A 55,953-nucleotide genomic window follows, 5' to 3' on the forward strand; every position below is an offset into this window, starting at 1 on the left:
AACCTTGACACGCTAAATAACACCGGCGGCATCCTCGAAGCGGGTCATGATTTAATGCTCAGGATGAAAGATTCCCTCATCCTGGATGACATGACCCGCAATATCCGCGCGGGTCATGATATGACGCTGAGCACCGAAAGCTCCCTGTTCAATAACACCATGATGGAAGTGATTGGCAACCTGACGCTGCAGGCAGAAGGTAATTTTGTCAACAGCAAGTCTGTCGTGACGGGCGGGGATATGCACATCCATGCCGGTGGGATGACGAACAACAGTAACAGCCTGCTTTGGTCGCTGGGGCAGATGGATATTGATGTCCGCAATGGCACCTTTGTGAATGACTTTACGGGCAACATTCTGAGCATGGGCGACATGTCGCTCATCGCGAAAAGCCTGATTAACTACGCCGGGATCATTCGCTCCGAGCAAAATATTAATATTGATGCAGCCTATCTGGAAAACCAAAGTACCTATACGGGCGGCACGATTTCGCAAACCCAAACGCAGGATGCGGTGGGCAAATGGTCCGGTGTAGATAACGTTATGACGCAGGTCAGCATCACTACGGTGCTACATATTCCGGTTCTGAGCTCTGATATCGCCATGGACAAACTTGGCGAAATCAGCGCGGGTAAAGATATCAATATCAACCAGCGCGATATCTTCGCGGACAAAGAGATCAAAAATACCGGCGGTCTGATCCAGGCGGGACGTGATATCACCATTACCGGTAATCTCCTGAACTCGCCAAAATATACGTCGGAATCGATGTATGATTATCTGCACCTCACGCTCAATGAACCGATCGTGCTGACCGACTTCTGGAAGGTGGCATCGGGGCACTACACGACGCTGACCTTCAGCTCGCTGTATCAATACCTCGATTTCGTCTTTGGCGACGGCAAGCCCGAGACCAAAAGCGGCAGCGAGGATCCGAACAGAGATCGTAGCTATAAATCCCTGATCGACGCCGCAAATACCTCAACCCAGCTCAGCTATGTCATGAGCAAAGTGTTTGGCGAAACGTGGAACGCGCAGGAGTACGGTACCCTGAGCGCAGCATGGCACAGTCTCAACGACGGTGATGCCAGCACTAACTCACTGAAGAGAAATATGATCTACTTTGTGCCGTCTGAAAAAGGCGAAATCACGGCGGGTCGTAACTTCACGCACAATGGCGGCACCCTGGATAACGGCCTGGCGAACGCGGGTACGATCAGAGAGAACGCTACTGTTCAGAATATCGACGTGGGTGATTACAGCGTAGATACGGTCATTGCGGGCTATGATGTTGCCGTCAATACCAAAACGCTGGAAGAGCTGGCCATGGGGATTAGCCCGCTGCCGACCATAAAGGATTTGGTCTCCCTGCCGGGGATGTTTGAAGTCACTGACGAATTCAAAAAAGCCTCCGCGGCGGCGAAAAACGGTACCGAATACAGCGGCCCGGCCAACCACATCATTCCGATTTTCGAAACGCGCCCGGAAATGATCGACCAGAGCAATTACAGCGGCTCTGACTACTATTTCGACAAGGTAGATTACACGACCACCGAAACCGTTAACGTCATTGGGGATAACTACTTCATCTCCGAATTGATTCGTCGAGAGATCACCCGTTCCGTGGGCAGCATGTTTGCGATACGTGACGGTCTCGAAGGCGATGCGCTGGTGCAGAATCTGATGGATAACGCCGGAATTGCGGCGGAAAACAGCGATCTGAATCTGGTGGTGGGCCAGCCCCTGAGCGAAGAGCAGCGTAATGGGCTGACCCAGGATATCGTCTGGTTCGTGAGCCAGAACATCAAAGGGACGGAAGTTCTGGTGCCGGTAGTCTACCTTTGCCCTGAAACCCTTCGCCAGCTGGTTTCCGGTGATATCAGCAATGGCACAGCGTCCATCGCTGCCGGGAATAGCCTGTCTGTTGATGCCACCGCCATCAACAACGTGAACGGTACCCTCTCCTCCCAGGGTGACGTTACGCTGGTGGCCGAGGGTGATATCAAAAATATCAGCAACGCGACGAATGCCGGCATCTCTGCGGGTAATAATGTCTCAATGACGTCGGAAAATGGCAGCATTGCCTCTAACGGTGCGGCAGTGAACGCCGGTGGCGACATTGACATAACGGCTGAACAAGGCGACATCACTCTGACCGCGTCTGTCGGCCACGGCGAAGACGGCAAGCAGATGATTCATGCGCACGATGACGGCGTCACCGCTGGCGGCAGTATCACTATGCAGGCGAAAACTATCACCTCCAACGCGGCGGATATTACGGCAGGCCAGGATGTGACCATGAAGGCAAGCGAAGGTGACGTCACCTTCAACGACCTGCATCAGATTGACTCTACCCGTACCATCAATACCGAGATCACCGGTCTGTCCAGCTATACCACCACCGACACCAAAACGGTTAGCGGGGAAGCTATCGGCTCAACCGTCAAGGCTGGCGGTAACGTTCAGATTGATGCCAGCAAGAATGTGGTCATGGAAGGCGGCAGCATTAAAGCCAACGGTGGCACCATCAATGCGGCAGAAAACGTTGAGATAAAGACGTCTGAAAACGTGTCCGTTGAGGAACACACCACACAGTCTCGCCAGTTTATTGCTGAGGCCGGCATCAGCGGCGCCGGTAAATCCGCCTCGGCTTCCTACGGCAAAAACGAGGGCACCACAAAAAATACCACCTCTGGCGACTACACCAGCGCAGGCGGTAATTCTGAAACCTCCGCGATTGGTGCCAAACCGGGCCGCGCACCGATCTCCGATACTGCAGGTTTCAGGGTGGGTATGGAAGACACTACCGATACCGTGTCGACCCAGAGCAAGCAGAACACCAACGCGTCCATTAATTTCACCGATTCCGGCTCCGTGAATGCAGGAAAAACGGCAGATATTGGCGGCGCTGACCTTTCCGCTGGCGATAAGCTCAGCATTAACGCGCAGGATGTCGCAAGCACCAAATACGAGGATGAAACCAAAACCACCGTCACACATAAAGACCGCTTTGTCGGTGTTTCAGGTGAGGCCCACAGTGCGGTAGTTGATGCGATCGACAAAACCGGGAATCTCATTGATAAATCGCAGCAAGGCCAGTTGATTAACAGCGGAACCACGACGGCGGAAGTGCTGGGCGATGTGTCCAACATCATGCTAAACGATCTTGCTGGCGGCTCCGTCACTTTCGGCGGTAATACGACGAAAACGAAAGAAACGCGCACCGCAACGGCGGAGAATACCACCAATATTAATGCTAAAAACGTCAGCATTAATTCGACCAACGATACCACGCTCAACGGCGTGAACGTGAGCTCGCAGAATACGGAGATCAATGCGGGTGGCAATGTGGACATTAACGCAGCGAAATCAACGACCTCTTACACCAATGAAACCGAAAAACACAAAGGCGGTATTACCGCAGGCGTGGGAGTGGATATAACCGGCACAAGCGGCGGCATTTCAGTCGATTACAACGGCAGTACGGAACACGGCTCGGGTAACTCTACGTCGTATAAGAACAGTACTATCAACGGCGACACGGTCACAGTGAACGCTGGCGGTGATATGAACATGAAGGGCGCTAACATCGATGTAGAAAAAGCGGATGTTAACGTTGCAGGCGATATGAATATCACCTCTGTGCAGAATACCGAGCACACCGAAAGCAGCCGCGGTAACTGGGGCGCTTCTGTGGGCATCTCCGCCTCGGCAGCGGGCATCATCCCGAACGCGTCCGTCAACGGGGGCGGCGGCTCCGAGAGTTACGATTCGGCTAAAACAGGGAAGCAGTCCGGTATCAATACCACGGGCGAACTGAATGTCAAAACCGGCGGCGACCTGAACATGACCGGGGCCAACCTGGTGTCTCAGGACGGCACGGGCTCGGTGAACGTTGCAGGCGATATCAATGCGAAAACGCTGGAAGACCACGTTGAGCAGGATGGTCTGTACGGCGGTGGCGGCATTGGCCTGAGCAATGGCGTTGTGCCTTCCGGTAACATCTACGTCGACACCGTGGATGAAATTCACTACAACGAAACGCAGAAATCCACTATCGCCGTGGGTGACACCACCAGTGCGGCAGTGAATGGCGATCTCAATACCAATAAAGATGAAATGTCGGTTGTCACGCGTGATGAGAAAGAAGCAGGAAATAACATTTCCTACACGCTTGCCGATCCGGGGATTCGTAAGAAGAAGAAAAACGGCGCTGACGCAGACAGCGATACTCCAGCGAAGCCGGATGACGGCCATACGGACGATGGCGGCTGCCCTCACAAGTGTACGCCGACTAAGCCAGGCTCTACGCAGCAGGAAACGACTACCACGACGCGTACAACGTCGGATTCTCAGCATATGACGATTGAGAAAACGACGGCGACAACGACCTCCACGTCCGCCTCTTCTGCTGTCCATAAGGAGGCCGTCGCGTCTGAAACCGCACGCAGTGAAGCCGTGCCAAACGTTGCGCCGTCAACGTCCCAGCCGCTGACGCCAAAAGCGAAACCAGAGGCCGCAACAGTTACGCCAAAAGCGAAACCAGAAGCCACAACGGTCACGCCAGTGAAGAAATGGGCCGTACCGGAAACTCACTATCCGGTGCTTTCTCCGGGCTCCGCGACGGCTAAAACCGGTAAAGACATGCCGAAAACACCGGACCACAGGAAGTGGAATGGCGACATGACCAACGGCGTTGCGCCGTCCAGCAACACCAAAGGCGATGACGTTAAGCTCTCTCCGGGGTCGTCCACCGGTCAAACCGGGATGGATATGCCGAAAACGCCGGAGCACAAGCAGTGGAATGGCGACATGACCAACGGCGTTGCACCTTCCAGCAACACCAAAGGCGATGACGTTAAGCTCTCTCCGGGATCGTCCACCGGTCAAACCGGGATGGATATGCCGAAAACACCGGAACACAAGCAGTGGAACGGCGACATGAGCAAAGGTGCGATGAACGCGCGTCCCCAGTGGAAGGCGTTGCAAATCGATCGACCGATTAATATCTATGCCCCGGTGACCATCACCTTCACCGACCAGCAGTACAGCTAAAACAAAAGGGTCTGACTTTCGTCAGACCCTTTTTTTAACGCCCCATTCGTGCGTTATTCGTCTTCCAGGTACGTATAACCGTACAGACCCGCTTCAAACTCTTCCAGGAACTGCTGCTGGAGCGCGTCGTCCAGACCGGTGTTTTTCACCTGGTCGCGGAACTGCGTCAGCAGGGTTTTCGGATCCAGCTGAACGTATTCCAGCATGTCCGCCACGGTGTCCCCTTCGTCGGACAGCTCAACTTCCACGCTGCCGTCAGGGAAGACGAACACGTCAACCGCTTCGGTATCACCGAACAGGTTATGCATGTTGCCGAGGATCTCCTGATACGCACCGACCATAAAGAAGCCCAGCATCGGCGGGTTCTCAGGGTCGTACTCCGGCATTGGCATCGTCGTGGCAATACCGTCGCCGTCAACGTAGTGGTCGATTGCGCCGTCGGAGTCACAGGTGATGTCCAGCAGCACCGCGCGACGTTCCGGGGCGTGGTTCAGCCCTTCCAGCGGCAGAACCGGGAACAGCTGGTCGATACCCCAGGCGTCCGGCATCGACTGGAACAGCGAGAAGTTGACGTAAATCTTATCCGCCATTCGCTCCTGCAGCTCGTCAATAATCGGACGGTGCGCGCGGTTGCTCGGGTCGAGCTGCTTTTGCACCTCATGGCACATGTTCAGATAGAGCTGCTCCGCCCACGCGCGCTCCTGCAGGCTGAAGGTGCCTGAGGAATAACCGACGTGAATATCATGCAGATCCATCTGGCTGTCGTGCAGCCATTCGCGCAGGGAACGACGCGTGCCCGGCTCGTGCATCTCCTGCCAGGTTTCCCACATGCTTTGCAGAGAGCGAGGCGCATCATCCTGTGGCGGCGTCGCTTCGGAAATTTCGCTGCGCTCAACGCCGATGATGTTAGAGACCAGCACCGTATGGTGCGCGGTCACCGCGCGGCCGGATTCGGTGATCACCGTCGGGTGCGGCAGGCCGTTCTCTTCACAGGCATCGCCAATCGCCCAGATGATGTTGTTGGCGTATTCGTTCAGGCCGTAGTTCACCGAGCAGTCAGACTGCGAGCGGGTCCCTTCGTAGTCCACGCCCAGGCCGCCGCCCACGTCGAAGCACTGAATATTCACGCCGAGCTTGTGCAGCTCAACGTAAAAACGGGCGGATTCACGCACGCCGGTGGCGATGTCGCGAATGTTGGCCATCTGCGAACCGAGGTGGAAGTGCAGCAGCTGAATGCTGTCCAGACGACCGCGCTCGCGCAGGATTTCCACCAGCTGCAGTACCTGGTTTGCCGCGAGGCCGAACTTGGATTTTTCGCCGCCGGAGGACTGCCATTTACCGGAACCCTGGGACGCCAGACGCGCACGCACGCCGAGGCGCGGCACCACGTTCAGTCGTTCAGCCTCTTCCAGCACGATCGCGATTTCAGTCATCTTCTCGATAACCAGATAGACCTTGTGGCCCATCTTCTCGCCAATCAGCGCCAGACGAATGTATTCACGGTCTTTATAACCGTTACAGACGATCACCGAGCGGGTCATGCCCGCATGCGCCAGAACCGCCATCAGCTCCGCTTTAGAGCCTGCTTCCAGCCCCAGCGGCTCGCCGGAGTGGATCAGGGATTCAATCACGCGGCGGTGCTGGTTCACCTTGATCGGGTAAACCAGGAAGTAGTCGCCTTTATAGCCGTAGGACTCACGCGCGCGCTTGAACGCCGCGTTAATAGAACGCAGACGATGTTGCAGGATCTGCGGGAAGCAGAACAGTGCAGGCAAACGCTGGCCCTGAGCTTCACGGGCTTTCACCAGCTTAGCGAGATCCACGCGCGCTTCAGGGACGTCCGGATCCGGGCAGACGCTGATGTGGCCCAGTTCGTTGACGTCGTAGTAGTTATTGCCCCACCAGGCAATATTGTAAGTGCGCAGCATCTTGCTGGCTTCCTCGGAGCTCATCGCAACCTCCTGCATAGAACGTAGTACACCCTGTTCGCCCGCTGACGAAGGCGAAAAAGAAGACATGTCGTCAGACATAGCGAACCTCAACTCTTTGTATTAAGTGTAAAACAGTTGACTACTATCGCAGCGTTAAACGGCGATAACAACCCATAAACGGCTCCGTTTCCCAGCAGAGTATGCTGAAATCCAGACCGTGCGACCGGTTTCTTATTCATATCATTGTAAAACACGTATCCGAACTCTGTATGACAAGGTTCGGCGAAACCACGAGAAAACTCTTGTATTAACAAGAGCGCCCTTGTTCAGTTTTCACAGAGCGTGACCGGCCCTGGAATCCTGAGAAGCGCCGAGATGGGTATAACATCGGCAGGTTAGCAGACTAGAAATGCGGGTTGCGGGAATCAAATGCGCGCCAGAACGGCTGCGCTGAATTAGCGGAAAACGATGGTTCATTATCTCGTATCACCTCCACGGCCGCCTCTGCTGAAACGGACCCCAAGCCAAAGCTAAAAGTTCACTGCTTAACCCGGCTGGAAGTGGCGACACGATGAGTTCATCGAGCGCTTTTTTTGTATGAGCCGCGCGCCGCGTTTTATACCGAGAACAGGGGTAAAAAGCAAAACATAAATGTGCGCGTTGCCGGTGCCGTCAGGAATTGTTGCCAGCAGCAATTTCAACTGAGTGAGAGGTGAGTCAAAAAAAACTGGAAATCGGGCGAAGAAGTGACCTAAAATAGCCATCCAGATGTTAATCCATCTATACTGATTAACACTCATACTGCCAGTGTCAAAAACCTGCAGGCCTTGGTAGAATTATCTCCTTTGGCTAATCCACACAGCAGCTTGAGCTAACCAAATTCCTCTTAGGTGAAATAAAACATGGCAAAACACCTGTTTACGTCCGAGTCCGTATCAGAAGGACATCCTGATAAAATTGCTGACCAAATCTCCGATGCGGTGCTGGATGCGATCCTGGCGCAGGATCCAAAAGCGCGCGTCGCGTGTGAAACCTATGTCAAAACCGGCATGGTTCTGGTTGGCGGTGAGATCACCACCAGCGCATGGGTTGATATCGAAGAGATCACCCGTAACACGGTGCGTGAGATCGGCTATGTGCATTCTGATATGGGCTTTGATGCCAACTCCTGCGCGGTGCTGAGCGCGATTGGCAAACAGTCTCCAGACATCAACCAGGGCGTTGACCGTGCCGATCCGCTGGAACAGGGCGCGGGCGACCAGGGCCTGATGTTCGGCTATGCAACCAACGAAACCGACGTGCTGATGCCAGCGCCGGTCACCTACGCACACCGTCTGGTGCAGCGTCAGGCTGAAGTGCGTAAAAACGGCACCCTGCCGTGGCTGCGTCCGGATGCGAAAAGCCAGGTCACCTTCCAGTACGACGACGGCAAAATCGTTGGCATCGATGCGGTGGTGCTGTCTACCCAGCATTCCGAAGATATCGATCAGAAATCCCTGCAGGAAGCGGTGATGGAAGAGATCATCAAGCCGGTTCTGCCCACCGAATGGCTGAGCTCTGCGACCAAATTCTTCATCAACCCAACCGGACGCTTCGTTATCGGCGGCCCAATGGGTGACTGCGGCCTGACCGGTCGTAAAATCATCGTTGATACCTACGGCGGCATGGCGCGTCACGGCGGCGGTGCGTTCTCTGGTAAAGACCCGTCTAAAGTTGACCGCTCTGCGGCGTACGCGGCACGTTATGTGGCGAAAAACATCGTTGCTGCTGGCCTGGCTGACCGCTGTGAGATTCAGGTTTCCTACGCCATCGGCGTGGCTGAGCCAACCTCCATCATGGTGGAAACCTTCGGTACCGAGAAAGTGCCTTCAGAACAGCTGACCCTGCTGGTGCGCGAGTTCTTCGACCTGCGTCCGTACGGCCTGATTCAGATGCTGGATCTGCTGCACCCAATCTACAAAGAAACCGCGGCGTACGGTCACTTTGGTCGTGAACATTTCCCATGGGAAAAAACCGACAAAGCGGCGCTGCTGCGTGAAGCTGCCGGTCTGAAGTAATCGACTGACACGAGCGTTAAAAAAGCCAGCCTTTGTGCTGGCTTTTTTTATGTTTGAAACCGCTTACACCATGCCGAATATATCTCGCTTTCAGAATTTTCTCTTTGCATGATCGCCTTTCTTCTGCTGTTACATTCCCTTTCAGTTAAGTCTGAAATGTGTTCTTTCGCGATGCGCATCACCTCATTTACCTCTATATTTTCAAAGCCTTAATTTTATTTACGGTTGCACATCAGTGTAACCGATTACACCCATGTGATTAATCTCACATATTTTTACGGGTCACTCACCTACCCTTAACATCAATAAAACTGATAACCCAACTGGAGGGCATAATGCCTGACAATAAAAAACAGGGGCGTACGTCCAACAAGGCGATGACATTCTTCGTCTGTTTCCTCGCCGCCCTAGCAGGATTACTTTTTGGCCTGGATATCGGCGTGATTGCCGGTGCATTACCTTTCATCACTGACGAATTCCAGATCAGCGCGCACACCCAGGAGTGGGTGGTCAGCTCGATGATGTTTGGCGCTGCCGTCGGGGCCGTCGGCAGCGGCTGGCTCTCCTTCAAGCTCGGGCGCAAAAAGAGCCTGATGATCGGCGCGATCCTGTTCGTTGCCGGTTCACTCTTCTCTGCCGCAGCGCCTAACGTTGAGGTCCTGCTGGTTTCTCGCGTGCTGCTCGGCCTCGCCGTGGGCGTGGCGTCCTATACCGCCCCGCTTTACCTGTCCGAAATCGCGCCGGAGAAAATTCGCGGCAGTATGATTTCGATGTACCAGCTGATGATCACCATCGGTATTTTGGGCGCGTACCTTTCCGACACCGCGTTCAGCTACAGCGGCGCATGGCGCTGGATGCTTGGCGTCATCATCATCCCGGCTATTCTGCTGCTGATTGGCGTCTTCTTCCTGCCGGACAGCCCGCGCTGGTTTGCCGCGAAACGTCGTTTCCACGATGCCGAACGCGTCCTGATGCGCCTGCGCGACACCAGCGCCGAAGCGAAAAACGAGCTGGAAGAGATCCGCGAAAGCCTGAAGGTGAAGCAGTCCGGCTGGGCGCTGTTTAAAGAGAACAGCAACTTCCGCCGCGCGGTGTTCCTCGGCGTGCTGCTTCAGGTGATGCAGCAGTTCACCGGGATGAACGTCATCATGTACTACGCGCCAAAAATCTTTGAGCTGGCGGGCTATACCAACACCACCGAGCAGATGTGGGGTACCGTTATCGTCGGCCTGACCAACGTGCTGGCGACCTTTATCGCCATCGGTCTGGTGGACCGCTGGGGACGCAAGCCTACCCTGACGCTGGGCTTCCTGGTCATGGCGGCCGGTATGGGCGTGCTCGGAACCATGATGCATGTGGGTATTCACTCACCAACCGCCCAATACTTTGCCGTTGGCATGCTGCTGATGTTTATCGTCGGGTTTGCAATGAGCGCCGGTCCGCTGATTTGGGTACTGTGCTCTGAGATCCAGCCGCTGAAGGGGCGTGATTTTGGTATCACCTGCTCTACCGCAACCAACTGGATTGCCAACATGATCGTCGGCGCAACGTTCCTGACCATGCTCAACACCCTGGGTAACGCGAACACCTTCTGGGTTTACGCCGGTCTGAACATCTTCTTTATTGTGCTGACCATCTGGCTGGTTCCAGAAACCAAACACGTTTCGCTGGAACATATTGAACGTAACCTGATGAAAGGTCGCCCGCTGCGCGAAATCGGCGCTCACGACTAATTATCTTGCGGGAGGCGCCTCTTGCGCCTCCCCGCTTCGCGCTTTATGCTCTGCCCCTATGAAAGCACCCCGTCTCCCCATCGCCCTTCAGCAAGCCGTTATGCGCAGCCTGCGGGAAAAACTCGCCCAGGCAAACCTGAAGCTCGGCCGCAGTTACCCTGAACCTAAGGTTGTTTATCAACAGCGCGGCACCGCGGCGGGCACCGCATGGCTGGAATCGTATGAGATCCGCCTGAACCCGGTGCTGATGATGGAAAACCAGCAGGCGTTTATTGAGGAAGTGGTGCCGCACGAGCTGGCCCATCTGCTGGTGTGGAAACACTTTGGACGCGTCGCCCCCCACGGAAAAGAGTGGAAGTGGATGATGGAAGCGGTGCTCGGCGTGCCGGCGCGCCGAACCCATCAGTTCGAGCTGGAATCGGTGCGCCGCAATACCTTCCCCTATCGCTGCCACTGTCAGCAGCACCAGCTTACCGTCCGCCGCCATAACCGCGTGATGCGCGGCGAGGCTACCTACCGCTGCGTCAAATGCGGCGAGCCGCTTGTGGCGGAATAATCACCTGAACTTTCAGGAACTTTCCTGATCTGACTGATTGCATACAGGAACAACATTCGTTACGTTGCGGGCTCGTTTTGACACGGAGTGTAAGATGTCCCGTAATATTTCTCTCGCGGTCGCCTTTCTGACGACGGCGCTTTCCGGCCACGCCCTGGCCGACGGTATCAACAGTTTTTCTCAGGCTAAGGCAGCTGGCGTGAAGGTGAACGCCGACGTGCCGGGCGATTTCTACTGCGGCTGTAAAATTAACTGGCAGGGTAAAAAAGGGGTCGTCGACCTTGAGTCCTGCGGCTATAAGGTGCGTAAAAACGAAAACCGCGCCAGCCGCATCGAATGGGAGCATGTCGTTCCGGCATGGCAGTTCGGCCACCAGCGCCAGTGCTGGCAGGATGGTGGACGTAAAAACTGCGCCAAAGATCCGGTTTATCGGCAGATGGAAAGCGATATGCATAACCTGCAGCCTGCCGTGGGTGAAGTGAACGGCGATCGCGGCAACTTTATGTACGGCCAGTGGAACGGTGGCGAAGGCCAGTACGGCCAGTGCGGCATGAAGGTAGATTTCAAAGAAAAAGTGGCCGAGCCCCCTGCCCGCGCGCGCGGCAGTATCGCCCGCACCTATTTCTACATGCGTGACCGTTACGACCTCAACCTCTCCCGCCAGCAGACGCAGCTGTTCAACGCCTGGGACAAGCAATACCCGGTGACGGAGTGGGAATGCCAGCGCGACGAACGTATCGCCAGAGTCCAGGGGAATCACAACCCTTACGTCCAGCGGGCTTGCCAGGCGCAAAAGAGCTAACCTACACTACGGCAATTCGCTTATCTCGCATGACACATGGAATTTCTGACTATGCGCATTCCCCGCATTTACCATCCTGAACCGATTACCGCAGGCCGCGAAATCGCCCTCTCCGATGACGCCGCCAACCACGTTGGCCGCGTGCTGCGGATGGGGGCCGGTCAGGCCATACAGCTGTTCGACGGATCGAACCAGGTTTTCGACGCGGAAATCACGCGGTCTGATAAAAAAAGCGTCCACGTTAACGTTCTGCGCGGTGAAGTGGACGATCGTGAATCACCGCTGCACATCCATCTGGGGCAGGTGATGTCGCGCGGCGAGAAAATGGAGTTCACGATCCAGAAATCCATTGAACTGGGTGTAAGCCTCATTACGCCACTTTTTTCTGAACGCTGTGGCGTTAAACTGGATGCGGAACGTCTGAACAAAAAGATCCAGCAGTGGCAGAAAATTGCCATTGCGGCGTGCGAGCAGAGCGGCCGCAACCGTATTCCGGAGATTCGCCCGGCGATGGATCTGGAGGACTGGTGTGCAGAAGAGGACAGCGGGCTGAAGCTCAATCTTCATCCGCGCGCCAGCGCCAGCATCAATACGCTGCCGCTGCCCGTTGAGCGCGTACGCCTGCTGATTGGCCCCGAAGGCGGCCTGTCGGCGGATGAAATTGCGATGACGGCACGTTACCAGTTTACTGATATTCTGCTGGGACCTCGCGTTCTGCGCACTGAGACAACGGCACTCACGGCCATTACCGCGCTACAGGTACGGTTTGGCGATCTGGGTTGAAGCATTAACGGAGAAGAACATGATCAAGCTCGGCATCGTGATGGACCCCATCGCAAACATTAACATCAAGAAAGATTCCAGCTTCGCCATGCTGCTGGAAGCGCAGCGTCGCGGCTATGAACTCCACTACATGGAGATGAACGATCTTTACCTGATCAACGGTGAAGCACGCGCGCGCACCCGCCTCGTTAACGTCGAGCAGAACTACGACAAATGGTACGAATTCGGCACCGAGCAGGACATTGCGCTTGCCGATCTCAACGTCATCCTGATGCGTAAAGATCCGCCGTTCGACACCGAATACATCTACTGCACCTATATTCTTGAACGTGCCGAAGAGAAAGGCACGCTGATCGTCAACAAGCCGCAGAGCCTGCGCGACTGCAACGAAAAGCTCTACACCGCCTGGTTCTCTGACCTGACGCCGGAAACGCTGGTGACCCGCAGCAAAGCGCAGCTGAAAGAATTCTGGCAGAAGCACGGCGACATCATCATGAAGCCGCTGGACGGCATGGGCGGCGCGTCGATTTTCCGCGTGAAGGAAGGCGACCCGAACATTGGCGTGATTGCCGAAACGCTGACCGAGCTGGGCACCCGTTACTGCATGGCGCAAAACTATATTCCGGCGATCAAAGACGGCGACAAGCGCGTGCTGGTGGTGGATGGCGAACCGGTTCCTTACTGCCTGGCGCGTATCCCGCAGGGTGGCGAGACCCGTGGTAACCTGGCCGCCGGTGGCCGCGGCGAGCCGCGCCCGCTGACCGAAAGCGACTGGGAGATTGCCCGCCGCGTTGGCCCGACGCTGAAAGCCAAAGGCCTGATCTTCGTTGGTCTGGACATCATCGGCGATCGTCTGACCGAAGTGAACGTCACCAGCCCAACCTGCATTCGTGAAATTGAAGCGGAATTCCCGATCTCGATCACCGGAATGCTGATGGACGCTATCGAAAAACGTTTACAGAAATAACCTAACAATACTCTATTAGTGACAGCGCCTGAGTTTGTCCCCATACTGGGCGCTGTCGCTTTTTAAACCAGGAAACAGTACCTCTGACAATGAATTTACAGCATCACTTTCTTATTGCCATGCCTGCTCTCCAGGACCCGATTTTTCGCCGCGCCGTGGTTTATATCTGTGAATACAATGAAGACGGCGCGATGGGCATTATCATCAATAAACCGCTCGAAAATCTTCAGGTTGAAGGCATTCTGGACAAGCTGAAAATCCCGGCGGAAGCGCGACTGCCGGAAATCCGGCTTGATAAACCCGTGATGCTGGGTGGTCCTCTTGCCGAAGATCGCGGTTTCATCCTGCATACGCCGCCGGTATTCTCTTCCAGCATTCGCATTTCGGATAACACCGTCATCACCACTTCGCGCGACGTGCTCGAAACGCTGGGCACCGCAGAGCAGCCTTCTGAAGTGCTGGTAGCGCTGGGCTATTCGTCGTGGGAGAAAGGCCAGCTTGAGCAAGAGATCCTCGATAACGCTTGGCTGACCGCGCCTGCGGACATGAATATCCTGTTTAAAACCCCTATCGCCGATCGCTGGCGTGACGCGGCGAAGCTGATTGGCATTGATATCCTGACCATGCCAGGCGTAGCGGGGCACGCCTGATGAGCGGAACACTTTTGGCCTTTGATTTTGGTACCAAAAGCATTGGTGTCGCCGTGGGTCAGCGCATCACCGGTACCGCGCGTCCGCTCGCGGCCCTGAAGGCCAACGACGGCACGCCGGACTGGAACCTTATCGAACGCCTGCTCAAAGAGTGGCAGCCGGATGACGTGATTGTCGGGTTACCGCTCAACATGGACGGCACGGAACAGCCGCTGACCGCTCGGGCGCGCAAATTCGCCAATAAAATCCACGGCCGCTTTGGCGTCTCCGTGAAGCTGCACGACGAGCGTCTCAGCACCGTTGAAGCGCGTGCGGGCCTGTTTGAGCACGGTGGATTCCGGGCGCTCAACAAAGGCAGCGTGGACTCCGCTTCTGCCGTCATCATCCTCGAAAGCTATTTCGAGCAGGGCTTTTAAGCGCGGGGGCCTACAGCCGCCCCTGCGCCCGTCTCTCCGCCAGGCTCTGGTCAAAATTCTGCATTCCCGCCTGCTGACCGGTTTGAATAATGCCGGGCAGCTGCCACGTTTTTCCTTCGCGAATAAGATTCGCCGCCGCGGCGGTGTTCACCAGCAGTTCATACAGCGCGACGCGTCCGCCCTGGAGATCGGGAAGCAGCCTCTGCGCCAGCACCGCACGCAGGCTGCCGGCCAGCTGGTTACGGACCGGATCTTTCTCCTGCGCCGGAAACGTATCCACCAGCCGCTCAATCGCCTGCGATGCCCCGCGCGTGTGCAGCGTCGCCAGCACCAGATGCCCGGTTTCCGCCGCCGTGAGCGCCAGGCGGATCGTTTCGCTGTCGCGCAGCTCACCGAGCAGAATCACGTCCGGATCCTGGCGTAAGGCGCTGCGCAGCGCGTCGGCAAATGACGGGCTGTGCTGACCTATCTCCCGCTGCTGGATCAGGCACCGTTCGCTCTGGTAGATAAACTCCACCGGATCCTCAAGCGTGAGGATATGCCCGTCAGCATGGTGGTTAAGAAAATCGACCATCGCCGCCAGCGTTGTGGACTTGCCGCTGCCGGTCGCCCCCGTGACCAGAATCAGCCCGGCGTCGTTGGACAACAGTTCCGGGATTGCCCGCGGCGCGCCCAGCGAAGCGAGCTGCGGGCAGGTACGCGGCAACAGCCGCAGCGTCACAGAAACGCCGCGCATCTGCCTAAAGGCGCTGCCGCGCAGGCGCTGGCCTCCCGACACCGTCACGGCAAAATCCGCCTGACCGTTTGCCCACCACGCGCCCTGCTGCTCATCGTTGAGCCACGTCTTTAATAATGCCTCCACGTCGGGGGTCGGAAAGGGAGCAGGCTCAAGCCGGCCCGTTCTTCGCCAGCGCGGTGGCGAATCACTGCACAGGTGTAGATCGGAGACGTTATGCTTTACACTAAGGGCCACAATTTCTTCCACATCCATAGACTACTCCTCGGAAAATGAACGACATTGCGCATAACCTGGCACAGGTCCGGGACAAAATCTCAGCCGCAGCAACGCGTTGCGGCCGGGCTTCAGAAGAAATTACGCTGCTTGCAGTCAGCAAAACCAAGCCTGCGAGCGCCATCGCAGAAGCCATCGATGCCGGCCATCGGGCGTTTGGTGAAAACTACGTGCAGGAAGGCGTGGATAAAATTCGCGACTTCCAGGAACAGGGGATTACGAATCTGCAGTGGCACTTTATTGGCCCCCTGCAGTCGAACAAAAGCCGTCTGGTGGCGGAGCACTTCGACTGGTGTCACACCATTGACCGTCTGCGTATTGCTACCCGTCTGAACGACCAGCGTCCGGCAAAGATGCCTGCGCTTAACGTGCTGATTCAGGTCAACATCAGCGACGAAAACAGCAAGTCCGGCATTGCGCTGAGCGAGCTGGACGCGCTGGCCGCGGAGGTGGCCAAACTGCCGCGCTTAACCCTGCGTGGTTTGATGGCAATCCCGGCGCCTGAGTCAAGTTATGAAAGGCAGTTTGCCGTGGCACAGCAAATGGCTGTAGCATTTGAGGCGCTTAAAGCGCGCTATGAAACGGTAGACACGCTTTCTCTGGGCATGTCGGATGATATGGAAGCCGCCATCGCGGCAGGCAGCACTATGGTGCGCATCGGCACGGCTATTTTCGGTGCGCGCGACTACTCAAAATAATAAGGAAACCTGAGGAACGCCATGAAGACGTTGACTTTCCTGCTCTCAACTGTGCTTGAGCTGTATACGATGGCGCTTTTGCTGCGCGTCTGGATGCAGTGGGCCCGCTGTGATTTTTACAATCCGTTCTCCCAGTTTGTCGTGAAAATCACGCAACCCGTGGTCGGACCGCTGCGCCGCATTATCCCGGCCATGGGTCCCATCGACAGTTCGTCTCTGCTGGTGGCGTTTATTCTCAGCGTGATCAAAGCCATCGTGCTGTTTATGGTCATCACCTTCCAGCCAATTATCTGGATTGCTGCCGTCCTGATTCTGATCAAAACCATCGGCCTGCTGATATTCTGGGTGCTGCTGGTGATGGCGATCATGAGCTGGGTGAGCCAGGGGCGTAGCCCGGTGGAGTATGCCCTGATTCAGCTGGCCGAGCCGCTGCTGCGTCCGATCCGTAACCTGCTTCCGTCCATGGGCGGCATCGATTTTTCGCCGATGATCCTGGTTCTGCTGCTCTATGTGATCAACATGGGGATCGCTGAACTGCTGCAGTCTACGGGCAATATGCTGCTGCCGGGGCTGTGGATGGCGCTATGAGTGCAGTAAGCACCTGCGCTGACGGGCTGGTTTTGCGGCTGTATATTCAGCCCAAAGCCAGCCGCGACAGTATTGTTGGGCTGCATGGCGACGAGTTAAAGGTCGCCATCACCGCCCCGCCGGTTGATGGCCAGGCTAACGCCCATTTGACCAAATATCTGGCAAAACAGTTTCGCGTCGCCAAAAGCCAGGTCATCATTGAAAAAGGTGAACTTGGGCGGCATAAACAGGTAAAAATCCTTAATCCGCAAGCTATCCCGACGGAAGTCGCGGCTCTGAAAGAACAGGACTAAACCATGCAGAAAGTTGTTCTCGCGACCGGCAACGCCGGTAAAGTACGCGAGCTGGCCTCGCTATTAAATGATTTTAGGCTGGATGTGGTCGCTCAGACCGATCTTGGCGTGGAGTCCGCCGAGGAGACGGGGCTGACGTTTATCGAAAACGCGATCCTGAAAGCGCGCCACGCGGCGCAGATTACCGGCCTGCCCGCGATTGCCGACGACTCCGGCCTGGCGGTGGATTTTCTCGGCGGCGCGCCGGGGATTTACTCCGCGCGCTATTCCGGCGTTGACGCCACCGACCAGCAGAATCTGGAAAAGCTGCTTGTCGCCCTGAAGGACGTGCCCGACGAACAGCGCACCGCGCAGTTCCACTGCGTGCTGGTCTATCTGCGTCATGCAGAAGATCCAACGCCAATCGTCTGCCACGGCAGCTGGCCGGGCGTCATTACCCGTGAAGCGGCGGGCAACGGCGGCTTTGGCTACGACCCCATTTTCTTTGTCCCGACCGAGGGCAAAACCGCCGCGGAACTGACCCGCGAAGAGAAAAGCGCGATTTCCCACCGTGGACGCGCGCTGAAACTGTTACTGGAAGCACTGCGTAATGGCTAATTTGCCACCTCTGAGTCTTTATATTCACATCCCGTGGTGCGTGCAGAAATGCCCGTACTGCGATTTCAACTCGCACGCGCTGAAGGGCGAAGTGCCGCACGATGACTACGTTGCGCATCTGCTGGCCGACCTGGACGCCGATGTACCTTACGCACAGGGACGTGAAGTTAAGACCATTTTCATTGGTGGCGGTACGCCGAGCCTGCTGTCAGGCCCGGCGATGCAAACGCTGCTGGACGGCGTGCGCGCGCGCCTGAACCTGGCCGCGGATGCGGAAATTACGATGGAAGCCAACCCCGGCACCGTTGAGGCCGACCGTTTTGTCGACTATCAGCGCGCGGGCGTGAACCGTATCTCCATCGGCGTGCAGAGCTTTAGCGAGCCGAAGCTGAAGCGCCTGGGGCGCATTCACGGCCCGGAAGAGGCAAAGCGCGCGGCACACCTGGCGACGGGGCTTAATCTTCGCAGCTTTAACCTCGATCTGATGCACGGCCTGCCGGACCAGTCGCTCGAAGAGGCGCTGGACGACCTGCGCCAGGCGATTGAACTCAACCCGCCGCACCTGTCGTGGTATCAGCTCACCATCGAGCCCAATACCCTGTTTGGCTCGCGCCCGCCTGTGCTTCCGGACGACGACGCGCTGTGGGATATTTTCGAGCAGGGCCACCGGCTTTTAACTGCCGCGGGGTATCAGCAGTACGAGACGTCTGCGTATGCGAAGCCGGGCTACCAGTGCGAGCACAACCTGAACTACTGGCGTTTTGGCGACTATCTGGGAATTGGCTGCGGCGCGCACGGTAAGGTAACTTTCCCGGACGGGCGCATTCTGCGCACCGCCAAAACCCGCCACCCGCGCGGGTATATGGAAGGCCGCTATCTGGAGCGTCAGCACGACGTCGAGGCGGCGGATAAGCCGTTTGAGTTCTTTATGAACCGCTTCCGCCTGCTGGAAGCCGCGCCGCGCGCGGAATTTGCGCGTTACACCGGTCTGCCGGAGTCGGTGATTCGCCCGCAGATTGACGAAGCGCTGGCGCAGGGGTATCTCACCGAGAGCGAGGAATACTGGCAGATCACCGAGCACGGCAAACTGTTCTTAAACTCCCTTCTTGAGCTGTTCCTCGCAGAAGAATCCTGAAGGCTGATTCAGGATTTTGCATCCCGTTCTGCCGGCTGAGGGAAAGGCTGGCAGAGTGTGGGGATGGAAAACGCAAAACAACTTCGCAAACAAATGACGCCCGAAGAATTTCGCCTCTGGTATTTGCTCAGAGGTCGTCGGTTCTTTGGCTATAAGTTTCGCCGCCAGATGCCGATTGGGCCGTATATTGCAGATTTTGCCTGTTTTAAGGCGAAATTGATTATTGAGCTCGACGGTGGGCAACATCAAAGTAAAGAGGAATACGATTCACGTCGTACAGAGTTTTTGCATACAAATGGCTGGGAAGTCGTGCGATTCTGGAATCATGAATTTACTTCACAGGAAGAGGAGGTGCTGACGGTCATTCTTCAAAAATTGCAGAGCCTGATGCCCTCACCCTAACCCTCTCCCACAGGGAGAGGGAACGCTTACACCCTCTCCCCAGGGGAGAGGGCCGGGGTGAGGGGCCCTGCGCGCAGAGGATTACTTCAGCGTTCCCACCAGCGCCTTCCGGCTATCTTCAAGCGATACCACGCGTTTACACACGTCTTTGCCGAACTGCTGGAAATCAGCTTCCTGGTTCTTCCACTCGTTCTGAATGGAGGTCTGCAGGCCACCTAAACTTCCCAGCACGCCCTGCAGCGGGTTACCGCCGCCCTTCAGCACCGCTTTGGCGCCCATTTCGTTGATGCTGTCCTGCAGGATGCCGCCCATCGCCTGGTTCACCAGCTGCTGTCCGTCAGCTCGCACCTGATCGATCGCCTTGTAATGGAACGTCAGGCCGTCGGTGCGCGTCTCGATAATCCGGTTCATCTGCTCTTTAAGCTGCTTGTCCAGCTTGGTCAGGCGGGTGCGCATGTTGCTGCTCTCTCCCACCTCTTTGGTGATGATCTTATCCAGCGCGACGCGGCTCTTTTCGACGCGCGTCAGCGCGCCTTCATTAATCCATGGCAGCGCGGTACGCAAATCGGCCTGATAGTCTTTCGCCTGCTCACGCTGTGCGGCGGTCAGGTTGTACTGCTTGCCGTTAAAGGTGACGTTTCCTTCCGGCGTAATCACCAGATTGCCGTTCTCGCCTTTGACCTGCACGGTTTGCGGGTTCAACACCACGTCATCACGCGGGGTGACGCTACATTGGTAATCCGCATGGGCGGTGAATCCGGTTGCCATCAAAGCAACAGCCAGCAACGTTTTGCGCATCTTAAACACTCCCTCAGACAAAATGGGCCAGCTAATGCTGGCCCCTTACTGCTTTATTAGTCCCACCAAACGTCGAAAAGTTCGCTGACGCGGACATCTTCGAGCTTGTGGTCTTCAAGCCATTTACGAACCAGGGCCTGATGTTCTTCGGTGCATTTACCCACTTCCTGGGTGCAGATCAGACCTTCCCAGGCCAGATAGCCGCTACCGTCGAAGGCCAGCTTGTTAGGCTCGATCACCTCGTTGATGAACGCGTCCACGTCCTGGTCGATCTGCTCAACGCTGGTGCCTTCCGGGAAACGCCACGCAACGGAGAAGCCCACTTCCTGGAATTCTTCGATGTGCATTTTTTTACGCAGACGACGGCTACGATTCTTTGCCATTATTTCACCCTCTCGAACATTAAGTCCCATACGCCGTGACCAAGACGATGGCCACGCTGTTCAAATTTCGTCACCGGACGCGATTCCGGACGCGGTACATAGTCGTTGCTTTCAGACTGGTTTTTATACCCGTCCACCGACGACATCACTTCCAGCATATGTTCCGCATAAGGTTCCCAGTCGGTCGCCATATGGAAGACGCCGCCCAGCTTCAGCTTGCTTTTCACCAGCTCGGCAAACGGCGCCTGAACGATACGGCGTTTATTATGACGCGCTTTGTGCCACGGGTCAGGGAAAAAGAGCTGAACCATGGTTAAAGAATTGTCAGGAATCATTTTGTGGAGCACTTCCACCGCGTCGTGACACATCACGCGCAGGTTCTCAACGCCCTCTTCATGGGCGGTTGCGAGACACGCGCCTACGCCCGGGGAGTGCACTTCAATACCGAGGAAGTTCTGCTCCGGGCGCGCTTTCGCCATGGCCACCAGCGAGGTGCCCATACCGAAACCGATCTCCAGCGTGATCGGCGCGTCGCGGCCAAACAGTTCGGCAAAATCCAGAGGCTGCTCGCTGAACTCAACGCCCATCACCGGCCAGTAGCTGTCCAGCGCGTGTTGCTGCCCTTTTGTCAGGCGGCCCTGACGGCGGACAAAGCTGCGAATACGGCGCAGCGGGCGACCGTTTTCATCAAATTCCGGTGAAATGACGTCGTTTTTCATAAAAGAGTTGTCTGCTTGTGAGAATGTTCGGGAAACGGGCATTATCCAAAGTTAAGGCGTCTATGCAAGCATGGGAAAGATCCGGTTTACAGCAGATTGACGCTGTGCTGCAATCTGCGTCCCTGATTATGCGAATCGATGACCATGCAAGCCTCTCAATTTTCAGCCCAGGTGCTGGACTGGTACGACAAATACGGGCGCAAAACCCTGCCCTGGCAAATTGAAAAAACGCCCTACAAAGTATGGCTCTCCGAGGTGATGCTGCAACAAACGCAGGTTGCCACGGTGATCCCTTACTTCGAGCGTTTCATGGCGCGCTTCCCGACGGTGACCGATCTGGCCAACGCCCCGCTCGACGAGGTCCTGCACCTGTGGACCGGTCTTGGCTACTACGCCCGCGCGCGTAATCTGCACAAGGCCGCACAGCAGGTCGCCACGCGCCACAACGGTAAATTTCCGGAAACCTTCGACGAGGTGGCGGACTTGCCCGGCGTCGGACGTTCAACCGCGGGCGCCATTCTCTCACTCTCTTTAGGCAAGCATTTCCCAATCCTCGACGGCAACGTGAAGCGCGTGCTGGCACGCTGTTATGCCGTCGACGGCTGGCCGGGGAAAAAGGACGTTGAAAAACGTCTTTGGGAAATAAGTGAACAGGTCACTCCGGCGAACGGCGTCGAGCGCTTTAACCAGGCGATGATGGATCTCGGCGCGATGGTCTGCACGCGCTCAAAGCCGAAGTGCGAACTCTGCCCGGTGAATAATCTCTGCGTAGCGTATGCCAACCATTCGTGGGCGCAGTATCCGGGTAAGAAACCCAAACAGACGCTGCCGGAGCGCACCGGCTATATGCTGCTGATGCAGCACGGCGACGAGGTCTTCCTCGCCCAGCGTCCACCGAGCGGCCTGTGGGGTGGTCTATACTGCTTCCCACAGTTTGAAGAGGAAGACCTGCTGCGCGAATGGCTTAAACAGCGCGGGATTGCTGACGATAACCTGACGCAGCTGACCGCGTTTCGCCATACCTTCAGCCATTTCCACCTGGATATTGTCCCCATGTGGCTTCCCGTGTCGTCATTTGCCTCGTGCATGGATGAAGGCACCGCTCTCTGGTATAACTTAGCGCAACCGCCATCAGTCGGGCTGGCGGCTCCCGTGGAGCGCCTGTTACAGCAATTACGTGCCGGTGCAATGGTTTAGCATCGACAAGAAAAAGAGGAATGAGTATGGCCAGAACGATTTTTTGTACTTTCCTGCAGCGCGACGCTGAAGGCCAGGATTTCCAGCTTTATCCGGGCGAGCTGGGTAAACGCATCTACAATGAAATCTCCAAAGAGGCCTGGGGACAGTGGCAGAAAAAGCAGACCATGCTGATCAACGAGAAAAAGCTCAGCATGATGAACCCGGAACACCGCAAGCTGCTGGAGCAGGAGATGGTCAGCTTCCTGTTTGAAGGTAAAGACGTGCACATCGAAGGCTATACGCCACCGGAAAAATAGTATCGCGCCGCTGTTGCCGGGTGGCGCTTCGCTTACCCGGCGAAAGCAACGACTAAGCAAACACAACACGCACTCCCGGAATGATGAAAAAACTTTTAGCGCTAGCCCTTGTTGCGCCGTTGCTTGTCTCGTGCTCGTCAAAAAAAGGCGAGGATTACAACGAAGCCTGGATTAAGGACACCAACGGTTTTGACATTTTGATGGGGCAGTTTGCCCACAACATCGAGAACATATGGGGATTTAACGAAGTTCTTATTGCCGGACCGAAGGACTACGTTAAGTACACCGACGCCTATCTGACCCGTAGCCACATCAACTTTGATGAGGGTACGATCACCATTGAGACCATCGCAGGCACCGATCCTGCGGCACGACTGCGTCAGGCGATTATCAAAACCCTGCTGATGGGTGACGATCCGGGCTCAATCGATCTCTACTCCGATGCCGACGATATCACCATCTCGAAAGAGCCGTTCCTGTACGGCCAGGTCGTCGATCAGACCGGCCAGCCGATCCGCTGGGAAGGCCGCGCCACGAAGTTTGCCGACTACCTGCTGCAGACGCGCCTGAAGAGCCGCTCTAACGGCCTGAAGATTATCTACAGCGTCACCATCAACCTCGTTCCGAACCACCTCGACAAGCGTGCGCATAAGTACATTGGCATGGTGCGCCAGGCCTCGCGCAAGTACGGCGTGGACGAGTCGCTGATCCTGGCGATTATGCAGACCGAATCCTCGTTCAACCCGTACGCGGTAAGCCGTTCCGACGCCCTGGGCCTGATGCAGGTTGTGCAGCACAGCGCCGGGAAAGACGTCTTCCGCGCGCAGGGGAAATCCGGCACGCCGAGCCGCAGCTATCTGTTCGACCCGCAGAGCAACATTGATACCGGCACGGCCTATCTGGCGATGCTGAACAATGTCTATCTCGGCGGCATCGACAACCCAACGTCACGCCGCTATGCGGTGATCACCGCCTATAACGGCGGCGCGGGCAGCGTGCTGCGCGTCTTCTCGAACGACAAAGTGCAGGCCGCAAACATCATCAACAGCATGGCGCCGGGGGATGTTTACTCCACCCTGACCACCCGCCACCCGTCAGCGGAATCCCGCCGCTATCTGTATAAGGTCAATACGGCGCAGAAGAACTACCGTCGTCGCTAAAACCAACATCCCCCTCACCCTGCCCTCTCCCCAAAGCGGAGAGGGTGTTCAAGTTCCCTCTCCCCTTTGGGGAGAGGGTTAGAGTGAGGGGACATCAGGCCGCACTCACTCACCCCACCCATACGAAAATGTTATTTGCATCACAATCCAAACTGCAAATTAATGTGGATTGCATTTTTTTGCGGGAGGTAACAAAACATATCGTTGCCAACTGATAGAATTGCATCAAATAACAACCCTGAATGTTCCCAAAACAACATATCTCCCGCTCACTTGTGAGGAAAGTAACATGAACCTTAAGCTGCAGCTTAAAATATTGTCGTTTCTGCAGTTCTGCCTGTGGGGTAGCTGGCTGACTACACTCGGCTCCTATATGTTTGTGACGCTCAAGTTCGACGGTGCGTCAATCGGTGCCGTATACAGCTCGCTCGGTATTGCGGCGGTCTTCATGCCAACGCTGCTGGGCATCGTGGCGGATAAATGGCTAAGCGCGAAATGGCTGTACATGCTTTGCCATCTGGTGGGAGCGGGGACGCTGTTTATGGCAGCCCAGGTGACCACGCCGGGGGCGATGTTCATGGTGATCCTGCTTAACTCGCTGGCCTATATGCCAACGCTTGGCCTGATCAACACCATCTCCTACTACCGCCTGAAGTCTGCGGATATGGACATCGTGACCGATTTCCCGCCAATCCGTATCTGGGGCACCATCGGCTTTATCATGGCGATGTGGGGCGTGAGCTTCGCGGGCTTTGAACTGAGCCATATGCAGCTCTACATCGGTGCGGCGCTCTCCGTGCTGCTGGCAATCTTCACCCTGACGCTGCCGACCATTCCGGTGTCTAACCAGCAGAAAAACCAGAGCTGGAGCACCATGCTCGGCCTGGACGCCTTCGCGCTGTTTAAAAACAAGCGCATGGCGATCTTCTTTATCTTCTCCATGCTGCTGGGCGCAGAGCTGCAGATCACCAACATGTTCGGCAACACCTTCCTGCACAGCTTCGACAACAACCCGCTGTTCTCCGGCAGCTTTATCGTTGAGCACGCGTCGGTGATGATGTCCATCTCTCAGATCTCTGAGACGCTGTTCATCCTGACCATCCCGTTCTTCCTGAGCCGCTACGGCATCAAGAACGTCATGCTGATCAGTATCGCGGCGTGGATGCTGCGCTTCGGCCTGTTCGCCTACGGCGACCCAAGCCCGTTCGGCACCGTGCTGCTGGTGCTGTCGATGATCGTGTACGGCTGCGCCTTCGACTTCTTCAACATCTCTGGTTCCGTGTTTGTCGAGAAAGAGGTGAAGCCTGAGATCCGCGCCAGCGCGCAGGGCATGTTCCTGATGATGACCAACGGCTTCGGCTGTATTCTGGGCGGCGTGGTGAGCGGTAAGGTGGTTGAGATGTACACCACCAACGGCATCACCAACTGGCAGCCGGTGTGGCTGATCTTCGCGGCGTACTCGCTGGTGCTGTTCTTCGCGTTCATCGCGCTGTTCAAGTACAAGCACGTGCGCGTGCCGAACGGTGCGCAGCCGATCGCGCACTGATCTTTGGTGTGTTGTGCCCGGTGGCGGCTACGCCTTACCGGGCCTACAAAGCACAGCAAGCAGGCCGGGTGAGCGTTAGCGCCACCCGGCTATTTTATTGCAGACAGCACCCACCCCACCGACAGTAAATCCGCGCTGCCGCCCGGACTCAGGTTTCGTTCTATCAATGCGTTATCCATCTTAAGCAACGCCTCGCGGTCCCAGCCGTTAGCCAGCAGTTCCCGAGCATAGCCCTGAACGTAGCGCAGCCCTTCCATGCCGCCGCGCGATACCAGGTTGCTGTCCTGATTAACCGCCATCAGGCGTAGCAGAAGGCCGTGAAGCGACCGCCCGTTCCACTGCGCCAGCGCCTTGCGCACCGTGGCAAAGCCGCTTTCCGCCTCGCCGCGCGCGCCGGTTAAGCCGTACCGCTGAAACTGCCGCTCGCCCGCCGTCGCCTGTCCGCCGCGCGCGGCCAGCTCCCGCGACACCAGCCCGCTGCAGATGTTACTCACCTCACAGCAGAGGCTGTCTGCGGAGATATTTTTCACACGTCCGGCGGCGAAGCAGAGTAAACCGAGGGCAAAAATCCCGCCTTTATGCGTGTTCACCCCGTTCGTCGCGGCGTACATCGCCTGCTCGCAGGCCATCCCCATTGGGCGGATAATTCGTAGCTGTTCGCCAGCGGCCTTATCCGCATGCGCGCTGCCCAGCTCGGCAAAGCGCGCAAACCACGGCGTAATCGCCGCGATGCTGCGGACGAACAGCGCGTGGTCCATATCGCGGTGGGAACCGTTGTTGAGCGTGTCCACCAGCCCCGGTTTGGGCGTCAGCTCCAGCTCCTGCCACAGCGCCGCTTCGGCAAGCGCGGGCACGTCCGCAATGCGGGGCTTAGTCGCGAGCAAACCAGTCATCAATCATCTTCTCCACGCGGGAAACCACCTGCTCAACGGGGTGATTGCGCGAGCGGGAACAGGCGTGCGCGGGCGCGTCGCAGATCAGGCAGCGCCGGAGATTTGCCCCCAGCGACTGACGCCCAACGTGGCCGTGCTGAGGGCAGATCACGTCCAGATCCCACAGCCTGCCGAGCGGGTGCGTCTGCTCCAGATCCGCGCAGTGCGCTTTGATTTCCGCCGCCGGATGGGCCACGCACCACAGGGCTTCTGGCCCGGTCGGGAGCCACAGCACCTGGCGGTCCAGCACCTGCCAGCGGTTCTCCCACAGCAGCTGGTCGCACGTCTGTAGCGCCACGCCCATGGTGTTGCGATAGCGCAGGCTGTCCTTGATTTCCCCTGGCGTAACCAGCGTGAGGGATATCACCGGCTGTTGATAGTGCTCGAGCATGTCAGCCTGACGCGCTGCGCGGCGATCTTTCGCCGCCAGCAGTTCATCAAGGCTGACACCCGCCCGCACGGGTGTCGCTAACGTCATACTTCCTCCTTCACCTGTCGCACGGTGTCGATCACGCTGCCGTCGCGGTAGCGGATCACCCCGACGATTTTGTCGGTAAATTCAATCGGTTTCGGTACGCCGGTCAGGGAAATCGCCCGCTCGTACAGCGCGTTGATATCCACCACCTTCAGTCCGGCGGCCATCAGCCGCTCGCGGACCTCCGGGCGCGCCGGGTTGACCGCAATGCCGTGATCGGTGACCAGCACGTCAATGCTTTCACCCGGCGTGAGGCGCGTGGTGACGCGCTTCACCACCGTCGGAATGCGGCTGCGCAGCAGCGGCGCCACCACGATGGTCAGGTTTGCCGCGGCGGCCACGTCGCAGTGCCCGCCGGACGCGCCGCGCATCACGCCGTCGGAGCCGGTGATGACGTTGACGTTGAAATCGACGTCGATTTCCAGGGCGCTAAGGATCACCACGTCGAGCTGGTCGCAGCTTGCCGCCTTGCTGCCGGGGTTGGCGTAGACGTTGGTGGAGATCTCCACGTGGTTAGGGTTGCGCGCCAGCGAGGCCGCCGCCTGGCCGTCAAAGCACTGGGTGTCGAGCAGCTTTTCGATCAGCCCCTTCTCGTGCAGATCCACCAGGCTGCCGGTGATGCCGCCGAGCGCAAAGCGCGCCTTCACGCCGCTGCGCTCCATCTTCTCCTCCATAAAGCGGGTGCAGGCCGTGGCCGCCGCGCCGGAGCCGGTCTGCATCGAGAAGCCCGGCTTGAAGTAGCCGGAGTGTTCAATGACGTCCGCCGCATAGCGGGCGATCATTAGCTCGCGCGGGTTGCTGGTGACGCGCGCCGCGCCGACGCTGATTTTCGCCGGGTCGCCCACGCTTTCAACCTGCACGATGTAGTCCACCTGGTCCTGCACCAGGCTGGCGGGCATATTGGGGAACGGCACCAGTTCTTCGGTCAGCAGCACCACCTTGCGGGCAAAGTGGGCGTCCACCATGGCGTAGCCCAGCGAGCCGCAGCAGGATTTACCGTTGGTGCCGTTGGCGTTGCCAAACTCATCGCTGCACGGCACCCCGAGAAACGCCACGTCGATATTCAGCTCGCCGTCCTGGAGCAGCTTCACGCGCCCGCCGTGGGAGTGAATCTGCACCGGCTCGTCCATCAGCCCGTGGGAGATGGCGTCCGCCAGCCTGCCGCGCATGCCCGAGGTGTAAATTCGGGTGATGACGCCGCTTTCAATATGCTCAATCAGCGCGTCGTTACAGGTCATCAGCGAGCTGGAGGCCAGGGTCAGGTTTTTGAAGCCCATCTGCGCAAGCAGCGCCACGACGGTGTTGATCACCCGGTCGCCTTCGCGAAACGCATGGTGGAAGGAGATGGTCATCCCGTCCTGCAGGCCGCAGCGCTTCACCGCCTCTTCAACGGAGGCGCACAGTTTACGGCGGTGCTTCGCGTCGCTGTCCGCCAGCCACGGCGTGGCGCTGTGGGCGGTATCAAAGGGTGCTAAGTCCCGCAGATGGGGAAAATTCACGTGAAGAAGTTCAGTTTGATTCATTGTCTTATCCTTACCGACGCACGCCGGAGGCCGCCGCGCGCTCCAGCACCACCTGCGCGTGGTTAATAATCGGTGCATCCACCATTTTGCCGTTGAGCGACACCACGCCCAGGCCGTTGCGCTCGCCCTCTTCTGCCGCCTCAATCACCCTTCTGGCGTGTTCCACCTCCTCCTGCGTCGGGGCATAGGCGTTGTGCAGCAGGTCTATCTGGCGCGGGTTAATCAGCGATTTGCCGTTAAAGCCCATCTTGCGGATCAGATCGACCTCGCGCAGGAACCCGGCCTCGTCGTTAACGTCTGACCACACCACGTCGAAGGCGTCGATGCCCGCCGCGCGGGCGGCGTGCAGCACGGCGCAGCGGGCGTAGAACAGCTCGGTGCCGTCGCCGCGCTCGGTCTGCATGTCCATCACGTAGTCAAAGGCGGCCAGCGCGATGCCGATGAGTCGCGGGGAGCTGCGGGCAATCGCCACGGCGTTAATCACGCCAATGGCCGACTCAATCGCCGCCATCACGCGGGTGGAGCCGACCTCGCGCCCGCACTCGCGCTCGATACGCTCGAGGTGGCCTTCCAGCTCGTAGATATCGTCCGGGGTGTCGGTTTTCGGCAGGCGAATCACGTCCACGCCCGCCCGCACGGCGGCCTCCAGATCCAGCAGGCCAAACGGCGTGCTCAGCGGGTTAATGCGCACCACGGTTTCGATATCCTCATACATCGGGTGCTGTAGCGCGTGGAACACCAGCATGCGTGCGGTGTCCTTCTCGCGCAGGGCAACGGCGTCCTCAAGGTCAAACATGATGGAATCGGGGCGGTAGATAAAGGCGGTGGAGAGCATGGCGGCGTTAGCGCCCGGCAGGAACAGCATGCTGCGGCGAAGTTTGCTCATTTCAGCGCCCCCCAGCTGATGGTCTGATCATCGGCGGCACGCATCAGCGCGCTTTGCAGGCGGGCGCGAATAACACAGTCCAGCGCCCCTTTATCTTCAATAATGATGAGTCCCTGGTGCACGTTCATGGCGCGCAAGGTGTCATTGACGACCTGGCGGATCTGCTCGCCAAACTGCTTAATCACTTCGCTGTGGATGACGATCTCCAGCTCGCCGTGAGCTGGCGCGATTTTCACCATCAGGTCGCTGGACTCCTGCGTACCGGCCAGCGCCTCCTTTACAATATTCATGATAAATTCCTGGTAGTTATGCGACTTCGGCACTCGCACGGTAATGCGTTTCGAGATGCGCGAAGGTGGAGTCCGGGACAATCTCCCGGATCCGGGAAAACTGCTGTGTCTTCAGTAAGCGGCGCACTTCGGACGCGGAAATGGCGTTGCCGGCGGCCTTGATGCGCGGCATTTCCACCACCTCAATATGCGAGGCCAGCAGGTCGTGCAGCGTCTGGTTGTACTGACGGGTGATATCGCAAAACGGCTCCGAGCCGATGAAGCGGTGCGTGATGCCGAGCGCCGGGGCAATAAAGTCCCGGAAGATCAGCACGTCGATCTCGCTCCACGCCTGCTGCACTTTGCCGGTCTCCTTCAGGAAGTAGGCCGGGAAGGTGGCGCGGGAGATGATGTACTGCGAGCCTTCATGCACCACCACGTTCGGCAGATGCGCCACGCCCGCCCGCACCATCTCAATGCGCGCGCTGAACGGGAAGAACGACGCGTCTTCACGCACCACGAACAGGTGCAGGGCATCGCACCGCGCCGCCGCCTGCTCCACCAGATGGCGGTGGCCGAGGGTGAACGGATTGGCGTTCATCACTATCGCGCCGATGTTCTCCCCGCATTTGCGCTTCGCGCGCAGGGAGCGGCAGTAGCGCTCAATTCCCTGCGGGGTGTTCTCCATCAGCACCGCGTTGTTTCCGCTCTGGGCAATCGGCCAGAAGCCGCTGCGGGCAAAGCGCTCCCGGTTGCACGGACGCGTACAGAGGAAGAGGTGAAAATGGCCGCGCTCCAGCGCCGCATTTTCCACCTCGGCCAGCAGCCGCGCGCTGAGGTTCTCGCCGCGAAGCTGCTCGTTGACCGCCACGCATTTGATGACGTTGGCGGCAAGCCCTGCGCACCCCACCAGCTGCGGGCCGGACCAGGCCTCGACGAACAGCGTGATGTCGTTGTCCAGGCCAAGGCCGCTGTCTGTCAGCAGGTAGCGGATCTGGCTTAAGCGCTCCGGATGCTTCGCCAAGAGGGTGTGGCGAAAATCGATGGGTTGCGAGTGCATGCTGCCGCCTTACTTAATGTGCTGACGCAAGCCCGACGGCTGGCGCTTCCACGATCACGTTGCTCAGATGACCGATATGCTCGATCTCCACCTCAATGCGATCGCCCTCCTTCATAAACAGCGGCGGGTTTCGCTTTTTACCCACCCCGCCCGGGGATCCGGTGATGATCACGTCGCCCGGGCTGAGGCGGGTAAAGGTGCTGATGTACTCGATCAGCTCCGCCACCTTGTGGATCATGCTGCTGGTGTTGTCTTCCTGCACCATGCGGCCGTTCAGCCAGGTGCGGATCGCCAGCTGGTGCGGGTCCGGGATCTCATCCGCCGTCGCCATCCACGGGCCAAACGCGCCGGTCTGACGCCAGTTTTTACCGGCCGTAAACCAGGTGTGCTGCCAGTCGCGGGCGGAGCCGTCCATGTAGCAGCTGTAGCCCGCCACGTGGCGCAGGGCGTCGTCGCGGCTGATGTTCTCCCCGCCTTTGCCGATGATCACCGCCAGCTCGCCTTCATAGTCGAATTCGCTGGAGTGGCGCGGCTTCAGCACCGGCTCGTTGTGGCCAGTCTGTGAATCCGGAAAGCGGACAAACAGCGTCGGGGCCGGGTTATGCTGGTCAAACTCCTTGCGCTTATCGGCGTAGTTCATGCCCACGCAGAGGATTTTTTCCGGCTGCACGATCACCGGTAAGAAGGTGATGGCGCTCAGCGGCACGTCCACGGCGTCGTTCAGGTAGCGGGTGGCCTGCGCCAGCCCGTTGCCCTGCAGCAGCGCCTTGAGGTCGCCGTAGCGGTCGCCGAGACGGCGGCCTAAATCAATCACGCCGTCGGCCTGGACGATGCCGTAGCTGCGTTTTCCCTGGTATAAAAAGCTTGCGAGTTTCATTGTTCTTTCCTGAAAACTTAAACGAGGAAGTTGCCCAGAATCAGCAGAGAGATAGAGACGTTAATCGCCCCGCCGATACGGGTAGCAATCTGGGCGAACGGCATCAGGCTCATGCGGTTGCCTGCGGTCAGGATCGCCACGTCTCCGGTACCGCCCTGCCCGCTCTGGCAGCAGGAGACGATGGCGACATCAATCGGGTGCATACCGATCTTTTTGCCGACGAAGAACCCGGTCGCCACCAGCGCGGAGACGGTGCTGATAATCACCAGCAGGTTGGTCAGCGTGAAGGCGGCCACCAGCTCATGCCACGGGGTGATGGCCACGCCAACGGCGAAGAGAATCGGGTAGGTCACCGAGGTCTGGAAGAATTTGTACACCACCTGAGAGCCTTCCAGCAGGCGCGGAGAGGCGCCGTTGCAGAGCTTCACCAGCACCGCCATAAACAGCATGCCGACCGGAGCAGGCAGGCCAATCAGCTTGTGGCCGAGCATGCCCAGCATGTAGAGCAATACCGCCAGCAGCGCGCCGGAGGCAATAGTGGTCACGTCCGCTTTGCCGGAGAACGCGGGCTGAGAAACGGCGGCATCGGCATTCGCGCGGTTAGGCATCAGCTGGCCTTCGCCTGTCAGGTGCGGGTAGCGCTTACCGAGCTGGTTCAGGCAGCCGGAGATGATGATTGCCGTCAGGCCGCCGAGCATCACCATCGGCAGCACGCGGCCGAGCGCCACGCCCTGGTCCATGTGCAGCAGGGTGGCATAGCCGATGGAAAGCGGGATCGCCCCTTCCCCGACGCCGCCCGCCATGATCGGCAGAATGATAAAGAAGAAGATCTGGAACGGCTCAAGACCCAGCGCCAGGCCGACGCCCATGCCCACCAGCATGCCGACGATTTCACCGCACAGCATCGGGAAGAAGATGCGCAGGAAGCCCTGAATCAGCACCGTGCGGTTCATGCTCATGATGCTGCCGACGATAATGCAGCAGATGTAGAGATAGAGAATGTTGGTGGATTTGTAGAACTTGGTGGTGGACTCGACCACCACGTCCGGCAGCAGGCCGTAATAGACCAGCGCGGAAGGGATAAAGGTGGCGCAAATCGCCGCTGCCCCGAGCTTGCCGACAATCGGCAGGCGTTTGCCAAACTCGCCGCAGGCGAAGCCGAAGAAGGCCAGCGTGGCGACCATGACCACGATATCGCTCGGCAGCTTTCCGCCCAGGCAATCAATGGCAATCAGCGCGCCCGCCAGAACGAACAGCGGCAGAGGAATAATCCCGATTTTCCAGGTATCCATAATATGCCACCAGCGCTCTTTGAGCGAAGGTCGCTGAATTTCAATCGGGTCGTGGGTAACAGAGAAAGAATCGTCAGTTGTGCTCATAATAAGCCCCTTGGTTATTTTGTGCGTTCAGCTTAGAGTCACAAAGGCTTACTTTATATGAGGGATGGCATATTAAAAGCGAAGTTTTAATGGCCGCTATGGTTTTAATGGTTTCTTTTATTTAATGTGATTTATGCCTTATTTATTATCGTGGTTTTTATGGTTTCTTTTCCGAACTGAACAAACAAATAACATTTATTCGTGCAGCCTGAGGGACGTTACCCTTCAGGGCTACGCTTTTACAACGCCCGCTGTGCAAGGGATCACAAGTTTTCGGCAAAGCGGACGTCCGCGCGAGAAAAGATGATATATTGGCGATCTTTGTCGCTACCCTGCGTGATAGTTATGAAAGTCTCTTTCCAGATTAAGCTGTTTATTTCGCTGGTTGCCTTTTTCTCAGTGCTTTTTGCGCTACTGGGCGGATATTATTATGCCGACGTTGGGAAACAGCTTTATCAGGAAATGAGTACGCGAGCTAAAATACAGGCGGAAGAGATTGCGCTTATTCCAACGCTGCGTCATGAAGTTGAACAAAAGAATATCACCGCCATTCATGATTTTATGCAGAAGATTTCTGCGCACAGCGACGCCAGCTTTATTGTGATTGGTGATAATAAGGGCCAGCATCTTTTTCACTCGGTGTTTGCCGACAGAGTGGGCACCACGCTGGTGGGCGGAGACAACGAAGCCGTACTGCAGGGTAAGAGCACCACCACCATCCGCAAAGGCGGGCTGGGCATTTCGCTGCGCAGCAAAGCCCCCATTTTCAACGCTGCCGGACAGGTAGTCGGCATCGTTTCGGTCGGCTATCTCACCAGCTACCTGGACACCATTACCGTCAGTAAAGTGGTGAATATCCTGATTGCCGCCGTGCTGCTGCTGATCGCGCTTTTTATCTTCTCCTGGTTCTTTACCCGCAGCATCAAGAAGCAGATTTTCTCCCTTGAGCCGCGCGAGATCGGCCTGCTGGTGCGCCAGCAGAAGGCGATGATGGAGTCTATTTATGAGGGGGTGATTGCCATTGACGATCGGCGGCGAATTGAGGTCATCAACCAGGCGGCGCGCAAGCTGCTCGGCCTGAGCCAGCCGGCCCGGGAGCTGCGCGGGCAGCTGATAAGCCAGGTGATCGATCCGGTTCCGTTCTTCGACACGCAGACGATGCTGGCGAAGGATACCCATGACGAGATTTGCCGTTTTAACGATCTCACGGTGATTGCCAGCCGGGTGCACATCATGCTTGAGGGGTCGCTGCAGGGCTGGGTGATCACCTTCCGCGATCGCAACGAGATCGACTCGCTGAGCGCCCAGCTCAGCCAGGTCAAACGCTATGTTGATAACCTGCGCATTATGCGCCACGAGCAGCTAAACCGCATGACCACCCTCTCCGGCCTGCTGCATATGGGCCGCTACGAGGAAGCCATTGGCTACATTCAGGCGCAGTCGGAACACGCCCAGGAACTGCTGGACTTTATCTCGTCGCGCTTCAGCTCCCCGACCCTGTGCGGCCTGCTGCTGGGGAAAGCCGCCCGCGCGCGGGAGAAAGGCGTCGAGCTGAGTTTCGACCCGGCCTGCAGGCTGGACAGGCCGTTCCTGCCGCTGGGGGAGCAAGAGCTGATTTCGATTATTGGCAACCTGCTGGATAACGCCATCGAAGCGACGCAGCGGTCGCCGCTTCCCCACGCGCCGGTGGAGGTGCTGATAAAGCTCAGCGAACAGGAGCTAATTATTGAAGTGGCGGATCAGGGCGTGGGTATTCACCCGGCGATCCGTGAGCGCATCTTTGAACGCGGCATCACCACCAAAACGCGCGGCGATCATGGGATTGGTCTGTATCTGATCGAAAGCTATGTCACGCAGGCTGGCGGCGCGATAGAAGTTGCCGATAATACGCCGCGCGGCGCCATTTTCTCACTGTTTATCCCGGCCGCGGGAACCGCCCGGCAACTGGAAGACACCGACTATGCAACATGAACTTATCGACGTACTGATTGTTGAAGACGAGAACGAACTGGCCCAGCTGCACGCGGAGCTGATAAGCAAACATCCGCGCCTGAGGCTGGTCGGGATTGCCTCATCCCTGGCCGACGCGCAGGTTCAGCTTGAGCGTAAACAGCCGCAGCTGATGCTGCTGGATAACTATCTGCCGGACGGCAAAGGCATCACCCTGATCAGCAACCCGATGCTGACCCGCGCCAACTGCTCGGTAATTTTCATCACCGCCGCCAGCGATATGGACACCTGCAGCCAGGCCATCCGCAACGGCGCGTTCGACTACATCCTCAAGCCGGTTTCCTGGAAGCGGCTCAGCCAGTCGCTTGAGCGGTTTGTGCAGTTTGCCGAGCAGCAGCGGGTCTGGAAGATTGTCGACCAGCAGAACGTCGATTCGCTGTATCAGCTCCAGGCGAAAAACTACCGCCAGGACAACGGCAGTAAAGGCATTGAGGAAAATACGCTGGCGCGGGTGCAGACGCTGTTTAACGAAAAGGCGGCACACTGCTTTACCGTTGATGAGGTGGTGAGCGAGACGGGGTTGAGTAAAACCACCACCCGGCGCTATCTGGAGCACTGCGTGGAGGCGGGTTTTCTGACGGTGGAAATGCTGTACGGCAAGATTGGGCATCCGAGGAGGATGTACAAGCGTAGTGCGGCTTAACTCCCCTCACCCCGGCCCTCTCCCCAAAGGGGCGAGGGTGAAAAGACGGCTCCGTGCAATCCCCTCTCCCCTTTGGGGAGAGGGTTAGGGTGAGGGGGGCTACTTTAATACATACCCATACAGCCGCTTGATCCCGTCGGCATCCTTCTCGCTGTAAACGCCCTGCAGCTCCGGCGAGAAGCCCGGCAGCAGGTTGATGCCCTCTTCCAGCGCCAGGAAGTAACGCTGTACCGCCCCGCCCCAGACTTCACCCGGCACCACGCACAGCACGCCCGGCGGATAGGGCAGCGCCCCTTCGGCAGCAATGCGCCCTTCGGCGTCCCGGATGCGCACCAGCTCCACGTCTCCGCGAATATAGGCCCGGTTTGCATCCTGCGGGTTCAACACCACCTCAGGCAGGCTCTCCTTGCGGAACATCGCCTTCTGCAGATCCTTCACGTCGAAGCTGACGTAGAGATCGTGCATCTCCTGGCACAGCTGGCGGAGGGTGTAATCCCGGTAGCGCACCGGGTATTTCTGGAAGATCGTCGGCAGCACGTCCGCGAGCGGCGTATCGTCTTCAATATGCTGTTCAAACTGGCCCAGCATCGCCACCAGCTGCGCCAGCTTCTCGCGGCTTTCGGCAGGCGTCAGCAGGAACAGGATCGAGTTAAGATCGCACTTCTCCGGCACGATGCCGTTTTCACGCAGGTAGTGCGCCAGAATCGTCGCCGGGATCCCGAAATCGGTGTATTCCCCCGTTTCGGCATCAATGCCCGGCGTGGTCAGCAGCAGCTTGCACGGGTCGACAAAGTACTGCTCGCTGGCATAGCCCTCAAACCCGTGCCATTTGGCCCCCGGCTCGAAGCTGAAAAAGCGCAGCTCGCTGGCGATGGCGTGCGTGGGATGATCCTGCCACGGCCGCCCTGCCACAACCGGCGGGATAAACGGTTTGATCATATGACAGTTGGCAATAATTGCCTTACGCGCTTCAATCCCCAGCTCAACGCACTCCGCCCAGAGCCTGCGGCCGCTTTCGCCTTCGTGGATCTTGGCATTCACGTCCAGCGCGGCGAACAGCGGATAAAACGGGCTGGTGGAGGCGTGCAGCATAAACGCGTTGTTCAGCCGCTTGTGCGGGCAGAAACGCGCCTGACCGCGAATGTGGTTATCCTTCTTATGGATCTGCGAGGTTTGCGAGAACCCGGCCTGCTGTTTGTGCACCGACTGGGTCACAAAAATGCCCGGATCGTTCTCGTTCAGCTCCAGCAACAGCGGGGACGTTGCCGCCATCATCGGAATAAACTGCTCGTAGCCCACCCACGCGGAGTCAAAGAGAATGTAGTCGCAGAGATGGCCGATCTTGTCGATCACCTGACGGGCGTTGTAGATCGTGCCGTCATAGGTGCCAAGCTGGATGATCGCCAGGCGGAACGGACGCGCCTCGTCGGCCTTCTCCGGCGCCGCCTCGCGGATGAGATTGCGCAGATACGCGTCGTCAAAGCAGTGGTCGTCAATCCCGCCAATAAAGCCAAACGGGTTACGCGCGGCCTCAAGATACACCGGCGTCGCACCCGCCTGGATCAGCGCCCCGTGGTGGTTAGATTTATGGTTGTTGCGGTCGAACAGCACCAGATCGCCACGCGTCAGGAGCGCGTTGGTCACCACCTTGTTGGCCGCCGACGTGCCGTTCAGCACGAAGTAGGTTTTGTCCGCGTTGAACACCTTCGCCGCGAACTTTTGCGCATGCTTGGCGGCCCCTTCGTGGATCAGCAAATCCCCCAACTTCACGTCGGCATTGCACATGTCGGCGCGAAACACGTTCTCACCGAAGAAATCAAAGAACTGTCGTCCCGCCGGGTGTTTTTTGAAAAACGCCCCGTGCTGGTGGCCCGGACAGGCGAAGGTGCTGTTACCCATCTCCACGTACTGACTCAGGGTGTCGAAAAACGGCGGCAGCAGGTTCTCTTCGTAACGGCTGGCAGCGGTCTCCAGTTCCAGGAACTCCTGAGCTTTGCCCGAGATGACCCCGGTAGCGCCGTCAGGCACGTCCGTTGGCTCCTGAGAGAAAATAAACACCGGTAAGTGGAAGCCCGTGCGTTTCAGCAATGCAAGGATGCCGCTGCGGCTTTCAGCCGTTGTGATGACGACGGCCGCCACATCGGTAAAATCCGTGCTTTCCAGCGTCACCTTTTCGCGGTGCGTAGACACGGTTGAGAGCAGCTCGCGGCTGACGGCGATTTTCATGGTTTTCATAAGCGCAATTACCCTCACCGGGCGGTGAGACAGGGAGGAGAAAATTCGCGCAATAATGTCACCTTTTATTTTGAGGTGCAAGAAGGAATCAGTATGCACTGATATCACCCAAAGCTAAGGCCCGCGCGGCGCTGACGTGCCATAATAATGCAATATCAATGATTAAATAACAGGAGTTAAGCGTGGTTATCGGGCCATTTATCAACGCAGGAGCCGTACTGCTGGGCGGCGTACTCGGCGCCGTGCTGAGCCAGCGGCTGCCGGAGCGTATTCGCACCTCCATGCCCTCAATATTCGGCCTGGCATCGTTAGGGATCGGCATTCTTTTAGTGATCAAATGCGCCAATCTGCCCGTGATGGTGCTGGCCACCCTGCTCGGCGCGCTGATTGGCGAATTTTGCTATCTGGAAAAAGGCATTAACGGCGCGGTGAGCAAAGCCAAAAACCTGATAACCCGACCGGGCAAGGCGAAGCACGGCACGCACGAGACGTTTATTCAGAACTATGTCGCCATCATTATTCTGTTTTGCGCCAGCGGCACCGGGATTTTCGGCTCAATGCAGGAAGGGATGACGGGCGACCCGAGCATTTTGATTGCAAAAGCGTTTCTGGATTTCTTCACCGCCACCATTTTCGCCACAACCCTCGGTATCGCCGTGGCGGCGATCTGCGTCCCGATGCTGCTTATTCAGCTGGCGCTCGCCACCTGCGCCACGCTGATTCTCCCGCTTACCACGCCGGCGATGATGGCGGACTTTACCGCCGTCGGCGGCCTGCTGCTGCTGGCGACGGGGCTGCGTATCTGTGGGATCAAGATGTTTGCCGTGGTAAACATGCTGCCCGCGCTGCTGCTCGCCATGCCGCTCTCCGCGCTCTGGACGCACTTTTTCGCTTAAGGATGCGGCGAAATGGTGAGAGATTGCGCAGTCTGTAACGAAAACAACATTTTTCGTTGACGCCACCGGGCAGATCGGGTTTAATGCGCCCCGTTGCCCGGATAGCTCAGTCGGTAGAGCAGGGGATTGAAAATCCCCGTGTCCTTGGTTCGATTCCGAGTCCGGGCACCACTATTTAAAGAACCCGCCCTCGTGGCGGGTTTTTGCTTTTGGTCTCTCCCCAACCTAGGGATCGTTCCCAACCGCGTCCAGCAGTTTGTTTTTGAAGATAAACAAACACGCCTCGTTAAAGTTCTCCGCCCCCAGGCGTTCCGAGAGCGCCGTTCGTTTGCGGTAGAGGCTTTTCACCGACGTATTCAGCTCACCTGCGATCTCCTCCATCGACATCCCTGCCCTCAGCAACCGCAGCATGATCGCTTCGTGCGTGCTCAGCCGTAAATTCAGCAGCCACTTCGTGGTCAGGCGACGGCCCTTCATATTGAGCACCAGGTTGAACAGCGAGGCCATGTCCGGCGCCGTAAGCGACGTGTTCATGAATAACTTCATACTGAGCAGATTCTCCTCGCGGTGTCGCATATCAAGCATAACGCAGCAGATTGTTTTTTTCGTTCTGGCCGGATGGCGTATCAGGTAATCATATAAACGGAGCGGAGAACGGCTATCAATCAATACAGAATATTCATCTGCACCGCTATCAAATATGTTTCTGTCAATCGAATCGAGCAGAATAATATCCGGAAAAAATATCCGCATGCCCCTGACAAGGTAGCGATCCTGCGTCACTAACACTATTGAAGTTGCCACTAACCATCCCTTTTAGATTAAAGCAAGAACGATCCCGTGCAAAGCAGACCGCCTTCGTTTTATAGCGCTGTAATATTAACGATAAATGTATTCTGGCTTTGGACATCCCTCAATACAGGCATTGATGGGTAAGACTTCCTGTAGACCATCATTCAATGCCCGGCATTAATTATAAATAAAAAACAATTCCAGAAAAGACACCTCCCTAAACATTAAGAATTTTTGTCATGAAACTTCCCAAACATGCACCAGAAAGTACTTTAATTGAGACAAATAAACGTCATTAGAAATATATACAATCTTGTCACAACAAAAATAAAAACAATTAAAATCAACCAATTACAATTAAAGCATCAATTAAAAATAATCACTAAACGTCGCTCAACACAGAATTATCTCAAAACGATATAGCCGCTTTTCAGCATATTTATCCGGCAACATATCAGGTGTACATTACCTCCCATCCGGTCCACTAAGATGAGGCTCCATAATTACCTTTAAGTAAGTACCCCGTAACAGCACCGTGTTCAGATTTAATGTTCTCATTTATGGCCTTTTACGCTGAGCTTAAAGGCGGCCGTGTTATGCAATGGATTAATGATAAACAAATGGCAAATAGATATGGAAAGATCGCTTCGCGTCAGTACGTTATTCTTTTATCGCACCCCAACATTATTGTTTCTGTTATTCCTCTTTCCTGTTCTGGTTCAGGCGACGGAATCCGTTTATGAACAACAGATTCAACAGGCGCGTAACGGTAATTACACCTCGTTTCTTGATTATCTCCAGCGTTATCAGCAGCAGCATGCCCTGACGCCTGAAAACGTTGCGGACTGGTTACAGGTAGCAGCCTGGGCGGGTCATGATGACGAGGTTATTCAGGTCTGGCAGCTCTACAGCATCTACATGCCGCTGCCCGCCCGCGGCGTTGCGGCCGTCGCGCAGGCCAGAAGAAACCAAAAGGCGTGGCAGCCCGCGCTGGCGCTCTGGAAAGAGGCGCGTAGCCTTGCGCGGGATAACGACGATTATCGTATCGGCTATATCAAAACCCTGGCCGATGCCCGCATGGATGCACTCGCGCTGCAGGAAGCCCGGCAGTTGGTCACCGAAAACCCCACTCTGGCGCATCTTCAGACGCTGGCGTACGTCTGGTCACGCCAGGGCAAAGGCTGGGATCGGCTTTTAGCCGACGCGCGCGCGCTCAATCTCGCGCCAGAAAATCACGCGCTTCTCCGCGAGCAGATCGACGCGCTAACGGATAACCGGGTGAATACCCCTGCGCTCCTGCTTTCACAAAAGGTGGCGCTATCCCCGGCGGAGCGTCGTCGCCTTGAGCTGAATGCCGCAGCCGAAAGCGTTCGCCTTGCGGATGTGCCTGGCAGAACGGAAAAGGAGCGTCTGCAGCTTGCGCAATCTGCGCTGAATCGTTACGACGCGCTGCTTTCTCGCTGGCAAAGCGAGCCGCAGGCGGCGCAGGACATTATCCTTGCGCGTATCGACAGGCTCGGCGCGCTGTATGCCCATGCTGATTACCCACAGGTGATTAGCGAATATCAGGATCTGACGGCAGCCCGTATCCCGGTGCCGGACTGGGCAATCGGCTGGGTTATCTCCGCGTATCTGCAGGAGAAAAATGCCGATGCCGCCTTCTCGCTTCTGCAACGCTATCCGCAATACGCGTCCGATCCGCAGGACGAGGAGCACGCGCTTTTCTACGCCTGGCTGGATACCGGAGAGTACGAATCCGCCCGCCGGTACGTAGCGCGCCAGACCCGCAACGTCCCCTGGACCCGGTACGATTTCGGCTCCCCTACCCCGCAGCCGAACGATCGGTGGCTTACCGGGCAGTCTCTGCGCTTTAACTATCTGCTGGCGACCAACGCCCTGCCGGAAGCCGAAAAGCTGGCGCACCGTCTGGCGGCAACGGCGCCGGGCAACCAGGGATTGCAGATTGACTACGCCACCCTGCTTCAGGCGCGGGGCCTGCCGCGCGCGGCCGAGCAAAGGCTGAAAAAGGCGGAAGTGCTGGAGCCCTCGAATCTGGAACTTGAGCAGCAGCAGGCTTACGTCGCCATGGATCTGCAGGAGTGGCGGCAGATGGATTTACTGGCCGACGACGTGCTTGCCCGCGCGCCCGCCGATCGCAGCGCCAGGCGTCTGGACAGGCTTCGCGCCGTCCACCACATGTCCGAACTGCGCCTCAACGCGAGCAAGGGTTTGCACTCCGATAACCCCGTCAGCGGGACGCACGATCTCAACTGGGACGCCACGATCTATGGCCCGCCGGTTGCGGACAACTGGCGGCTGTTTGCCGGCACCCGCTATGCAGAGGGCCTTTTCGATGAAGGCAGAGGCACCAGCCGCCACCTGCTGGGCGGCGTGGAATGGCGGCCACGCGACCTCCAGCTCGAAGCCGAGCTCTCCAGCAACCGCTATCACGGCGCGAACAAGCCGGGGGCCCGCCTCACAACAGCGTACGCTTTGACGGATAGCTGGCAGGTCAGCGGCAGCCTTGAGCGCTTATCGCGCACCACGCCCCTGCGGGCGTTACGCAACGGGATTAGCGCCAACCGGGGCGAAGCCGGCGTGCGCTGGTATCAAAACGAGCGCCGAGAGTATCAGTTCAATGCCGCCCTCAGCCGCTTCTCAGACCACAACCGCCGCCAGGAATACACCCTCACGGGTAAGGAGCGCCTCTGGCAGACCCCGTCCCTGACGCTGGATCTCGAACCGGGGATCGCCGCCAGCAAAAACAGCCTGCGCGACACGCTCTACTACAACCCGGCGCGGGATCTTTCCGTGACGGCGGCCCTGACCGTTGACCATGAGATGGTCCGCCATTACGACACCCTCTGGAGCCAACAGTTCGTGGCGGGAGGCGGCAGCTACTGGCAAAAAAATCAGTCCGCTGGCGCCATCGCCCTGCTGGGCTACGGGCAACGCGTTCAGTGGAACAACGTCATGGATACCGGCGTGATGCTGAACTGGGACAAGCGCCCTTACGACGGCAAACGCGAGAGCAACCTCTCCGTCACGTTTGATGCGACTTTACGCTTTTAAGGATGACTATGCTGAACACACGTTTTTCCGCGAGCCTGATGCTCATCGGCTGGCTCTGCCTCAGCGCGAGCGTCTGCGCGCAGGCATTTTCGTTTATTGCGCCCAAAGCGCGGCCACAGCTGGAGGCGAGCAAGCCCTGGCCGCAGAACCAGTTTCTGGTGCTGGCCTACCACGACGTAGAAGATGATGCAGCCGATCAGCGCTACCTCTCGGTTCGCACCAGCGCGTTAAACGAGCAGATAAGCTGGCTGCTGCACAACGGCTATCACGCCATCAGCGTGCAGGACATTCTGGATGCCCATGACGGGAAAAAAACGCTGCCGCCCAAAGCCGTTCTGCTAAGCTTTGACGACGGCTACAGCAGCTTTTACACCCGCGTCTGGCCGCTGCTGCAGGCGTGGAACGTCCCTGCCCTTTGGGCGCCGGTGGGCAGTTGGGTGGACACGCCGGCGGATCAAAAGGTCAATTTTGGCGGCCTGATGACGCCCCGCGATCGCTTCGCGACGTGGGACATGGTGCGCGAGCTCGGCCAGTCTCCGCTGATTGAGATCGGATCGCATACCTGGGCCTCGCATTACGGCATTCCGGCTAACCCGCAGGGCAGCCGGGAACCGGCGATCGCCAACCGCTTTTATGACAATGCCACGGGCCGCTATGAAACGGACCCGCAGTTCAGCCAGCGGATCGGCGATGACGTTCGCAAGGTGACTGAAAAGATCGCGCAGGTGACGGGCAAAGCGCCGCGCGCCTGGGTCTGGCCTTACGGCGCCGCTAACGGTACGTCGCTCGCCATCGCCAGACGGCAGGGTTACCAGCTGGCCTTTACCCTTGAGGACGGGCTCGGAAACGTGCAGGATCTGGGCAACATCCCCCGCCTGCTGATCGCCGGTAATCCTTCGCTCAAAACCTTTGCCAGTACGGTCAGCCAGGTTCAGGAGCGCGATCCCGCGCGCGTCATGCACGTCGATCTCGACTACGTTTACGATCCCGATCCGGCCCAGCAAACCCAAAACATCAACAGGCTGATCCAGCGGGTCTACGACATGAAAATCAGCCACGTTTTCCTGCAGGCGTTTGCCGACCCGCAGGGCGACGGCAGGATCAAGGCGCTCTATTTTCCCAACCGCTGGCTGCCGGTTCGGGCCGATCTATTCAACTTCGTCTCCTGGCAGCTGCAAACCCGCGCGGGGGTGAAAGTCTTCGCGTGGATGCCGGTGCTCTCGTTCGATCTCGATCCTGCCCTGCCGCGCGTGCAGCGCAGGGATCCTCAAACCGGCCAGCTGCGGGAGGCCACCGAGCCCTATATCCGGCTCTCACCGTGGGACCCGCAGGTGCGCCAGCAGGTGACGGACATCTATCAAGATCTGGCCCGCTATGCCAGCTTCAACGGGATCTTGTTCCATGACGATGCGGTGCTGACGGACGTGGACGATACCGCTCAGAACACCACGCGCCAGAAAAGCCAGACGCTTATCGGGTTTACCCACGCCCTGAGCCTGGCGGTGAAGCATATCCGCGGCCCGCAGATAAAAACCGCCCGCAATATGTTCGCCTTACCCATTCTACAGCCGGAGAGCGAAGCGTGGTTTGCGCAAAATCTTGACGATTTTCTGGCGGAGTATGACTGGACGGTGCCGATGGCCATGCCGCTGATGGAGTCCGTCCCGGTAGACGAGAGCGACGCCTGGCTGACCCGTCTGGTTAACGCGGTTGCCGCCCGCCCCGGCGCGCTCGATAAAACCATTTTTGAACTGCAGGCGAAAGACTGGGATCGGCAACCGCAGCGCGCCGTTTCCGACGGCCAGCTTGCGCAGTGGATGCGCGTGCTCCAGCTGAACGGCGTCAAACACTACGGTTACTACCCCGACGATTTCATCAACAACCAGCCTGCTATCTCCCGCATCAGGCCTGAATTTTCTTCCTACTGGTACCCTGACAATGACTGATCGCATTATCGCATTCTCTATTTTATGTCTGGTATTCGGGTTGCCGTTAGGCGTGGCCGCCCTCTTTACCGGCGAGCTGATTCTGGATTTTGTCTTCTTCTGGCCGCTGTTTATGTCGGTGCTCTGGATAACCGGCGGCCTCTATTTCTGGTTTCAGCTTGAACGCCACTGGTCGTGGGATAAAGAAACTCCGCCGCCCGCGCTGCCCGGCGAGCCGCTCATCTCCATTCTTATCCCCTGCTTCAACGAGGGCAGGAATGCCCGGGAGACCATCAGCGCCGCGCTGGATCAGCGGTATGAAAATATCGAAGTTATCGCCATCAACGACGGGTCGTCTGACAACACGGCGGAGGTATTGCAGGCCCTGGCGCTGGAGCAGCCGCGCCTGCGGGTGATTAACCTCGCGGAGAACCAGGGGAAAGCGCTGGCGCTTAAAGCCGGGGCGGCGGCGGCCCGGGGCGATCTGCTGGTCTGCATTGACGGCGATGCCCTGCTCGATCGCGATACGGCAGCGTATCTGGTGGCACCGCTGATTCATTATCCCCACGTCGGCGCGGTTACCGGAAATCCGCGTATTCGTACCCGTTCCACGCTGATTGGCCGCATTCAGGTGGGCGAGTTCTCCTCCATCATTGGCCTCATCAAGCGAACGCAGCGGATCTATGGCCGAGTATTTACCGTCTCCGGCGTCATCGCCGCCTTTCGCCGACAGGCGCTGGCGGACGTTGGGTACTGGAGCCCGGACATGATCACCGAAGATATCGACATCAGCTGGAAGCTCCAGCTGCGCCACTGGGATATCTTTTTCGAGCCGCGGGCGCTGTGCTGGATCCTGATGCCGGAGACGCTGAAGGGCCTGTGGAAACAGCGCCTGCGCTGGGCCCAGGGCGGCGCGGAGGTGTTTCTTGTCAACCTTCGCAGGATTGTCCGCTGGGAGCATCACCGCATGTGGCCCCTGTTTATGGAGTACGCGCTGTCGACGCTGTGGGCGTTCGCTTACGCGATGACGGTGCTGCTGTTCCTCCTCAGCCACGTCGCGCCGGTTCCCGCCCGGCTGACCGTGGAGAGCCTGTTTCCACCGGAGTTTACCGGGCTGCTGCTGGGGGTGATGTGCCTGCTGCAGTTCCTGGTCAGCTTGTACATCGAGCGGCGCTATGAGCGGAAGGTGGCCAGCTCGCTGTTTTGGGTGATCTGGTTCCCGATGGTGTACTGGATGATCGGCCTGTTCACCACCCTCGTCGCGTTTCCAAAAGTCATGCTTAAACGCCAGCGCGCCCGCGCGCGCTGGATCAGTCCGGACCGGGGAAAAGGAAGCCTTCAATGAACGAAAATACCTTAATTTTGACCGAACATCGGCTATTGCCGCGTCTTTTCGATGCCGCGTTGACGCTGGCGGCGTGGGGTGGATTTCTGTTTTTCCTGTATGCCAGGCTCTGGATGCAGCTCACCGATGAGAGCGACCACCGATGGAGCGTGATTATTGCCTCCTTTAATACGGTGTTGCTCTACCTGCTGTTCGCCGCGCTCAACGGCTGGCTGCTGATTTTGTGGTATCAGTACAACCGCCGCCGCGCCCACGTGAGGCGGCGCCAGCCGGGCTATTTTCACCAGGAGGAGCTGGCCCGCAGCTTTAACGTCTCACCGCAGATCATCTCCGAGATGAGCCAGTACAACCTGCTGACGGTTTACCATGACCAGATTGGCCGCATCATCGATTTGAAGATCAGCGAGCAGCTGGAAGAGGAAGAACAGTAACGAAAAGCCCCCGCAGGATGCCCTGCGGGCTGAGGGATCCACAGTATTTTTTAAGCAGAAGCAATGACCTTGTTTCAGAACGACTAAAGGCTTTCAGCGATGCCCTGGTCCGGCTGTAAATCGCTGAGGCGTTTCCTGCAGGTCGGGGCGAGGCGCATGGATGCGCCGAGAGGGCGGGCTTTACAGGGACGTTACCTCCGCCCGTCCCCGATAAGCCGGAAGGAATAAGCCGAAGATACCGCGTAGCGGCGATTTACCGCCGGGAGCCCGGGTCGCCAGGGTGGTGGCGACTGAGCCACCCTGGCACGTCCACAGGCCATGTCGTTAAAGAGTAGCAAGGAACATAAAGTGAACGGAATGCCCATCAGAGCCGTATGTTCCCCCTCACCCCAGCCCTCTCCCTCAAGGGAGAGGGGGGCGTCGGTGCAGACATTATTTTATAGCGAGTCCTTCACCACGATCAGCGGCTCAATATCGCTCTCTTTCTTCACCACCAGCGAGTCATCGCCGCGCAGGCAGGTTCCCCCGTAGTTCCCGCCCACGGTAAAGGTGCAAACCTGTATGTACTTGCCGTCAACCTTCGGCAGGCACCACAGCTGCTGATAGATGTTTTTACGGTCGACAAACTTGCCGCTGGATTTATCCAGCAGCTCGTCCTGAGCGCTGATGAGATCGATATTGCTGCCGCAGCGTCCGGCTATCGGCTTGACGGCATAGCCGGTCTGCTTGAGCAGTTCGTTAACCTCAAAATCGGTGTCGAGAAGGTAACGGTGGTTCGGGAAGAGCTGCCACAGCACCGGCAGAATGGCTTTGTTGCCCGGTATCACCGTCCACAGCGGTTCGAAGACCAGCACCTCGGGGCGCAGCAGGACGTCAATGAGGCGGACTTCGCCTTTGGGATGTCCGGTCCGAATCGGCACGGCGGCATATTCGGTTTCGCTGACCTCGCGGATCTGCTCTATCGCCGTTTCCCACGCCCAGGTTTTCCACACGCAGTTGACGTGGCGACCTTCGTCGTCAACCAGCTGTCCGGCGGCATCCCAGCTGAGCGCCCCCAGCCCGTGGAGAATTTTGGTCTCGAACCCGGCCTGCATCAGCGAGCGCTGAATAAAGAGCGCGTGATAGTCCTCTTCGACATCGTTGTCCTGCATGATGTGGACGAACGGCCGCGCGTGGCTATGCTTCCACGCGCCGGTTAGCTCTTCCAGCAGGCCCTCCGCCGGGTTATGCCCGTTGCCGCGATAGCCGTTTTTCACCCACTCCTCAAGGATAAGCCCGCCCTCGGTATGGCATGACGCGGAGTCGGCGTTGTACTCGTAAACCTTGATGCCGCGCTCGTCCATGCAGAAATCCATACGACCGGTGATCATATGGTGGCGACGCCACTGCCACGAGAGGCGCAGGCGCGGCCAGAGGATTTTCGGGATATCGAAAAGCGCCAGCAGGCTGTCGTCTTTCAGCACCTTATCGGTGGCGTGCAGGTACATCAGATGCAGCTCGTTGGTGGCCTTGATCAGCTCCTGCTCGGCGCTTTCGGTGATGGTGAAGTACTGGCAGGGATCTTTATTGATCACGTGACCGTTCGCGCGGATATACGCCTGCTGCAGCGCGTCATTTTCGTTGAGCCATTTTCCGTCGAACTGACGCGTGTTTTTCAGCCGCGCGCCGCTGATTTTCAGCAGCTCGCCGTCGATTTCCGGCTGGGGAACGCTGTGTTCCGTGTCGTCGGTCTGGATCATCCAGCCGAGAATTTCCGTGTCGCTGAAGGTGTCATGGAGGGTGTAACACCCGTTCTCCACGCTCAGACGCAGCTCGCGGGTCCACTGCTGCCCGAGCGGCAGCGGGGAGTGAATCACGTTCTGCTCCGCAATGCGCACCCTATCGTCCAGAAGCTGGGCGATCACCGCCACGTGGCCGGTCTCATGGAACTCACCGCCCTTTTGCCAAACCAGCAGCGCCCCGGCGCGCGGCGCGCGTTTCGAACCGTTGGCAAACGCCTGAAGGGGCAGAATGTTATCGTTCACCACCTGGCGCAAAAAGCGCAGAGAGAAAATCTCCCACGCCATGCCGACGTCGGTAAACACGACGCCATAGTTGAGGAACAGGAAACGGCGGGCGAACTCCACGCACTGCCACTTGTGGCCCATGTATTCGTTGCCGATATAGCTGCGAAAATCCGCGTCTTCCGGGTACTTTCGCGGGTCCAGGCTGCCGTAATTAGAAGAGTAAATCGCCACGCCACCCGGCGCATAGCCTAACAACGTCCCGAATGGCGCGTCACTGCTTAACGTTCCTTTACGCATGTATCCAACCTAAAACAGGCAGGCGGCAATTTTCTTAGAGGTTGTCGTCGTCTGCACGTTGTAATTAACCTGACAGAGGGTGATTTATCATACACCTGCCCTGCACATTACGCTCGCATCGTTAAACGGTTCCCCTGCCAACTGCTACACTGCCTCAACACAACACCAAAGAGGCAGGCCAACATGTCAGACGAAAACACCTATCAGCCACCGAAAGTGTGGGAATGGAAAAAGAACGGCGGCGGCGCGTTCGCCAACATCAACCGCCCAATTTCCGGCGCAACGCATGAGAAAGATCTTCCTGTCGGTTCGCACCCGCTGCAGCTCTATTCGCTGGGCACACCGAACGGCCAGAAGGTGACGATCATGCTCGAAGAACTGCTGGCGCTGGGCGTGAAGGGCGCGGAGTACGACGCGTGGCTGATCCGCATCGGCGAGGGCGATCAGTTCTCCAGCGGGTTTGTTGAGGTGAACCCGAACTCGAAAATTCCGGCGCTTCGTGACCACTCCACGAACCCGCCAACGCGCGTATTTGAATCCGGTAATATCCTGCTTTACCTCGCAGAGAAATTCGGTCACTTCCTGCCGAAAGATCCGGCGGGACGCACCGAGACGCTGAACTGGCTGTTCTGGCTGCAGGGCGCGGCGCCGTTCCTCGGCGGCGGTTTTGGCCACTTCTACAACTATGCGCCGGTGAAAATTGAGTACGCGATTGACCGCTTCACTATGGAAGCCAAACGCCTGTTCGACGTGCTGGATAAACAGCTGGCGCGCGGTCGCTACGTGGCGGGTGAGGAGTACACCATCGCGGATATCGCCATCTGGCCGTGGTTCGGCTGCGTGGCGCTGGGCAGCGTCTATAACGCCGCCGAGTTCCTTGACGCAGAGAAGTACACAAACGTGCAGCGCTGGGCGAAGGACGTGGCGAACCGTCATGCCGTCAAGCGCGGACGCATCGTCAACCGCACCAGCGGCGAGCTGAACGAGCAGCTTCACGAGCGCCACGCCGCGAGCGACTTTGATACCAATACGGAAGACAAGCGTCAGGCATGACGACTGGCCGGGCGGTACGCCGCCCGGCAGAACAGATCCTTTCCCAGGGCATGATTAGCCTAAAGGTTGAGCCGGTTTGCTGGCACTATCTGGCCGTTTCTCTCCTTTCAGACGCAGAGAAATGACGTATCAACCAACAGCAGTCACAAAGGATCTGTTATGAAACTCATTAAAACAACGCTGGTTATCAGCGCCCTCATTTTTTCCACCTCGGGAATGGCCATCGACAAAACCGCTGCAGGCGCGGTCGCAGGCGCCGCTATTGGCGCGGCCACGGGCAAAGATCTGAAATCCACCGTGGGCGGTGCCGTTGTGGGCGCAGGCACCGGTGCCATGTTCAAAAACGGCGATAAAGGTAAAGCCGCGCGTAAGGGCGGCGCGGTAGGGGCTGCCGTGGGCGCGGGTGCCGCGGCGGTGACCGGCAAGAGCGTGCTGAAAGGTGCAGCCGTTGGCGCGGGAACGGGCGCGCTGATTGGTGAAGCGACGCACTGATAGACTTTGCCGGGCGTCTGTGTGCTCGCCCGGCTTTTTGAAACCCTTCACCATCTTATCAATGGTGATGATCGTCATACTGATGCTCAATCACCATCCCTTCCGCCACGCTCGCCACATGGCGTGCACGCGGGTGATAAACCGGAGCAGGTGCCGCATAAACGGTTTGGGCGGGTGCAGGGGCGACGGTTACCGCCTGCGGAACCGTGGCTGACTGCGGAACAAGCACGACCTTATATCCCGAAGGGACATCGACCGTAACGCTCTGAGCCATCGCGGTATTGACCACTGCAAAACCTGCCAGGGCAGCAAATAAAATAATACGGTTTTTCATAAATTGAATTATTTCCGGTAACAAGAAGATAATTCATTATGTCGGCTGAATCTTAAGACAATATTAATTTTCGTGTTCTGGAATGTGCAGAAAATGCCAAATATATTGGCATAAGAGAATAATTTAATACTTTAAATATATTGACCCGCGCTATTAAAAAATAGACGGCGCGCGCTGAACACAAAATTCGTGAATAAAGCAAGGCCGCACAGGGCGGCCTTGCAACGTTGCGTTATGCCGTCAGGCGGAACTTCTGCACCGAGCGCTGAAGCTCTTCGGTCTGACGCTCCAGCGCCGCCGCCGCCGCGGAAACCTCTTCAACCAGCGAGGCGTTCTGCTGGGTGACGCCGTCCATCTGCGTAATGGCAATCCCGACCTGCGAAATGCCCTTGCTTTGCTCCTCAGAAGCAGAGGCGATTTGCTTCATAATGGTCGTCACTTCCGTCACGTCGCGCAAAATCGCATCCATGGTGGTGCCGGTGTCGCTCACCAGCTGCGCACCCTGCTCTACGCGGGACACGGAGTCGGTAATCAGCCCCTCAATCTCTTTCGCCGCGTTGGCGCTGCGGCTTGCCAGGTTGCGAACTTCCCCTGCCACCACGGCGAAACCGCGCCCCTGTTCGCCCGCGCGCGCCGCCTCAACCGCCGCGTTGAGGGCCAGAATATTGGTCTGGAAGGCAATGCTGTTGATCACGTTGGTGATTTCAGCAATTTTCTTCGAGCTTTGCGAAATACCGCTCATGGTGGTCACCACCTCTTCCACCAGCGAGCCGCCGCGGCTGGCGGTGGTTGAGGCCACATCGGCCAGCTGGCTGGCCTGGCGCGCGCTCTCCGCGTTCAGCTTCACCGTTGCGGTCAGCTGTTCCATGCTGGCTGCCGTCTCTTCCAGCGCAGCCGCCTGCTCTTCGGTACGGGATGAGAGATCGTTGTTACCGCTGGAAATTTCCGTCGCCCCGCGCCAGATATTTTCGCTACCGGAGCGGATCGTGCTGACCGCTTCGCGCAGGCTGTCCTGCATGGCGCTCAGCAGCGGCACCAGCTGCCCCACGCAGTTGCGGCCAAACGGCTCGATGGGCTGGCTGAGATCGCCCTGGGCAATCTGGCGGAACTGGTGGCGAATGCGGTCCAGCGGTTTGACCAGCATCGCGACCAGGTAACGGTCGGTGAAGAGCAGGATCAGCAGGCCGACGATCGTGGCGACGATAATCACCGTGCGGGTCATGCTGGTCAGGCCGTCCACCACCACGCGGGTGCTGTCGAGCGACTTCGCGGCAGCATTGTTGAACGCTTCAGCCGCCGCACCGAACGCGCGGCTCAGGGGTGGAGTGACGTTATTGGCCTGCTGACGATAGCCGTCCAGCGCTCCCTCTTTCGCCTGCTGCATTTGCGGCGTCACGCCCTGTTCGAGCAGCGCCTGCCAGGAGCCGATTACCCGGGAAGCGATCTCCTCATCCATCGGGCCTGGGGAGATCGCTTTCATCTCGGCGAGCTTCTTGCCCATGTTATCCAGCGCCTGCTGGGCAGAGGAGAGATCCGGCGTGCCGCCTGCGGCTTTGACTTCCATTGCGCGGCTCAGGCGGGTCACAAAGCGGAAATACTGGTCGTTGCCCTGGCTGAGCACCGTCATCTGTTTGACCAGCTGGCGGTCCACTTCATTGCCATCTGAAACGCGAGACAGGGACCAGGAGCTGTACAGCCCAACGCCCGCCCACATTAAACAAAAGATCCCGAGAATCGCCAGCATGACGAAACGGATCGTGAAATTACGAAGCATATTCATAAGTCTTCCTTGCCGTGAGGGTGAGTTCGCCCAGAGGCGAGTGCTTCTCTCGTTATCGGCAGGAAAGAGGGAAATTATAACGTTTTGTGATCATTTTTAATTAGCAGGGCTTCACTGGTCACACAGCGACTCTTAACCCTATCCCCACGCTTCATGATGTCATTTGTGATGTGGTAAGTTCAGAATGAAAACGTTGTTTCGAAAATTCATCGATAAGAAAGGAGACATCATGTCCTGGTACCCTGACGCTGCCCGCTATGAACATATGCAGTACCGTTACTGCGGAAAGAGCGGCCTGCGCCTGCCCGCGCTGTCGCTGGGTTTATGGCACAGCTTTGGCCACGTACAGCCTCTTGATGCCCAGCGGGCGCTGCTGCGCAAAGCCTTCGATCTCGGCATTACCCATTTCGATCTTGCCAACAATTACGGCCCGCCGGCAGGCAGCGCGGAAGAGAATTTTGGCCGTCTGCTGCGTGAGGACTTTGCCGCGTATCGCGACGAGCTGGTTATCTCCACCAAGGCGGGCTACGACATGTGGCCGGGGCCATACGGCTCAGGCGGCTCGCGCAAATATCTGCTCGCCAGCCTCGATCGGAGCCTGCAACGCCTGGGCGTCGACTACGTGGATATTTTCTATTCTCACCGCGTGGATGAAAACACGCCGATGGAGGAGACGGCCGCCGCGCTGGCCCACGCCGTGCAAAGCGGAAAAGCGCTTTATGTGGGCATCTCCTCCTACTCAACCGAGCGCACGCAAAAAATGGCCGAGCTGCTGCGCGAGTGGAAGATCCCTCTGCTGATCCACCAGCCGTCCTACAACCTGCTCAACCGCTGGGTCGATAAGACCGGTTTGCTGGACGCGCTGGCGGCAAACGGTACCGGCTGCATCGCCTTTACCCCGCTGGCGCAGGGGCTGCTGACCGGAAAATACCTGAACGGAATTCCTGAAGATTCGCGCATGCAGCGTGAAGGGAAGAAAATCCGCGGTCTGAACGAAAAAATGCTGACCGAAGCCAACCTGAACAGCCTGCGTTTGCTGAGTGAAATGGCGCAGGCGCGCGGTCAGTCCATGGCGCAGATGGCGCTAAGCTGGCTGCTGAAAGACGCGCGCGTGACCTCAGTGCTGATTGGCGCAAGCCGCCCGGAACAGATTGAGGAGAACGTGCGGGCGCTGGATAACCTGCACTTTAGCGAAGATGAACTGGAAAGAATCGACAGGCATGTTGCGGATGGGGAGTTGAATCTGTGGCAGGCGTCGTCGGATAAATAAGGCCGCACCGGGCAGTCCCCTCTCCCCTTTGGGGAGAGGGCTAGGGTGAGGGGTAAGGTGTACTTTATTTCTTACTGATCTTATCCAGATACCCCATCACAAACGCCGACAGCACAAACGTCAGGTGGATAATGACGTACCACATTAGCTTATTATCCGGCACGTTCTTCGCGTCCATAAACACGCGCAGCAGGTGGATAGAGGAGATTGCCACAATCGACGCGGCCACTTTATTCTTCAGCGACGAGGCATCCATTTTTCCCAGCCAGCTGAGCTTCTCTTTACGTTCGTCGATATCAAGCTGGGAGACAAAATTCTCGTAGCCGGAGAACATCACCATCACCAGCAGTCCTCCCACCAGGGTCATATCCACCAGCGACAGCAGAACCAGAATCAAATCCGCTTCGGCAATTGAAAATATGTTCGGCAGAACGTGCCAGATTTCCTGAAAGAACTTAATCGTCAGCGCGATAAGTGCCAGCGAAAGGCCAAAATAGACGGGGGCCAGTATCCAGCGAGAGGCGTACATGGCGTTTTCAAAAAAGCGTTCCATAAAGTCCTGTTTGCAAAAGAAACCAGCGCTCAGTATATCTCAATGGCGCTGGCTGTTTGCAAGAGCTCACCAGTAGGGTCACTCACACGTTGTCGGGGTTAACCTCCGGGCGGGCGAACTCCGGCCAGACCAGCGCCACCAGCTCCGGATAGGCTTCCAGGCTGAACTCGCGAAAACACTGGCGTAAATTTAATACGTCGAGATCGGAATAAGAGACTTTCTCGCCGTTGAGGCAGCGCTTTTTGATATTGTCATAATATTTATACACGGCTGAATTCAGGTCGCTACAGCGACGCTGTGCCTCAAATAATCCAGGCGTGTCATTAATTTCCGACATTTTCATCCGCTTAATTGTCGCGTGTAAAAAGTCGATATATTCATGGTTCACCCGCCAGTACCAGACGGGCGTAACGGAGTTCATCAATACAGAGAAATGGTCTTCCCCTTCCTCTTTGGTCATGAGTTCCGGTAACGGCGGTTCACTGGTGTCGTTCGACACTTTCGTTTTATTGAACTCCTGCATCAATAAAAGCACACCAGCGGTCAGAAATAGTAATGTGATGACCGTAAAAAAGATGCTGTTCATGGGTAGGCTCCATTTTTTTTGATTTTAAATTTGCCTCATGATATTGTCAACGAATCTCACGCCTTCACCAACCCCATCCTGTTGAAATTAAAGGAAATTAAAAATGCTGCCCGACTATCTCGTCCCGGCTAAGTACCACATTACGCCTGTGGAACAGCAACCGACGGAAGTAGAAAAAGAGGTCAGTTTCACTCAGGGGAAAAGAAAGCTCTCCGATTTTGAGCCTGATATATTAATTGGTGTTTCCCGTACCGGCAAATCCCGTAATATGTTGCTGGAAGAGCACGATCGCCATATAAAAGACCGCTTATTTCGCGCCATAAAAATTGAGGCCTTCGTTCACCTGCTGAATGATCTGCAGGCCGAAGGCGAAATAGATGCCCAGAAACTAAGTCAAATATTGGCCGAAAAAACTAAAGAAATAAACGAAGCGGGCAATGAAATTTGGCTTAACTTAATTACGCGCAAAAAAAACAATCCCATTTTTTATAGCCTGGGGGAAGATTAACGTGAAAGAAATTAACAATAATGACGTTTATTTGACTTTAGATGATAAAAAAAGTGATGAATTTATCTTAAAGCAAAATCTCGATGCGCTACGAAACACAAAAAATGACGAGATGACGCGTATAACGCAAGACCTGGTATCGATCCCGGCGACGCTGGTGCGGCTGAAATGGCAGAATCGCCGTGAAATTTATCCGCTACAGGTCAAAGAAGAAATTTACGGTGCCGTGATGAACGCCATCATCGAACAGCGGCCAGAACTGAAAGAGAAGCTTCTCGGGCGCCTCGAGGCCAACTATCAGTATCTGCTTGCCAGAGAAATCGCCACCCTGCGTCTGACCCGCAAGCTGTCAGACGGTGAGTACCGCACGTCAAACGTCACCTGCGTTGCGTTTGATGAGGACGCGCTGGCAACCTCCTCTACCGCACCGACGGATAACCAAAACCCATAATCCGCCAGGCATAAAAAAAGCCGGCTTTCGCCAGCTTCTTTATCATTTTGAGGCCGCTTTCTCTTCGCCGACCAGCCCAATCTTCAGGTACCCCGC

At 57.3% G+C, this 55,953-nt stretch carries 56 protein-coding genes and 1 tRNA gene (2 of these 57 cut by a window edge); 33 read left to right on the forward strand and 24 right to left on the reverse strand.

Annotated features, from left to right (window positions below; all coding sequences use genetic code 11):
• Window positions 1-5,055, forward strand: the 3' portion of a protein-coding gene (locus FY206_RS20460) for a two-partner secretion domain-containing protein (RefSeq protein ID WP_032643318.1). The gene continues 3,204 nt to the left of window position 1, outside the view; the window shows 5,055 of its 8,259 coding nt (coding positions 3,205-8,259); its start codon lies off the left edge, out of view; it ends in the stop codon at window positions 5,053-5,055.
• Window positions 5,056-5,108: 53 nt separating this feature from the next.
• Here FY206_RS20460 and speA read toward each other — a convergent pair whose 3' ends face one another.
• The 4 genes from speA to FY206_RS20475 form a co-directional block, all read right to left on the reverse strand.
• Window positions 5,109-7,085 carry a biosynthetic arginine decarboxylase gene (gene speA / locus FY206_RS20465; RefSeq protein ID WP_032643320.1) on the reverse strand — a complete coding sequence of 659 codons (1,977 nt, stop codon included), beginning with the start codon at window positions 7,083-7,085 and terminating at the stop codon, window positions 5,109-5,111.
• 8 nt (window positions 7,086-7,093) lie between these two features.
• On the reverse strand, window positions 7,094-7,225 hold the full coding sequence (gene yqgB, locus FY206_RS20470; protein WP_131657971.1) for an acid stress response protein YqgB: 132 nt from the start codon (window positions 7,223-7,225) through the stop codon (window positions 7,094-7,096).
• A gap of 94 nt (window positions 7,226-7,319) precedes the next feature.
• Complete coding sequence (locus FY206_RS25865; RefSeq protein ID WP_420909256.1) at window positions 7,320-7,463, reverse strand: hypothetical protein; 144 nt, start codon at window positions 7,461-7,463, stop codon at window positions 7,320-7,322.
• 68 nt (window positions 7,464-7,531) lie between these two features.
• On the reverse strand, window positions 7,532-7,750 hold the full coding sequence (locus tag FY206_RS20475; RefSeq protein WP_143349523.1) for a hypothetical protein: 219 nt from the start codon (window positions 7,748-7,750) through the stop codon (window positions 7,532-7,534).
• 138 nt (window positions 7,751-7,888) lie between these two features.
• On the opposite strand from FY206_RS20475, the gene metK reads away from it, so the two are divergent.
• The 8 genes from metK to ruvX all read left to right on the forward strand — a co-directional run bounded on the left by metK (window position 7,889) and on the right by ruvX (window position 14,950).
• Entirely contained in the window at window positions 7,889-9,043 is a 1,155-nt protein-coding gene (gene metK / locus FY206_RS20480; protein WP_010435443.1) for a methionine adenosyltransferase, read from the forward strand.
• A gap of 335 nt (window positions 9,044-9,378) precedes the next feature.
• Window positions 9,379-10,776, forward strand: coding sequence for a galactose/proton symporter (galP, locus tag FY206_RS20485; protein WP_023309123.1), 1,398 nt, complete (start codon window positions 9,379-9,381; stop codon window positions 10,774-10,776).
• Between the two features lie 58 nt (window positions 10,777-10,834).
• The gene (locus FY206_RS20490) at window positions 10,835-11,332 is read left to right on the forward strand and encodes a SprT family zinc-dependent metalloprotease (RefSeq protein WP_032643325.1); all 498 of its coding nucleotides are present in this window, start codon (window positions 10,835-10,837) and stop codon (window positions 11,330-11,332) included.
• 94 nt (window positions 11,333-11,426) lie between these two features.
• Window positions 11,427-12,134, forward strand: coding sequence for a deoxyribonuclease I (gene endA, locus FY206_RS20495; protein ID WP_032643327.1), 708 nt, complete (start codon window positions 11,427-11,429; stop codon window positions 12,132-12,134).
• 51 nt (window positions 12,135-12,185) lie between these two features.
• Window positions 12,186-12,917 (forward strand): 16S rRNA (uracil(1498)-N(3))-methyltransferase, encoded by a 732-nt coding sequence (gene rsmE, locus FY206_RS20500; protein ID WP_032643329.1) that lies wholly within the window; start codon window positions 12,186-12,188, stop codon window positions 12,915-12,917.
• A gap of 19 nt (window positions 12,918-12,936) precedes the next feature.
• Window positions 12,937-13,884, forward strand: a complete 948-nt coding sequence (gene gshB, locus FY206_RS20505) for a glutathione synthase (RefSeq protein WP_032643330.1) — start codon at window positions 12,937-12,939, stop codon at window positions 13,882-13,884.
• 89 nt (window positions 13,885-13,973) lie between these two features.
• On the forward strand, window positions 13,974-14,534 hold the full coding sequence (locus FY206_RS20510; RefSeq protein ID WP_008499752.1) for a YqgE/AlgH family protein: 561 nt from the start codon (window positions 13,974-13,976) through the stop codon (window positions 14,532-14,534).
• Window positions 14,534-14,950, forward strand: coding sequence for a Holliday junction resolvase RuvX (ruvX, locus tag FY206_RS20515; protein ID WP_008499753.1), 417 nt, complete (start codon window positions 14,534-14,536; stop codon window positions 14,948-14,950). The genes FY206_RS20510 and ruvX overlap by 1 nt, the downstream gene beginning before the upstream one ends.
• Window positions 14,951-14,960: 10 nt before the next feature.
• Here ruvX and FY206_RS20520 read toward each other — a convergent pair whose 3' ends face one another.
• Entirely contained in the window at window positions 14,961-15,941 is a 981-nt protein-coding gene (locus FY206_RS20520) for a type IV pilus twitching motility protein PilT (RefSeq protein WP_032643332.1), read from the reverse strand.
• A 17-nt stretch (window positions 15,942-15,958) separates the two neighbouring features.
• Between FY206_RS20520 and FY206_RS20525 the strand changes: the two genes are divergently transcribed.
• The 6 genes from FY206_RS20525 (at window position 15,959) to FY206_RS20550 (ending at window position 19,675) form a co-directional block, all read left to right on the forward strand.
• The gene (locus tag FY206_RS20525) at window positions 15,959-16,660 is read left to right on the forward strand and encodes a YggS family pyridoxal phosphate-dependent enzyme (protein WP_032643334.1); all 702 of its coding nucleotides are present in this window, start codon (window positions 15,959-15,961) and stop codon (window positions 16,658-16,660) included.
• Window positions 16,661-16,681: 21 nt separating this feature from the next.
• Window positions 16,682-17,248, forward strand: a complete 567-nt coding sequence (locus FY206_RS20530; protein WP_045890332.1) for a YggT family protein — start codon at window positions 16,682-16,684, stop codon at window positions 17,246-17,248.
• A complete protein-coding gene (gene yggU / locus FY206_RS20535; RefSeq protein ID WP_032643337.1) occupies window positions 17,245-17,541 on the forward strand; it encodes a DUF167 family protein YggU in 297 nt (98 codons plus the stop codon). Before FY206_RS20530 ends, yggU begins: the two co-directional genes overlap by 4 nt.
• A gap of 3 nt (window positions 17,542-17,544) precedes the next feature.
• Window positions 17,545-18,138 (forward strand): XTP/dITP diphosphatase, encoded by a 594-nt coding sequence (locus FY206_RS20540; protein WP_077064413.1) that lies wholly within the window; start codon window positions 17,545-17,547, stop codon window positions 18,136-18,138.
• Entirely contained in the window at window positions 18,131-19,273 is a 1,143-nt protein-coding gene (hemW, locus tag FY206_RS20545; RefSeq protein ID WP_032643341.1) for a radical SAM family heme chaperone HemW, read from the forward strand. Before FY206_RS20540 ends, hemW begins: the two co-directional genes overlap by 8 nt.
• A 63-nt stretch (window positions 19,274-19,336) precedes the next feature.
• Window positions 19,337-19,675, forward strand: a complete 339-nt coding sequence (locus FY206_RS20550; protein ID WP_032643343.1) for an endonuclease domain-containing protein — start codon at window positions 19,337-19,339, stop codon at window positions 19,673-19,675.
• 81 nt (window positions 19,676-19,756) lie between these two features.
• Here the strand turns inward: FY206_RS20550 and FY206_RS20555 are convergent, their stop codons facing one another.
• The 3 genes from FY206_RS20555 to trmB are packed head-to-tail and all read right to left on the reverse strand — an operon-like array spanning window position 19,757 to window position 21,575.
• On the reverse strand, window positions 19,757-20,473 hold the full coding sequence (locus FY206_RS20555) for a YggN family protein (RefSeq protein WP_032643346.1): 717 nt from the start codon (window positions 20,471-20,473) through the stop codon (window positions 19,757-19,759).
• Between the two features lie 56 nt (window positions 20,474-20,529).
• Window positions 20,530-20,856, reverse strand: a complete 327-nt coding sequence (locus FY206_RS20560; protein ID WP_003862421.1) for a YggL family protein — start codon at window positions 20,854-20,856, stop codon at window positions 20,530-20,532.
• A complete protein-coding gene (gene trmB, locus FY206_RS20565) occupies window positions 20,856-21,575 on the reverse strand; it encodes a tRNA (guanosine(46)-N7)-methyltransferase TrmB (protein WP_032643348.1) in 720 nt (239 codons plus the stop codon). Before trmB ends, FY206_RS20560 begins: the two co-directional genes overlap by 1 nt.
• Window positions 21,576-21,719: 144 nt before the next feature.
• On the opposite strand from trmB, the gene mutY reads away from it, so the two are divergent.
• From mutY to FY206_RS20585, 4 genes are all read left to right on the forward strand, one after another.
• Window positions 21,720-22,772: an A/G-specific adenine glycosylase gene (mutY, locus tag FY206_RS20570; protein ID WP_168207694.1), complete on the forward strand. Its 1,053-nt coding sequence runs from the start codon at window positions 21,720-21,722 to the stop codon at window positions 22,770-22,772.
• A 26-nt stretch (window positions 22,773-22,798) separates the two neighbouring features.
• The gene (locus tag FY206_RS20575; RefSeq protein ID WP_008499765.1) at window positions 22,799-23,071 is read left to right on the forward strand and encodes an oxidative damage protection protein; all 273 of its coding nucleotides are present in this window, start codon (window positions 22,799-22,801) and stop codon (window positions 23,069-23,071) included.
• An 83-nt stretch (window positions 23,072-23,154) separates the two neighbouring features.
• Window positions 23,155-24,231 (forward strand): membrane-bound lytic murein transglycosylase MltC, encoded by a 1,077-nt coding sequence (gene mltC, locus FY206_RS20580; protein ID WP_024906549.1) that lies wholly within the window; start codon window positions 23,155-23,157, stop codon window positions 24,229-24,231.
• A gap of 289 nt (window positions 24,232-24,520) precedes the next feature.
• A complete protein-coding gene (locus tag FY206_RS20585) occupies window positions 24,521-25,777 on the forward strand; it encodes a nucleoside permease (protein WP_023618641.1) in 1,257 nt (418 codons plus the stop codon).
• A gap of 89 nt (window positions 25,778-25,866) precedes the next feature.
• Here FY206_RS20585 and citG read toward each other — a convergent pair whose 3' ends face one another.
• The 8 genes from citG to FY206_RS20625 are packed head-to-tail and all read right to left on the reverse strand — an operon-like array spanning window position 25,867 to window position 33,178.
• Window positions 25,867-26,670, reverse strand: a complete 804-nt coding sequence (gene citG / locus FY206_RS20590; protein ID WP_032643350.1) for a triphosphoribosyl-dephospho-CoA synthase CitG — start codon at window positions 26,668-26,670, stop codon at window positions 25,867-25,869.
• Window positions 26,648-27,187: a citrate lyase holo-[acyl-carrier protein] synthase gene (citX, locus tag FY206_RS20595; RefSeq protein WP_032643353.1), complete on the reverse strand. Its 540-nt coding sequence runs from the start codon at window positions 27,185-27,187 to the stop codon at window positions 26,648-26,650. Before citX ends, citG begins: the two co-directional genes overlap by 23 nt.
• A complete protein-coding gene (citF, locus tag FY206_RS20600; RefSeq protein ID WP_032643355.1) occupies window positions 27,184-28,707 on the reverse strand; it encodes a citrate lyase subunit alpha in 1,524 nt (507 codons plus the stop codon). Before citF ends, citX begins: the two co-directional genes overlap by 4 nt.
• A gap of 10 nt (window positions 28,708-28,717) precedes the next feature.
• Window positions 28,718-29,593, reverse strand: coding sequence for a citrate (pro-3S)-lyase subunit beta (gene citE / locus FY206_RS20605; RefSeq protein ID WP_032643357.1), 876 nt, complete (start codon window positions 29,591-29,593; stop codon window positions 28,718-28,720).
• Window positions 29,590-29,883: a citrate lyase acyl carrier protein gene (gene citD / locus FY206_RS20610; protein ID WP_032643359.1), complete on the reverse strand. Its 294-nt coding sequence runs from the start codon at window positions 29,881-29,883 to the stop codon at window positions 29,590-29,592. The genes citE and citD overlap by 4 nt, the downstream gene beginning before the upstream one ends.
• A gap of 16 nt (window positions 29,884-29,899) precedes the next feature.
• A complete protein-coding gene (gene citC, locus FY206_RS20615; protein ID WP_077064414.1) occupies window positions 29,900-30,922 on the reverse strand; it encodes a [citrate (pro-3S)-lyase] ligase in 1,023 nt (340 codons plus the stop codon).
• Between the two features lie 13 nt (window positions 30,923-30,935).
• Window positions 30,936-31,799, reverse strand: a complete 864-nt coding sequence (locus FY206_RS20620; RefSeq protein ID WP_032643364.1) for a fumarylacetoacetate hydrolase family protein — start codon at window positions 31,797-31,799, stop codon at window positions 30,936-30,938.
• Between the two features lie 17 nt (window positions 31,800-31,816).
• Entirely contained in the window at window positions 31,817-33,178 is a 1,362-nt protein-coding gene (locus FY206_RS20625; protein ID WP_032643367.1) for a 2-hydroxycarboxylate transporter family protein, read from the reverse strand.
• Window positions 33,179-33,523: 345 nt separating this feature from the next.
• Here FY206_RS20625 and FY206_RS20630 point away from each other — a divergent pair, with 345 nt between their 5' ends.
• Together FY206_RS20630 and FY206_RS20635 are read left to right on the forward strand one after the other, a co-directional pair.
• On the forward strand, window positions 33,524-35,149 hold the full coding sequence (locus FY206_RS20630; protein WP_032643368.1) for an ATP-binding protein: 1,626 nt from the start codon (window positions 33,524-33,526) through the stop codon (window positions 35,147-35,149).
• A complete protein-coding gene (locus FY206_RS20635) occupies window positions 35,139-35,831 on the forward strand; it encodes a response regulator (RefSeq protein ID WP_032643370.1) in 693 nt (230 codons plus the stop codon). Before FY206_RS20630 ends, FY206_RS20635 begins: the two co-directional genes overlap by 11 nt.
• A 99-nt stretch (window positions 35,832-35,930) precedes the next feature.
• Here the strand turns inward: FY206_RS20635 and FY206_RS20640 are convergent, their stop codons facing one another.
• Window positions 35,931-38,066: an ornithine decarboxylase gene (locus tag FY206_RS20640; protein WP_077064415.1), complete on the reverse strand. Its 2,136-nt coding sequence runs from the start codon at window positions 38,064-38,066 to the stop codon at window positions 35,931-35,933.
• 182 nt (window positions 38,067-38,248) lie between these two features.
• Between FY206_RS20640 and FY206_RS20645 the strand changes: the two genes are divergently transcribed.
• Window positions 38,249-38,962, forward strand: a complete 714-nt coding sequence (locus tag FY206_RS20645) for a DUF554 domain-containing protein (RefSeq protein WP_032643372.1) — start codon at window positions 38,249-38,251, stop codon at window positions 38,960-38,962.
• Between the two features lie 95 nt (window positions 38,963-39,057).
• A tRNA-Phe gene (locus FY206_RS20650) sits at window positions 39,058-39,133 on the forward strand.
• Between the two features lie 54 nt (window positions 39,134-39,187).
• Here FY206_RS20650 and FY206_RS20655 read toward each other — a convergent pair.
• Complete coding sequence (locus FY206_RS20655) at window positions 39,188-39,715, reverse strand: helix-turn-helix domain-containing protein (RefSeq protein ID WP_045890376.1); 528 nt, start codon at window positions 39,713-39,715, stop codon at window positions 39,188-39,190.
• Between the two features lie 672 nt (window positions 39,716-40,387).
• On the opposite strand from FY206_RS20655, the gene pgaA reads away from it, so the two are divergent.
• The 4 genes from pgaA to pgaD are packed head-to-tail and all read left to right on the forward strand — an operon-like array spanning window position 40,388 to window position 46,527.
• Complete coding sequence (pgaA, locus tag FY206_RS20660) at window positions 40,388-42,826, forward strand: poly-beta-1,6 N-acetyl-D-glucosamine export porin PgaA (protein WP_032643377.1); 2,439 nt, start codon at window positions 40,388-40,390, stop codon at window positions 42,824-42,826.
• Between the two features lie 8 nt (window positions 42,827-42,834).
• Window positions 42,835-44,772 carry a poly-beta-1,6-N-acetyl-D-glucosamine N-deacetylase PgaB gene (gene pgaB / locus FY206_RS20665; RefSeq protein WP_032643379.1) on the forward strand — a complete coding sequence of 646 codons (1,938 nt, stop codon included), beginning with the start codon at window positions 42,835-42,837 and terminating at the stop codon, window positions 44,770-44,772.
• Window positions 44,765-46,096, forward strand: a complete 1,332-nt coding sequence (gene pgaC / locus FY206_RS20670) for a poly-beta-1,6-N-acetyl-D-glucosamine synthase (RefSeq protein ID WP_032643381.1) — start codon at window positions 44,765-44,767, stop codon at window positions 46,094-46,096. Before pgaB ends, pgaC begins: the two co-directional genes overlap by 8 nt.
• Window positions 46,093-46,527 (forward strand): poly-beta-1,6-N-acetyl-D-glucosamine biosynthesis protein PgaD, encoded by a 435-nt coding sequence (gene pgaD / locus FY206_RS20675; protein WP_032643382.1) that lies wholly within the window; start codon window positions 46,093-46,095, stop codon window positions 46,525-46,527. The genes pgaC and pgaD overlap by 4 nt, the downstream gene beginning before the upstream one ends.
• Window positions 46,528-46,964: 437 nt before the next feature.
• Here the strand turns inward: pgaD and gss are convergent, their stop codons facing one another.
• Window positions 46,965-48,830, reverse strand: a complete 1,866-nt coding sequence (gss, locus tag FY206_RS20680) for a bifunctional glutathionylspermidine amidase/synthase (protein ID WP_032643383.1) — start codon at window positions 48,828-48,830, stop codon at window positions 46,965-46,967.
• Between the two features lie 183 nt (window positions 48,831-49,013).
• Between gss and yghU the strand changes: the two genes are divergently transcribed.
• Genes yghU through FY206_RS20690 form a run of 3 tightly spaced genes read left to right on the forward strand, consistent with a single transcriptional unit; the run spans window position 49,014 to window position 50,375 of the window.
• Window positions 49,014-49,883 carry a glutathione-dependent disulfide-bond oxidoreductase gene (gene yghU / locus FY206_RS20685; protein ID WP_032643384.1) on the forward strand — a complete coding sequence of 290 codons (870 nt, stop codon included), beginning with the start codon at window positions 49,014-49,016 and terminating at the stop codon, window positions 49,881-49,883.
• On the forward strand, window positions 49,880-50,008 hold the full coding sequence (locus tag FY206_RS25750) for a hypothetical protein (RefSeq protein WP_256932455.1): 129 nt from the start codon (window positions 49,880-49,882) through the stop codon (window positions 50,006-50,008). Before yghU ends, FY206_RS25750 begins: the two co-directional genes overlap by 4 nt.
• Window positions 50,009-50,042: 34 nt before the next feature.
• Window positions 50,043-50,375, forward strand: coding sequence for a glycine zipper domain-containing protein (locus FY206_RS20690; RefSeq protein ID WP_008499797.1), 333 nt, complete (start codon window positions 50,043-50,045; stop codon window positions 50,373-50,375).
• Window positions 50,376-50,433: 58 nt separating this feature from the next.
• Here FY206_RS20690 and FY206_RS20695 read toward each other — a convergent pair whose 3' ends face one another.
• Together FY206_RS20695 and FY206_RS20700 are read right to left on the reverse strand one after the other, a co-directional pair.
• Window positions 50,434-50,709 (reverse strand): hypothetical protein, encoded by a 276-nt coding sequence (locus tag FY206_RS20695; protein WP_032643385.1) that lies wholly within the window; start codon window positions 50,707-50,709, stop codon window positions 50,434-50,436.
• Between the two features lie 232 nt (window positions 50,710-50,941).
• On the reverse strand, window positions 50,942-52,489 hold the full coding sequence (locus FY206_RS20700; protein WP_032643386.1) for a methyl-accepting chemotaxis protein: 1,548 nt from the start codon (window positions 52,487-52,489) through the stop codon (window positions 50,942-50,944).
• Window positions 52,490-52,718: 229 nt separating this feature from the next.
• Between FY206_RS20700 and FY206_RS20705 the strand changes: the two genes are divergently transcribed.
• A complete protein-coding gene (locus FY206_RS20705) occupies window positions 52,719-53,759 on the forward strand; it encodes an aldo/keto reductase (protein ID WP_032643387.1) in 1,041 nt (346 codons plus the stop codon).
• A gap of 64 nt (window positions 53,760-53,823) precedes the next feature.
• Here FY206_RS20705 and FY206_RS20710 read toward each other — a convergent pair whose 3' ends face one another.
• Together FY206_RS20710 and FY206_RS20715 are read right to left on the reverse strand one after the other, a co-directional pair.
• A complete protein-coding gene (locus tag FY206_RS20710; RefSeq protein ID WP_023309169.1) occupies window positions 53,824-54,312 on the reverse strand; it encodes a TIGR00645 family protein in 489 nt (162 codons plus the stop codon).
• Window positions 54,313-54,394: 82 nt separating this feature from the next.
• Complete coding sequence (locus FY206_RS20715; protein ID WP_032643388.1) at window positions 54,395-54,898, reverse strand: ESA_00282 family adhesion-associated protein; 504 nt, start codon at window positions 54,896-54,898, stop codon at window positions 54,395-54,397.
• A gap of 103 nt (window positions 54,899-55,001) precedes the next feature.
• Here FY206_RS20715 and FY206_RS20720 point away from each other — a divergent pair, with 103 nt between their 5' ends.
• Together FY206_RS20720 and FY206_RS20725 are read left to right on the forward strand one after the other, a co-directional pair.
• Window positions 55,002-55,406 carry a hypothetical protein gene (locus FY206_RS20720; protein WP_077064418.1) on the forward strand — a complete coding sequence of 135 codons (405 nt, stop codon included), beginning with the start codon at window positions 55,002-55,004 and terminating at the stop codon, window positions 55,404-55,406.
• Between the two features lies 1 nt (window position 55,407).
• Complete coding sequence (locus tag FY206_RS20725; protein WP_032643391.1) at window positions 55,408-55,857, forward strand: hypothetical protein; 450 nt, start codon at window positions 55,408-55,410, stop codon at window positions 55,855-55,857.
• A 42-nt stretch (window positions 55,858-55,899) separates the two neighbouring features.
• On the opposite strand, the gene exbD is transcribed toward FY206_RS20725, so the two are convergent.
• Window positions 55,900-55,953, reverse strand: the 3' portion of a protein-coding gene (gene exbD / locus FY206_RS20730; RefSeq protein WP_032643392.1) for a TonB system transport protein ExbD. Its footprint extends 372 nt past the window's final position; the window shows 54 of its 426 coding nt (coding positions 373-426); the start codon falls outside the window, past its right edge; its stop codon occupies window positions 55,900-55,902.

The organism is Enterobacter chengduensis (assembly GCF_001984825.2).
GTDB classification, from domain to species: domain Bacteria; phylum Pseudomonadota; class Gammaproteobacteria; order Enterobacterales; family Enterobacteriaceae; genus Enterobacter; species Enterobacter chengduensis.

Excerpts from the sequence above, each read along its gene's own strand:
- citF (WP_032643355.1), bottom strand. The coding sequence starts at position 28,707 with ATGAATCAAACTGAACTTCTTCACGTGAATTTTCCCCATCTGCGGGAC.
- metK (WP_010435443.1), top strand. The coding sequence starts at position 7,889 with ATGGCAAAACACCTGTTTACGTCCGAGTCCGTATCAGAAGGACATCCT.
- yghU (WP_032643384.1), top strand. The coding sequence starts at position 49,014 with ATGTCAGACGAAAACACCTATCAGCCACCGAAAGTGTGGGAATGGAAA.
- FY206_RS20710 (WP_023309169.1), bottom strand. The coding sequence starts at position 54,312 with ATGGAACGCTTTTTTGAAAACGCCATGTACGCCTCTCGCTGGATACTG.
- gshB (WP_032643330.1), top strand. The coding sequence starts at position 12,937 with ATGATCAAGCTCGGCATCGTGATGGACCCCATCGCAAACATTAACATC.
- FY206_RS20640 (WP_077064415.1), bottom strand. The coding sequence starts at position 38,066 with ATGAAAACCATGAAAATCGCCGTCAGCCGCGAGCTGCTCTCAACCGTG.
- FY206_RS20655 (WP_045890376.1), bottom strand. The coding sequence starts at position 39,715 with ATGCGGATATTTTTTCCGGATATTATTCTGCTCGATTCGATTGACAGA.
- gss (WP_032643383.1), bottom strand. The coding sequence starts at position 48,830 with ATGCGTAAAGGAACGTTAAGCAGTGACGCGCCATTCGGGACGTTGTTA.
- FY206_RS20635 (WP_032643370.1), top strand. The coding sequence starts at position 35,139 with ATGCAACATGAACTTATCGACGTACTGATTGTTGAAGACGAGAACGAA.
- FY206_RS20530 (WP_045890332.1), top strand. The coding sequence starts at position 16,682 with ATGAAGACGTTGACTTTCCTGCTCTCAACTGTGCTTGAGCTGTATACG.
- trmB (WP_032643348.1), bottom strand. The coding sequence starts at position 21,575 with ATGAAAAACGACGTCATTTCACCGGAATTTGATGAAAACGGTCGCCCG.
- endA (WP_032643327.1), top strand. The coding sequence starts at position 11,427 with ATGTCCCGTAATATTTCTCTCGCGGTCGCCTTTCTGACGACGGCGCTT.
- pgaB (WP_032643379.1), top strand. The coding sequence starts at position 42,835 with ATGCTGAACACACGTTTTTCCGCGAGCCTGATGCTCATCGGCTGGCTC.
- speA (WP_032643320.1), bottom strand. The coding sequence starts at position 7,085 with ATGTCTGACGACATGTCTTCTTTTTCGCCTTCGTCAGCGGGCGAACAG.
- FY206_RS20585 (WP_023618641.1), top strand. The coding sequence starts at position 24,521 with ATGAACCTTAAGCTGCAGCTTAAAATATTGTCGTTTCTGCAGTTCTGC.
- FY206_RS25750 (WP_256932455.1), top strand. The coding sequence starts at position 49,880 with ATGACGACTGGCCGGGCGGTACGCCGCCCGGCAGAACAGATCCTTTCC.
- ruvX (WP_008499753.1), top strand. The coding sequence starts at position 14,534 with ATGAGCGGAACACTTTTGGCCTTTGATTTTGGTACCAAAAGCATTGGT.
- pgaC (WP_032643381.1), top strand. The coding sequence starts at position 44,765 with ATGACTGATCGCATTATCGCATTCTCTATTTTATGTCTGGTATTCGGG.
- pgaA (WP_032643377.1), top strand. The coding sequence starts at position 40,388 with ATGGAAAGATCGCTTCGCGTCAGTACGTTATTCTTTTATCGCACCCCA.
- citD (WP_032643359.1), bottom strand. The coding sequence starts at position 29,883 with ATGAATATTGTAAAGGAGGCGCTGGCCGGTACGCAGGAGTCCAGCGAC.
- FY206_RS20510 (WP_008499752.1), top strand. The coding sequence starts at position 13,974 with ATGAATTTACAGCATCACTTTCTTATTGCCATGCCTGCTCTCCAGGAC.
- FY206_RS20695 (WP_032643385.1), bottom strand. The coding sequence starts at position 50,709 with ATGAAAAACCGTATTATTTTATTTGCTGCCCTGGCAGGTTTTGCAGTG.
- FY206_RS20625 (WP_032643367.1), bottom strand. The coding sequence starts at position 33,178 with ATGAGCACAACTGACGATTCTTTCTCTGTTACCCACGACCCGATTGAA.
- pgaD (WP_032643382.1), top strand. The coding sequence starts at position 46,093 with ATGAACGAAAATACCTTAATTTTGACCGAACATCGGCTATTGCCGCGT.
- rsmE (WP_032643329.1), top strand. The coding sequence starts at position 12,186 with ATGCGCATTCCCCGCATTTACCATCCTGAACCGATTACCGCAGGCCGC.
- citE (WP_032643357.1), bottom strand. The coding sequence starts at position 29,593 with ATGAGCAAACTTCGCCGCAGCATGCTGTTCCTGCCGGGCGCTAACGCC.
- FY206_RS20705 (WP_032643387.1), top strand. The coding sequence starts at position 52,719 with ATGTCCTGGTACCCTGACGCTGCCCGCTATGAACATATGCAGTACCGT.
- citG (WP_032643350.1), bottom strand. The coding sequence starts at position 26,670 with ATGACTGGTTTGCTCGCGACTAAGCCCCGCATTGCGGACGTGCCCGCG.
- FY206_RS20620 (WP_032643364.1), bottom strand. The coding sequence starts at position 31,799 with ATGAAACTCGCAAGCTTTTTATACCAGGGAAAACGCAGCTACGGCATC.
- citC (WP_077064414.1), bottom strand. The coding sequence starts at position 30,922 with ATGCACTCGCAACCCATCGATTTTCGCCACACCCTCTTGGCGAAGCAT.
- mltC (WP_024906549.1), top strand. The coding sequence starts at position 23,155 with ATGAAAAAACTTTTAGCGCTAGCCCTTGTTGCGCCGTTGCTTGTCTCG.
- FY206_RS20720 (WP_077064418.1), top strand. The coding sequence starts at position 55,002 with ATGCTGCCCGACTATCTCGTCCCGGCTAAGTACCACATTACGCCTGTG.
- FY206_RS20550 (WP_032643343.1), top strand. The coding sequence starts at position 19,337 with ATGGAAAACGCAAAACAACTTCGCAAACAAATGACGCCCGAAGAATTT.
- FY206_RS20540 (WP_077064413.1), top strand. The coding sequence starts at position 17,545 with ATGCAGAAAGTTGTTCTCGCGACCGGCAACGCCGGTAAAGTACGCGAG.
- FY206_RS20630 (WP_032643368.1), top strand. The coding sequence starts at position 33,524 with ATGAAAGTCTCTTTCCAGATTAAGCTGTTTATTTCGCTGGTTGCCTTT.
- FY206_RS20525 (WP_032643334.1), top strand. The coding sequence starts at position 15,959 with ATGAACGACATTGCGCATAACCTGGCACAGGTCCGGGACAAAATCTCA.
- yqgB (WP_131657971.1), bottom strand. The coding sequence starts at position 7,225 with ATGAATAAGAAACCGGTCGCACGGTCTGGATTTCAGCATACTCTGCTG.
- FY206_RS20575 (WP_008499765.1), top strand. The coding sequence starts at position 22,799 with ATGGCCAGAACGATTTTTTGTACTTTCCTGCAGCGCGACGCTGAAGGC.
- FY206_RS20560 (WP_003862421.1), bottom strand. The coding sequence starts at position 20,856 with ATGGCAAAGAATCGTAGCCGTCGTCTGCGTAAAAAAATGCACATCGAA.
- FY206_RS20475 (WP_143349523.1), bottom strand. The coding sequence starts at position 7,750 with ATGGCTATTTTAGGTCACTTCTTCGCCCGATTTCCAGTTTTTTTTGAC.
- FY206_RS25865 (WP_420909256.1), bottom strand. The coding sequence starts at position 7,463 with ATGAACCATCGTTTTCCGCTAATTCAGCGCAGCCGTTCTGGCGCGCAT.
- FY206_RS20520 (WP_032643332.1), bottom strand. The coding sequence starts at position 15,941 with ATGGATGTGGAAGAAATTGTGGCCCTTAGTGTAAAGCATAACGTCTCC.
- yggU (WP_032643337.1), top strand. The coding sequence starts at position 17,245 with ATGAGTGCAGTAAGCACCTGCGCTGACGGGCTGGTTTTGCGGCTGTAT.
- FY206_RS20490 (WP_032643325.1), top strand. The coding sequence starts at position 10,835 with ATGAAAGCACCCCGTCTCCCCATCGCCCTTCAGCAAGCCGTTATGCGC.
- FY206_RS20555 (WP_032643346.1), bottom strand. The coding sequence starts at position 20,473 with ATGCGCAAAACGTTGCTGGCTGTTGCTTTGATGGCAACCGGATTCACC.
- hemW (WP_032643341.1), top strand. The coding sequence starts at position 18,131 with ATGGCTAATTTGCCACCTCTGAGTCTTTATATTCACATCCCGTGGTGC.
- mutY (WP_168207694.1), top strand. The coding sequence starts at position 21,720 with ATGCAAGCCTCTCAATTTTCAGCCCAGGTGCTGGACTGGTACGACAAA.
- FY206_RS20715 (WP_032643388.1), bottom strand. The coding sequence starts at position 54,898 with ATGAACAGCATCTTTTTTACGGTCATCACATTACTATTTCTGACCGCT.
- FY206_RS20690 (WP_008499797.1), top strand. The coding sequence starts at position 50,043 with ATGAAACTCATTAAAACAACGCTGGTTATCAGCGCCCTCATTTTTTCC.
- citX (WP_032643353.1), bottom strand. The coding sequence starts at position 27,187 with ATGACGTTAGCGACACCCGTGCGGGCGGGTGTCAGCCTTGATGAACTG.
- FY206_RS20700 (WP_032643386.1), bottom strand. The coding sequence starts at position 52,489 with ATGAATATGCTTCGTAATTTCACGATCCGTTTCGTCATGCTGGCGATT.
- galP (WP_023309123.1), top strand. The coding sequence starts at position 9,379 with ATGCCTGACAATAAAAAACAGGGGCGTACGTCCAACAAGGCGATGACA.